A 57,671-nucleotide genomic window follows, 5' to 3' on the forward strand; every position below is an offset into this window, starting at 1 on the left:
TCAAGCTACTGAAATTAAACGCTATGAGTCTACTGAGCGTACTGAGTTTTTTAAACCTTTTATTGAGCTTTTTGCCAAAGAGTCGACGCAAAAACAGTGGAAAGTCAGTGCCGATTATGCAGAAATTACCAAAGAAAAAATGTTAAATTTAAAAGGTAATATCAAACTTGTTGCATTAGATCCTGCATCACGTTTGCAGCAAATCACTACCGATACGTTAACTGTTGATTTAAATACACAGGATATTTTTACCGAAAGTACGGTCAAATCGATAGGTTCCGGTTTTACTACAACGGGGGTTGGATTAAAAGGTAACTTAAAACAACAAGTTGCGACTTTGCAAAAAGATGTAAAATCTTACATTGAACCGACCATTATTAAAGAAACCAAAGAATAATTTGCTTGGAACAAGGAATAACAATGAAATTAATGTTTAAATCTATTTTAGTGAGCGTGTTACTGGGTAGCAGCTTTTCCGCTTATGCTCTAAAAGGCGATACCGATCAGCCGATTAATATTGATTCAGGTAGCCAATCGTTAGATATGACTAACAATATCGTGACCTTTAGCGATAATGTCGTTATCACTCAAGGGTCGATTAAAGTGACCGCAGCAAACGTCAAAATTACCCGTCAAGAAGGTAAAAAAGAAACTATTGACGCTACAGGCTCGCCTGTTACTTTCCAGCAAACATTGGACAACGGCAAACCGGTAAATGGTAAAGGCAACAGCGTTCATTATGATTTAAACTCTGAATTTTTAACGCTGATTGGTAATGCGGAACTCAAACAACAAGGTAGCTTTATTAAAGCCAATAAAATTACCTATGATGTGAAAAAACAACAACTTAAAGCTACCAGTGGCGGTAAAACCCGAGTGAAAACCGTGCTAATTCCAAATGAACTTCAAGATAACAAGAAAAAATAAGGTTAAATGATATGTCTGTGCTTTATGCCGAACATTTAGCAAAAAGCTATAAACAACGCGAAGTGGTAAAAGACGTCAGCCTGAATGTCAAATCAGGTGAAATCGTGGGCTTGCTCGGTCCGAACGGCGCAGGTAAAACCACCACTTTCTATATGGTTGTGGGTTTGGTTCGCCACGACCACGGCACAATTCGTATTGACGACCAAGATATCAGCACACTACCAATGCACGACAGAGCAAAACAAGGGATTGGCTATCTACCGCAAGAAGCATCTATTTTCCGCCGTTTAAGTGTGTACGATAACTTAATGTCTGTATTACAAGTGCGTAAAGATATCAATGATAAACAGCGTAAAGAGCGTGCCGAAGAGCTGATTACAGAATTCCATATTGAGCATATTCGCAATAGTTTAGGTCAATCACTTTCAGGTGGTGAACGCCGCCGTGTGGAAATTGCCCGAGCATTAGCAGCGAACCCGAAATTTATTCTGTTAGATGAACCTTTTGCTGGGGTTGACCCAATCTCGGTAATTGATATTAAAAAAATTATCGTCAATTTAAAAGAGCGTGGTTTAGGGGTATTGATTACCGACCATAACGTACGTGAAACTCTAGATGTATGTGAAAGAGCCTACATTGTCGGTAGCGGCGAAATGATTGCCAGCGGCACACCACAGCAAGTGCTTGAAAGCCCTGATGTAAAACGTGTTTATTTAGGCGATCAATTCAAACTCTAAAAAATCCCCTCTTTGGGGATTTCATCTTTAGATGAAAAATTATGACAAAACTAACCGAATTTCTAAGCCCTGAAAATGTTCGCCAAGGTGTACTGATTTCAAGTAAAAAACGAGCGTTAGAACTCGTGGGTAAAATCGTGGCTGAATCAATCAACCAAACCGAACAGCAATCTGAAGCACTCTGCCCTATTGAATGCTTTGGCAATTTATTTAAACGTGAAAAGTTAGGCACAACCGGCTTAAATCAAGGCATTGCACTTCCTCATGCAAAATTGCCCGCTTGCGGTGATATTGAGCTGACTAAACCGATTGCGGTCTTTTTACAGCTGGAAGAAGCGATTGACTACGAAGCCCAAGACAACAAAGAAGTGGATTTAATTTATGCAATGATGTTTCCGGAAAATAGCTGCGAACAGTATAAAAGTTGCCTACCTGCAATTGCACAGAAACTTACCGATAAATCGTTATTAAAACAGCTCCGAGCAGCTGAATCCGCAGAAGATATTTGGCAAATTTTGGTGTATGCTGATAATCACCTAAAAGATGAAGAATAATACTGAGGAAATATGGAATTAATCATTATAAGCGGACGCTCAGGCTCTGGTAAATCGGTAGCATTAAGAGCATTAGAAGATGCAGGTTATTACTGCGTGGATAATATCCCTTTACCTTTAATTCCAACCTTAACCTACTACCTTACTCAAGAAAATCGTTCGGCAGTCATCAGCTTAGATATTCGTAATTTACCGAATACGCCTAATGCGATTGAAGAATTGCTTACCCAGCTTGAGCCTTTAAATGCTAAGCTGATTTTTTTAGATTGCGAACGCAATACCTTAATTCGCCGTTATAGCGATTCCCGCCGAATCCACCCGCTTTCCACTCAAGATGATCTCTCGTTGGAAGGAGCATTGGATCTGGAGCAAAAATTGCTTGAGCCTTTGGTGCAAAATGCAAACTATATTATTGATACCAGCCACCTTTCTTCGCACGAATTAGCGGAAAATCTTCGCCAAATACTGCAAGGCTCAACCGAAAAAGAACTTAAAATTATTTTCCAATCGTTCGGTTTTAAATACGGCTTACCTGCCGATTCCGATTACGTTTTTGATGTTCGCTTTTTACCGAACCCACATTGGAATCCGGAGCTTCGCCCAATGACAGGCTTAGAGCAACCGGTGATTGATTTCTTAGAACGCCAAACCGAAGTGCATAATTTTATTTACCAAACCCGCAATTATTTAGAAATGTGGCTGCCGATGTTGGAACAAAATAACCGTAGCTACCTGACTATTGCGATTGGTTGCACTGGTGGAAAACATCGTTCCGTATTTATTGCCGAGCAACTGGCAAAATATTTCCAAGCAAAAGGCAAAAATGTGCAAGTTCGGCATAAAAGTTTGGAAAAACACCATAAAAAAACATCTTAAATAAGTAGGGGCTGGTCCTGTGCCAGCCCTCATTTCAACTATTTTAGGGCGGGCACAGGGCACCGCCCCTACATTTGATTTTATGAAATCCGCAGATATTGTTATTGTTGGCGGCGGTATGGTTGGGCTGGCACTTGCCGGATTGCTCAAAGATGCCGACTGCCAAATTAAAATTATTGAGAAAACCACGCCTAAATTTGATGCTGATGCCATTTATCATCGAGTAAGTGCTATTAATGCCTCAAGCCAAAAAATACTGGAACAGATTGGTGCTTTTCAACACATTCCGGCTCAACGCCTTTCTCCTTACACCGAAATGAAAGTGTGGGAAAAAGACAGCTTTGCCAATATCCATTTTGATAATAATGATAATGAAATCAAGCAATTAGGACTTTCACAACTTGGCTTTATTTTGGAAAATGCGGTGATTCAACACGCATTGTGGCAACAGGTTTCTCAACAAGCTAATGTAGAATATATTATCGCCTCCCCCCAAACTCTGGGCGTGAGCGAAAACGGGGCATTTTTAACCTTAGATAACGGCGAAATGCTGTCTGCTAAATTGGTTGTCGGGGCAGACGGTGCAAATTCGTGGGTGCGTAACCAGATGAAAATGCCGCTTACCAGTAAAGATTATCAACATACCGCCTTAGTCTGTAATGTCAAAACAACCGAAAAGCACGGCAAAACCGCTCGTCAAATCTTTGCTGAAGATAGCATTTTAGCTTTTCTGCCAATGGCAGATGAGCATCTCTGCTCGATTGTTTGGTCGCTGCCACCAAACAAAGCCAATGAATTAAAAAATACAAGCGAAGCCGAATTTAATAAAGCCTTAACCATTGCGTTCGATAATCAGCTTGGCTTATGTGAAGTGCAAAGTTTGCGTGAAATTTACCCGCTTGCAGCACGCTTCTGCCGTGACTTTGCCCAACCTCGTATTGCGTTGATTGGCGATGCAGCTCACACCATTCACCCATTGGCAGGGCTGGGTGTCAATTTAGGCTTTGCCGATGCGAGAACGCTAGCGAACGAAATCCAAAAACAATTGGCAAACAACCAAGATATTGGCGAATATCGCCATTTACGCCAATTTGAACGTGAACGCAAAACCGAAGCAATAAAATTACTTGCAGTAATGGAAGGCTTAAAACAGCTTTTTAACGGTAACCACCCAGTAAAAAAATTACTAAGAGGTATTGGGTTAAGTATGACTAACCAACTCCCTTTAGTCAAAAAACAATTCATTCAGCAAGCTATTTACTTATAAAATGTAAATTTTATCGAAATAGCGTAAAGATGAACGATTTTATGAACTAATACAGAGATTACTTGTCTATTTATTGGTACAATAACCAGCCTTTATTGGCTTTTATTTTTATATTCTTGAGGAATTTTTTAATGAACAAATTGACAAAAATCAGTGCAACCGTTTTAGTCGCATTATTCTTAGCAGCTTGTGATAAACCAGCAGAAAAAGCACCGGCGACAGAACCTGCAAAAACAACTGAAGCTGCACCAGCTACAACAACTCCTGCTGCAGAAGCAGCTAAACCTGCTGAAACAACTGTAGCCGCTCCAAGCGAAGCTGCAAAAGCAGATTACCAAAAATTAGTTGATTGGAATACGGCACAAGAAAGCACAATGGCAACAGCACAAGCAGAACTACAAAAGAAATTAGCTACACAAGATCCTAAACAAATTCAAGAAGGATTAAGTGCATTTAATAAAAAAGTAGAAGAAACTGTAAAAAGCTTAGATGCGATTGAAGTATCTGATGCACAAATCAAAACATTTAAAGAAAAAACAAAATCAGTTTTAACACTTTCAAGTGAAGTGATTTCTGAACAAGTAAAAACGATCTCTACACCAAATGACCAAGCAGCATTACAAGCCGTACAACAAAAAGCTCAGTCTTTAATCGAAGCTGGTAATGAGTTACAAAAATTAAACGTAGAATTACAGCAAAGATTCTCAGCTAAATAATTTACCATTCAATGAAAAGCTAGAGTATTTTGCTCTAGCTTTTTTTTGCAATTACTAAGGATTACTATGAACACGCTCGCTAAAATTAGCCTATCTGCATTATTTACCCTTTTTTTAACCGCTTGTGAACAACCTAATTCTACCAAAACACAGAGCTTAGCAGAATCGCCAGTTCAAGTGAAAGAAGACCCAAAAGAAGAGGTTAAACCTGCTGATACCGGCGCTCAAGATTATAAAATGTTGCGGGAATGGCAAGATACTCAAGAAAAGGCCCTAAATGATGCAATTCAAGCTGCAACAGACAACCTTACTGATAAACAAAAAGCCGATTCTGCCTTAATGCAAGAAACCGTTAATAATGCATTATTGGCTCAAATTGATCATATTAAGGTAAGTGCTGAAACCCTGAATATTCAAAATAATGAAGTGAGAGCACTAAAAGACAAAACCTTAGAAGTGCTAACGTTAGGCGCCCAGATGATCGTAGAAGGTGCTAAAATGGAGAAAAATCCTACACCGGAAGCACATAAAGCATTTGGCGAGTTACAAACAAAATTGAATCAATTAGCTGAAGAAGGGCAACAGTTAGAAAATATATTAAGAGCTAAATATGATCCAGCTCCAGCTCCAGCTCCAGCTCCAGCTCCAGCTCCAGCTCCAGCTCCAGCTCCAGCTCCAGCTCCACAGCAATAATATATCGCTTATAGTAAAAAACCAGTTCCTTAGGAACTGGTTTTTATCTGCAATTATTTCTCTAAAAACAACAGCTTGTATTAGCCTCTACTACCAATACGGAAAATATTTCGCATTGTCGCAATTTTTGCCGACAGCCAGCCGATAAACACACAAAGCACTACTAAGAAAAAGGCTTCGCTGAAATCCAGCCCATTCAGTTCAAATTGTACGGTAAACATATCAGTCACATATTTCACTACACCGGTGAAATAGCTAATCGTTACCGCACTAAACAGCACGGCTAACAGGCTGCCAAATAAGCCGTAAATCATACCGGTGTATAAAAACGGACGTGCAATAAAGTGATCAGTTGCCCCTAAAATTTGTTGAACTTCAATCGCAGCTTTGCTATTGGCAACATCAGTTCGCACACTGTTTCCAATCACTAAGAATACCGCTAACAGCATTAATAGCGTACAAACCACCGCAATACGGGCAATCAGCCAAGTTAAAGCAGTTAATTTTTCTAGCCAGCCGTTATCTAAACGGACTTCCTGCACCCCTTTAATTTGTTGCAAACCGTTGCGTAATTCCACCATCGCTTCAGCATTATTAAAATTCGCTTTGGGCTTGATAGTTACCACCGCCGGCAAAGGGTTTTCATCTAAAATATCCAATGCTTCGCCAAAGCCCGACCAAGAACGGAATTCATCTAAACTTTGCTGGCGGGAAATATAGTTAAATGACTCAATTTTATCCGCCTCAAAAGCACGAATACGATCAACGACGGTATTTACATCGTGTTCTGCCAAATTTTTGTGCAGATAAACGGTTAATTGTGGCTCAGGATAAAATTGTGTTGCTGCCTCGTGGGTATTTTTCCAAAGTAAGTAACTCACGGTTGGAATCGTAAGCGAAACAGCAATCACCAGCACCGTCAGAAATGTGCCGAGCTTGCGTTGCATTAAATCTTGCCAAACCGCTCTTAAAGAGTAGTTGGTTTGAGCACCTAATTTACTAAATGAACGAATCATAATATTTCCTTAAAATTTAAGATGCCCTTGCTCTAGCACTAAACACGGCTTTGGACGCTTTGAAATAATATTGGTATCGTGGGTGGCAATTAGCACCGTTGTGCCGGCTTGATTAAATTCCTCAAATAAACGGAAAATTTCAAACGAGAGCTTTTCATCTAAGTTTCCGGTTGGCTCATCGGCTAATAACAGCGTTGGGCGATGAACAATGGCTCTGGCAATATCGACACGTTGTTGCTCACCGCCGGAAAGGTGCAACGGCAGATAGTTCGCTTTATCTGCCAAGCCAACACGCTCAAGGGCAATGCGGGCTTCACGCTCCACAATCGCTTGGTTCATTCCCAAAATAATCAATGGTAATGCGACATTATCCAAAATGGTTCGGTCGGTTAATAAACGATAATCTTGATGCACCATTCCGATTTGGCGGCGTAAAAACGGCAATTCGTGGTGAGCAAGCCGGGTAATATCGTGCCCGTTAAACAAAATTTGCCCGCCATTGGCACGCTCAATCCCCATAATTAATTTTAATAGCGTGCTTTTCCCCGCACCGGAATGCCCGGTAATATATGCCATTCCACCGGCAGGTAGGTGGAAATCAATGCCCTGTAAGGCTGGCTTTCCGCCCTTATAAACCTTGTTCACATTAGTGAATTTAATCATTCTGTTCGTCCTCGTGGCTAAATAAGGCTTCAATAAATTCTTCTGCATTAAACGGACGCAGATCTTCAATTTTCTCGCCCACCCCAATAAATCGGATCGGAATATTGAATTGATCGGCAATCGCAAAAATCATGCCACCTTTTGCCGTGCCGTCTAATTTGGTTAAAGTGATACCGGTTAAACCTACTGCCTCATTAAACAATTTTGCTTGGCTGATTGCATTTTGTCCGGTGCCGGCATCAAGCGTAAGCATAATTTCGTGCGGTGCGGTTTCATCATATTTTTTCATTACCCGCACAATTTTCTTCAACTCGTCCATCAGGTTATTTTTGTTTTGCAAACGCCCTGCGGTATCAGCTATTAGCACATCAATCCCTTTTGCCGCAGCAGATTGCATCGCATCAAAAATCACCGAGGCGGAATCCGAACCGGTACTTTGTGCCACCACCGGAATGTTATTTCGCTCCCCCCAAACTTGAAGTTGTTCCACAGCTGCGGCTCGGAAGGTATCACCCGCCGCTAACATTACCGATTTGCCTTCTTGTTGGAATTTACGGGCAAGTTTACCAATAGTGGTGGTTTTACCCACGCCATTCACACCAACCATTAAAATGACATACGGTTTTTTCGCTTCCAACACTAACGGTTGAGCCACCGGTTTTAGCACTTCGCCCAGTTCCACTTTCAACTGTTGATACAACAAATCTGCATCTTTTAATTGTTGCTTGGTAGCATGTTGCGTTAAATTGTTGATGATTTTTTGTGTGGTCGGCATACCTAAATCCGCCACAAGCAACTGCTCTTCCAGCTCTTCAAATAACTCATCATCAATTTTCTTGCCACGGAAGAAATTACGGAAGCCCGAACCAATATTCTGCTTGGTTTTAATCAAGCCTTGAATTAAACGACTGAAGAAACCGCCTTGACTCGGTTTTTCTTGATATTCATCTTGGATAGTAGATTCTTCAACTGTGTCTTGAACATTATTTACTAATTCAGTTTCAGCAACTTCTTCAGCCACAGCCTCTTCGACTTGATAAGTAACTTGCTCTTGTTCGTTGAGATCTAACTGCTCAGTTGCAATATTTTGAAGATTTTCGACCGCTTGTTCGCCTTTTTGTTCTTCAAATGTTTGTTCGATTTTATCTTCAACATCATCAAAGAACGCTTTCGCCTCTTCAACTTTTTCTTCAACAAACTCTTTAAAATCTTCGATTTTTTGTTCAATGGTATCTTCTACTTGCTCGGCAAATTGCTCAATTTTTTCTTCTTTTTCCTCAAAATAGTCTTCTAGCTGATCTGCCTTTTCTTCAATTTTATCTTCCAGATCGTTTAATTTTTCAGAAAACGACTTCTCAGTTTCCGGTTCAACAATAACAGGCTGTTCCGGTTGAATACTCTCTTGTTCTTGTTGAATCTCTTTCTGTTCAGCTTCTTCTTTCTTACCAAATCCAAGCCAAGACCAAAACCCTTTTTTCTTCTCTGACATATTTTTCTCTCATTTCTCGTAAAAATAGACTAAACTTACATAGTCTATCAAAAAATCCCTTATTTTCCTTTAGTGAGTATGAAAAAAAATCGAAATTCCCCCCAATCTGTTCAGCAAATGGGCGAAGTACGGGTTATCGCCGGACTGTGGAGAGGCAGAAAATTACCTGTACTAAATGCCGAGGGGCTTCGCCCGACAACCGATAGAGTAAAAGAAACGCTGTTTAACTGGTTAATGCACGACATTGCTCACTCACGCTGTCTTGATTGCTTTGCAGGCAGTGGCTCTCTGGGCATTGAAGCCCTTTCCCGCCAAGCACAAGCGGTCGTTTTTTTGGAAAAATTTGCAAATGCTGCCAACCAGTTAAAGAAAAATCTCCAAGCATTAAAATCCGAACAAGGTAGCGTTATCCACACCGACACCCTCGCCTATTTAGCACAAAAAAATAGCGCTGAGCCGTTTGACATCGTATTTATCGATCCGCCTTTTCATCAAGGGTTTGTACCTCAAGTGCTAAACTTACTGGCAGAAAATAACTGGCTTGCCCCAAATGCAATTTTGTATGTAGAAACCGAAAAAAATCACGCTCCGTTAAATTTACCTGAAAGCTGGCAGATTTTAAAAGAGAAAAATGCCGGAATGGTGACAAGCCGTCTCATTCAAACATAATCTTTTGTGTTTTATAACTAAAACTCATAAAATAAAATTTATCTATCTAACACTTTTTTAACAATCTGAGTAGAATCACAATATGAAAAAATTAACCCCTGATGAAGCCATTGATATTGCCTACGATATTTTCTTAGAAATGGCAGGCGAAAATTTAGATCCTGCCGATATTTTACTGTTCAACCTCCAATTTGAAGAGCGTGGTGCAGTGGAAATGGTTGAAACTTCCGAAGACTGGGATCAAGAAATCGGCACTTTAATTGACCCTGATGCCTTTGCTGAAGTTTGGGTTGGCTTAGTCAATGAACAAGATGAGATGGACGATGTATTCGCCCGTTTCTTAATTTCGCACGATGAAGAAAACCGTGAATATCACGTTGTTTGGAAAGAATAAGAAAAATAAAAAGGAGAAAAAATGGCTAATATCGACACTAATCAACCAATAGAAGCCTCGCTTAAATTTCGTGAAGCAATGGCTCACTTATCTTCTGCGGTGAGCATTGTGACAACCAATGGCGTAGCCGGAAAAGCAGGGCTGACGGTTTCGTCTGTTTGTTCCGTTACCGATTCCCCACCAACGCTCTTATTTTGCATTAATAAAAACAGCCACGTTCACGATATTATCCAACAAAACGGCAAAGTATGCGTTAATGTGTTAAGCCACGAACAAGAAGACTTGGCAAAACATTTTGCTGCTATTTTAGAAAGCACGATGGAAGAGCGTTTTAGTTGGGATATTTGGAACAACAGCTTTGACAATCAACCCGTTTTACGCAGTGCAATTTCCGCTTTGCAAGGCAATATTGTTGATGCTCATTCTGTCGGCACTCACACCATTTTTGTAGTCGAACTAAGCCATATTGACGTAGAACCAAACCACAGCCTTGTCTATTTTGGTCGCCAATTTAGAAGCGTTAGCATTGACTAACAATATATTTAACAGAAATTTGATCAAATCCGACTTTTTTAGTCGGATTTTTTATTCCCTGTTTTTAAAACAGTGCTAAAATTTTCCCGTTTATGTTTGACTGAAAAAAGGAAACAAAATGGAAAATTTAATTTGCTACAAACAAATGCCGGTGTGGACAAAAGCGACCTTACCACAAATGTTCCAAGAAAAACACAACACCAAAGTCGGAACTTGGGCAAAACTCACCATTCTCAAAGGTTCTCTCAAATATTATGAATTAACCGAAGAGGGAGAAATTATCAAGGAAGATATTTTTGATGCAAACCACCAACGCCCAATGGTTGAACCTCAACTTTGGCACAAGGTTGAAGCCCTCTCTGACGATTTAGAGTGCCAGTTGGCTTTCTACTGCAAACCGGAAGATTATTTTGCTAAAAAATATAATCTAACCACCACCCATTCAGAAGTGCTGAATACCGTCAATTATATCAAAGGTGGCAAAGCGTTAGACTTAGGCTGTGGACGAGGACGCAATGCACTTTATCTGAATTTACTGGGTTTTGATGTTACCGCCGTTGATCATAATCAGGAAAGCATCGATTTTCTCAACTATATGATCGAAAAAGAACAAGCTCAAAACATTACTACCGCTGTTTATGATATTAACGAGGCAACTATCGGCTCGCAAAACGGTGAATATGACCTGATTATTTCCACTGTTGTAATGATGTTCTTAAACCGTGAACGCATTCCTGCCATTATTGAGAATATGCAGAAAAACACTAAAGTCGGCGGTTATAACTTAATCGTATGTGCAATGAGTACCGATGACTACCCTTGCCCGATGCCGTTCTCCTTTACCTTCAAAGAAGGCGAGCTCGCCGATTATTATCAAGGTTGGGAATTAGTCAAATATAACGAAGATTTAGGACATTTACACAAAACTGATGAAAACGGCAACCGCATTCAACTACGTTTTGCGACAATGTTGGCGAAAAAAATCAGCTAAACTTAACCGCTTGCAGGGGGAATTAGCTTCCCCCTAATTCATCAAATCCATTCTATTTATTTTCACTTTTTCATTCCGCAAACGTTTGCTTGTGCTATAATGGCTTCGTTTTTTAGTCATTTACTGTTGAGGTTAAAGTGAGCAACACACAACTAAGTTACAAAGATGCCGGCGTTGATATTCACGCAGGAAACGAGTTAGTCGAAAGAATCAAGTCTGATGTTAAACGTACCCGTCGCCCTGAAGTAATGGGCGGATTAGGTGGTTTTGGTGCTTTATGTGCTTTACCAACCAAATACAAAGAGCCGATTTTAGTTTCCAGCACCGATGGCGTTGGCACAAAATTACGCTTAGCCATTGACTTAAACAAACACGATACTATCGGGCAAGATTTAGTGGCTATGTGTGTGAACGACCTTGTGGTGCAAGGTGCTGAACCGCTTTTCTTCTTAGACTATTACGCTACCGGTAAATTAGAAGTCGATGTAGCCGCCAATGTCGTCAAAGGCATTGCAGACGGTTGCGTGATTTCAGGCTGTGCTTTAGTGGGGGGTGAAACGGCTGAAATGCCGGGAATATACCACGAAGGCGATTATGATTTAGCCGGATTCTGTGTCGGTGTGGTAGAAAAATCTAAAATCATTGACGGTTCAACGGTGAAAACTGGCGATGCCTTAATTGCATTAGCGTCTAGTGGCCCGCATTCCAACGGGTATTCGTTAATTCGTAAAGTATTGGAAGTCAGCCAATCGAACCCTGCAACCGATTTATTGGAAGATAAACCCTTAAGCGAACACTTATTAGCCCCTACTAAAATTTATGTGAAATCAATCCTCAAATTAGTTGAAGAAGTTAATGTTCACGCCATCGCTCACTTAACCGGTGGTGGTTTCTGGGAAAATATTCCACGCGTGTTGCCGGAATCTGCCAAAGCGGTGATTGATGAATCGAGCTGGCAATGGCCGGCGATATTTAGTTGGTTGCAGGAAAAAGGCAATATCAGCCGCTATGAAATGTACCGTACTTTCAACTGCGGTGTTGGAATGGTGATTTCCTTACCTGAAGCAGATGTCGAGAAAGCCCTTACGCTTCTCAAAGAAAGTGGCGAAAATGCGTGGGTCATCGGTAAAATTGAAGACTTAGGCACCGGTAGCGAGCAAGTTGAAATCCGCTAATTTGCAAAATAAATGCTAAAATTGACCGCTTGTAGTAACTGATCTGCAAGCGGTTAAATTTTTATTGAGGAATGCAAATGCAACTATTTTGGCCTATCTACTTTGTCTTAATGAACCTAAGTGCCTTATATTTAATGTATAGCGACAAACAAAAAGCCATCAAAAAAGAATGGCGAGTACCAGAAATTACTCTCCTCTCTTTTTGCCTCTTAGGTGGGGCTATCGGTGTTTACCTAGGTATGAAATACTTTCGCCATAAAACCCAACATTGGTATTTCCATGTCGCTGTTGTGCTTTCTACTTTTGCTTGGCTGATTGGCTTGCCTTACTTTTATTTAGCTTTATCATCATATTAATTTATCATTAGTTTTTCTAATCTGAAAGCCCAATTTATATCCTAGTCCGCTCACAAAAAATTTGATTTAGATCGCATTATTTGTCTATTAAAATCGTTATTATCTACCAAAATCGATTGTCATTTATTTTAAGGAGATGAATATGTCAGATGTGCGTATTGAACACGATTTACTTGGTGAAAGAGAAGTACCTAATAGTGCTTATTGGGGCATTCATACATTAAGAGCGATTGAGAATTTTAATATCTCGAACGTTACTATTTCTGATGTGCCTGAATTTGTGCGTGGAATGGTCATGGTAAAGAAAGCCACTGCGCTGGCAAACGGGGAACTTGGTGCAATCCCGAAAAAAATTGCCAAAGCTATTGTGGCAGCTTGTGATGAAGTGCTAGTGAAAGGACGCTGTCTCGATCAATTCCCTTCAGATGTTTATCAAGGTGGAGCCGGCACATCGGTGAATATGAATACCAATGAAGTGATTGCCAACCTTGCATTAGAAATTTTGGGCGAGGAAAAAGGTAAATATGATATTGTCAATCCGATGGATCACGTTAATGCAAGCCAATCCACCAATGATGCCTATCCAACCGGTTTCCGCATCGCAGTTTATAACAGTATCACTAAATTAATCAATAAAATCACTTACCTACAAACTGCATTTGAAAATAAAGCCACTGAGTTTTCCGATGTACTAAAAATGGGAAGAACGCAGTTACAAGATGCCGTGCCAATGACACTCGGTCAGGAATTTAAAGCTTTTGCCGTATTATTAGATGAAGAGGTTCGTAACCTTAAACGGACGGCAGAATTGCTTCTTGAAGTGAATTTAGGCGCAACCGCTATCGGTACTGGTCTGAATACGCCAGAGGGTTACTCTACTCTTGCAGTCAAATATTTAGCCGAAGTCACGCAACTACCTTGTTCACTGTCTGAAAATTTAATTGAGGCAACCTCAGACTGCGGTGCTTATGTAATGGTTCACGGAGCATTAAAACGCACCGCCGTCAAACTTTCTAAAGTGTGTAATGACTTACGATTACTTTCATCAGGCCCACGTGCCGGCTTAAATGAAATTAATCTTCCGGAATTACAAGCCGGTTCTTCTATTATGCCGGCAAAAGTAAACCCTGTTGTGCCGGAAGTGGTGAACCAAGTGTGCTTTAAAGTGATTGGTAACGATACGACTATTACTTTTGCAGCAGAGGCAGGGCAATTACAGCTTAACGTAATGGAGCCGGTTATCGGGCAAGCAATGTTTGAATCTATCGAGCTGCTTTCCAATGCGTGTATTAATCTACGTGATAAATGTATTGACGGCATTACCGCTAACCGTGACATCTGCCAAAACTATGTGTTCAGCTCTATTGGTATTGTGACCTACCTCAATCCATTTATCGGCCACCATAATGGTGATATTGTCGGCAAAATTTGTGCAACCACCGGCAAAAGTGTACGAGAAGTTGTGCTTGAGAGAGGCTTACTCACCGAAGAACAGCTCGATGATATTCTCTCGATTGAGAACTTAATGAATCCGACTTATAAAGCCAAACGCTTTACCGAAGAGGAATAATCATTGTTTACAAGCGGTCTGTTTCTGACAAAAAATTGCAAATTTTTACCAAAATCAGACCGCTTGTTATCCCATTATTTCTTATTCGCCTTCAACATCGCCATTAAATTCGCAATATTGGCTGAAGATTTCGCCTCTTTTTCCTGTTCAGTCATTCTCGGTTTTTCACTTTCCCACACTACATCGTCTTGCGGTAATTCCAGTAAAAAACGGCTCGGCTCAGGTTTGATGATTTCGCCATATTGGCGGCGTTCTTTACACAGTGAAAACGTGAGCGTTTGTTGGGCTCGGGTAATGCCGACATAAGCCAAACGCCGTTCTTCTTCCACATTGTCTTCATCAAGGCTGGTTTGGTGCGGTAAAATCCCCTCTTCCATACCGATTAAAAAAACGTGCGGAAACTCCAACCCTTTTGAGGCGTGCAGTGTCATTAGTTGGACTTGGTCAGCTTCATCGTCCTCTTCGCCACGTTCAAGCATATCTCGCAAGGTTAAACGGTTTACCACTTGCACCAAATTCATCGGAGGCTCTATTTCATCGCCCTCTAACATCGCTTGCACCCATTCAAACAAGGTCTGCACATTACGGCTTTGCATTTCCGCTACTTTTGGGTTCGCCGCCATTTCATACAAATAGGCTTCATACTGAATTTTCGCCAACAGATCTTTTACTGCTTCAATCGGATCGGATCTATCGGCTTGATCGGCAATTTCCACAATCCAGCGGGCAAAATCCTGTAAGGCTTGGTAAGGCTTTGGCATGAGGCGTTGTATGAGTTCAAAATCAAAAATCGCCTCAAACAAACTGATCTGCTTTTCATTAGCAAGTATGCCTAATTTTTCTAGCGTTGCAGCCCCAATTTCCCGTTTCGGCGTATTCACAATACGCAAGAAAGCTGCATCATCGTCTTGATTCACTACCAACCGCAGATACGCCATCATATCTTTGATTTCCGCTCGAGCAAAAAATGACGTACCACCCGAAATTTTATACGGAATGCGGTTTTGCATTAGCAATTTTTCCAACAAGCGGGATTGATGGTTGCCTCGATACAAAATTGCATAATCTTTGTATTTGGTCTTTTTCGAGAAACGATGGGCAATCAGCTCGCCCACAATGCGTTCCGCTTCGTGTTCCTCATTTTTTGCCTCAATGACCTGTAATTTTTCCCCTTGCCCCAGTTCTGAAAACAGCCGCTTGCTAAACAAGTGATCGTTATTATCAATCAGAATATTGGCACAATGCAGAATCCGCTGGCTGGAACGGTAATTTTGCTCAAGTTTAATCACTTGCAAATCAAAATCTTCCCGTAACCGTTGCATATTTTCAGGCTTCGCCCCACGCCACGAATAAATGGATTGGTCATCATCGCCCACGACCGTAAAGTTTGGCTCGTTGCCGACAATCAGTTTAATCAGCTCATATTGGCTGGTGTTGGTGTCTTGATATTCATCAACTAACAAATAGCGAATTTTCTGTTGCCAACGAGATTTTGCTTCGGGAAATTGGCGAAACAGCAACACCGGCAACATAATCAAATCATCAAAATCCAACGCATTATAAGCCTTAAGCTGATTTTGGTAGAGTTGATAAAAATGCGAAAACACCCGCTCACGTTCATCACGCACACGAGAAATGACCATTTCAGGTGAAAGCAAATCGTTTTTCCAATTAGAAATAGTGGCAATTAAGGCTTTCAGCAGATCTTTATCTTCCGCCACATTTTCAGGCAATAAATGTTTCAGTAAGGCGATTTGATCCTGCTCATCAAACAAGGTCATACCCGATTTAAAACCGAGTAATTTATATTCCCGTTTTAAAATTTCAAACCCAAGGGTGTGAAAGGTTGAAATCGTTAAGCCTTTGCTGTTTTCTTTGCCAATAGAATGTGCCACCCGCTCACGCATTTCACGGGCGGCTTTATTGGTAAAAGTTACCGCCGCAATCTGCTTTGGCGAATAGCCACAATGTGCAATTAAATGTGCGATTTTATTAATAATCACCCGAGTCTTACCCGAACCGGCACCTGCTAGCACGAGACAAGCCCCTTGAGTGTATTCCACCGCTTGTTGTTGTTGAGAGTTGAGTTTCATTGAATCTATTCAAAAGTAATTTTTACAACTATTTTAACGGAAAGAAAACAAGCGGTCGAATTTTCAGGAAATTTTGCAAAAAACTTTGAAAATCCGACCGCTTGTTCATCAGAGAAAAATCCCTAAAATCTAAATTTTTCCTTTCCATCTTGCCCCTTTAGCTATATCATTATAAGTTGATTTTTTGGGGGCAAATGCCTGATTTTATAACTCCTTTTCTTTTTAATTTAAGGGAAAAAAACAGTAGATGGAAAAAGTAGAACAGAAAGCTATCATTGAGCTTAAAAATGTAACAAAAAGCTACGGTAGTAAAACGATTCTTAAAAATTTAAATTTAACCATTAACGATGGTGAATTTTTAACAATTTTAGGCCCTTCCGGTTGTGGTAAAACAACTGCGTTACGTTTAATTGCCGGTTTTGAAGATTTAACTGAGGGTTCAATTATTCTTGATGGGCAAGATGTTTCTAACGTTCCGGCAGAGCAACGCCCGGTAAATACCGTGTTCCAAAGCTATGCTCTTTTCCCACATATGACTATTTTTGAAAACGTGGCTTTCGGGTTGCGTATGCAAAAAGTACCAAATTCAGAAATTGAGCCACGTGTTATGGAAGCATTACGTATGGTGCGTTTAGAAGATCGTGCTCAACAAAAACCAGCTCAGCTTTCCGGTGGTCAGCAACAACGTATTGCAATTGCCCGTGCGGTGGTAAATAAACCGAAAGTATTGTTGTTAGACGAATCGCTTTCTGCGTTAGATTATAAATTGCGTAAAGAGATGCAAAATGAATTAAAAGCATTGCAACGTCAATTAGGCATTACCTTTATTTTTGTGACCCACGATCAGGAAGAAGCCTTAACCATGTCTGATCGTATTATCGTAATGAACGCTGGTAAAATCGCTCAAGACGGTACACCACGTGAGATTTACGAAGAGCCAAGTAACTTATTTGTAGCTCGTTTCATCGGCGAAATTAACGTTTTTGATGCAACTGTAATTGAGCGTGTTGATGCAACTAATGTAAAAGCAAACGTAGAAGGTCGCATTTGCAATATCAAAGTGGAAGATTTAGAGGTTCAGCCGAACCAAAAATTAAAAGTATTGTTACGCCCTGAAGATATTGTGATTGAGGAGTTAGACGAAAACGAAAGCTCGAAAGCAATTATCGGTCATATTATCGACCGTAACTACAAAGGTATGACATTAGAGTCTAGCGTGAGATTAGATCATAACGGTATGAATGTATTGGTTAGCGAGTTCTTCAATGAAGACGATCCGAACATTGACCACGAAGTGGGACAAAAAGTTGCTCTTACTTGGTATGAAGGCTGGGAGGTTGTGTTAAACGATGAAGGCGAATAACAAATTCCAAAATGGTGCGGTCGCAACTATTTTCGGTTGGTTATTACTTTTCGTATTAGTGCCGAACGTACTCGTTTTAATCATCAGCTTCTTAACAGAAAACCGTCAAAGTCAGTATTTTGTGGACTTTGCATTTAGTTTTGATGCTTATAAATCACTGTTTAATGACACCTATGCAGCAGTATTGTGGAACTCGCTATATATGGCGGGCATTGCCACCTTTTTCTGTTTGATCATCGGCTATCCCTTTGCATTTTTTATTGCCAAAATGCCGGAAAGAATTCGTCCGTTTTTACTGTTTTTAGTAGTTCTACCGTTTTGGACTAACTCACTGATTCGTATTTATGGCATTAAGATTTTCTTAGGCGTAAAAGGCTTTTTAAATGAAAGCTTGATGGCTTTAGGTATCATCAGCGAGCCAATGCGTTTATTAAACTCAGAAATCGCGATTATCATTGGTTTAGTTTACATTCTATTACCTTTTATGATTCTGCCACTTTATTCATCAATCGAGAAAATTGATAACCGCTTATTAGAAGCTGCAAAAGACTTAGGTGCGAATGCTTTCCAGCGTTTTATTAAAGTGACTATTCCATTAACAATGCCGGGCATTGTCGCTGGTTGTTTATTAGTATTACTTCCGGCAATGGGTATGTTCTATGTGGCAGATTTATTAGGTGGAGGTAAAACACCGTTAGTAGGTAACATTATTAAGAGCTTGTTCTTAAATACCAACCAATTTGCTTTAGGTTCAGCAGTAAGTATCGCATTGACTATCTTAATGGCATTAATGCTTTATGTTTACTATCGTGCAAATAAATTATTAAATAAAAAGGTGGAGCTTGAATAATGAAAAAGATGTTTAGAAACCTTTTTATGTTGGTTGTTTTTGCATACCTCTATATTCCAATTATCATTTTAGTGATCAATTCCTTTAATGAAGACCGCTTTGGCTTAAATTGGAAAGGCTTTACTTGGAACTGGTATGAGCGTTTATTCAGTAATGATACGCTTGTACAAGCAACAGTGAACTCATTAACTATTGCGTTCTTTGCAGCAACATTTTCAACCATTTTAGGGGCATTAACCTCTATTGCGCTTTACCGTTACCGTTTCCGTGGTAAAAAGCTAGTGGGTGGAATGTTATTCGTGGTAATGATGTCACCTGATATTGTAATGGCGGTATCAATGTTAGTGCTATTTATGATTTTAGGCATTAAATTAGGCTTTATTTCGCTGTTAATTGCACATATTACTTTCTGTTTGCCTTATGTGGTAATTGCAATTTCATCACGCTTAAGCGATTTTGACGGAAAAATGCTAGAAGCAGCAAAAGACCTAGGTGCAAGTGAAGTAACCATTTTGCGTAAAATTATTTTACCATTAGCATTGCCTTCGATTATTTCAGGCTGGTTGTTGAGCTTTACGATTTCGTTAGATGACGTTATTGTTTCATCTTTCGTGACAAGCCCAAGTTATGAAGTTTTACCATTGAAAATCTTCTCATTGGTTAAAACAGGGGTAACACCTGAAGTGAATGCTCTTGCAACTATTATGATTATTTTCTCATTAACATTGGTGGTATTAAGCCAATTAGTAGTGAAGAAAAAAGTCTAAAAATCACTAAAAAGCATATAATAAATCGGCACTTTAAATAGCATTAAAGTGCCGATTTTTTACAAAAATAAGCTAAAAAAACAACCGCTTAAGAATAATGAATTATTATAAAAATAGCCATAACTAATCAATATCTTTACAAAGCCCTTAATTTACGCTATTAATTGGCTACCAATATAACTAAAAAGAGTGGTACTATGCTGAAGTTTATTTTTAAACGTCTTCTTGAGGCGATTCCAACCCTACTAATTCTGATTACCTTTTCCTTTTTCCTGATGCGGCTTGCCCCCGGTAGCCCTTTTACCAGTGAGAAAGCCTACCCGCCGGAAGTAATGGCAAATATCGAGGCAAAATATCACCTGAATGAACCGCTTTATAAGCAGTATTTTCTGTATATGGAAAATCTGTCAAAAGGTGATTTCGGGCCGTCTTTTAAATATAAAGATCAATCGGTTAATGACCTGATTGCCTCTGCTTTTCCTGTTTCGATCAAACTGGGCATTACTGCCTTTATTTTTGCAGTGCTTATCGGTTTAACCGCTGGCACGATTGCTGCCCTTAAGCAAAATAGCAAATGGGACTATTTGGTGATGGGCTTTTCAATGACGGGCATTATTATCCCTAGCTTTGTATTCGCTCCACTTTTGGTACTCGTGTTTGCAATTTATCTCAAATGGTTGCCTGCCGGTGGTTGGAACGGTGGTCAGCTCTATTATATGGTTTTACCGGTTCTCTCTTTAACCATTAGCTATGTTGCCGGCATTGCCCGTATCACGCGTGGTTCAATGATTGAAGTATTGCACTCTAACTTTATTCGTACTGCAAAGGCAAAAGGCTTGCCAATGCGTAAAATTATTTTCAAACACGCTTTGCGTCCTGCACTGTTGCCTGTGATCACTTATTTAGGCCCGGCTTTTGTTGGGATTATTACCGGTTCAATGGTAATTGAAAGTGTGTTCGGCTTACCGGGGATCGGGCAGTTATTCGTAAACGGAGCATTAAATCGTGACTATTCATTAGTGTTAAGCCTAACCATATTGGTAGGCACGCTCACGATTTTATTTAATGCGATTGTTGATATTTTATATGCGGTCATCGACCCGAAAATTCGTTATTCATAGGAGTAAAGCGGAAAATGCAAAATTCTTCAAAAAATCAACCGCTTGTTGAGGTTACCTCAACCATTCAAGGACGAAGTTTATGGCAAGATGCTCGCCGCCGTTTTTTCCGAAATAAGGCGGCTGTGGCAAGTTTGATTATTCTTTGTTGTATTATTCTTTTTATTACCTTTGCCCCAATGCTAATGCCGTTTAGCTATGAAGATACCGATTGGAATATGATGGGGATTGCTCCGGATTTTGAATCTCAACACTATTTCGGTACTGACTCTTCTGGGCGCGACTTATTGGTTCGAGTTGCAATCGGTGGACGCATTTCGTTAATGGTAGGGATTGCCGGTGCATTAATTGCGGTGCTTATCGGCACCATTTATGGGGCAATTTCCGGCTATTTCGGCGGCAAAGTCGATATGGTAATGATGCGTTTTCTGGAAATTTTAAGCTCATTCCCATTTATGTTCTTCGTAATTTTGCTGGTTACGTTCTTCGGGCAGAACATTTTCCTGATTTTCATTGCAATCGGTATGGTAGCGTGGCTGAACCTTGCCCGTATTGTGCGTGGTCAAACTCTTTCACTTAAAAATAAAGAGTTTGTGGAAGCAGCGATTGTGTGTGGAGTTTCCCGCCGTCAAATTATTTGGCGACACATTGTGCCTAACGTTTTAGGCTTAGTGGTAGTTTATGCCTCCCTTGAAGTGCCGTCTCTGATTTTGTTTGAATCGTTCTTAAGTTTCTTAGGGCTTGGTACACAAGAGCCGATGAGCAGTTGGGGGGCATTATTAAGCGACGGAGCGGCACAAATGGAAACCTCGCCTTGGCTACTGGCTTTCCCTGCCTTTTTCTTATGTTTAACACTGTTTTGTTTTAATTTTATTGGTGATGGCTTGCGTGATGCCCTCGATCCAAAAGATAAATAGAGGTTTAGAATGGAATTATTAGCAGTAAATAATCTCGATGTTTATTTAAAAACGGACGAAGAATTAGTTCACGCAGTGCGTAATGTCTCGTTCTCGATTGAAAAAGGGCAAACCCTTGCGATTGTGGGGGAATCGGGTTCGGGTAAATCCGTTACTTCAATGGCAATTATGCAGTTATTGCCTAAAAATATCGTCTCATTCGGTGAATGCTCAAGCATCATTTTTGAAGAACAAAACTTGCTTACTCTATCTGAAAAAGCAATGCAAGCCGTTCGTGGGGATCGTATCGGTATGATTTTCCAAGAGCCAATGACCTCGCTGAACCCTTATATGCCGATTGGCAAGCAGGTTGCCGAGGCGGTGCAAACCCATAATCCGCAAATCAGCAATGCCGAAGCGGAAAAAATGGTGTTGGAAACTTTGCAAAAAGTAAAAATTCCCGATGCGGAAAAGAAAATGATCTGCTATCCGCACGAATTTTCCGGCGGTCAGCTCCAACGAATTATGATTGCGATGGCAATTATCAATAAACCCGATTTATTGATTGCCGATGAGCCAACCACTGCCCTTGATGTGACAACCCAAGCAGAAATTTTGGATTTAATGCACGACTTACAGCGTGATATGGGAATGGCGATTATCTTAATTTCCCACGATTTACGCTTGGTACATAAATACAGTGACTTGGTCTGCGTGATGCAAAACGGCGAAATTATTGAACGTGGTGAAACGGAAACTGTGTTCACTAATCCGCAGCACCCTTATACGATGGAGCTACTTACCCCGATTCCGACCAACTTAAAAGGGGAATTACCGCCAAATGCACCAACCTTGATTCAGGGTGAGCATATTAAGGTAGATTATATTCTAAAACGCTCGCTATTCGGCAAGCCGAAAAAGGTGTTCAATGCGTTAAAAGATATTTCACTTCATCTTAAAACCGGCGAAACGCTTGGGATTGTAGGCGAATCCGGCTCTGGGAAATCTACCCTCGGACGTGCCATTATGCAGATTTTGGATTATCGAGGAAACATTACGTTTGCAGGTAAGAATATGGCTAATCTTAATAAAGCCGAACGTCAAGCCCTGAAAAAAGATATGCAAATGGTATTCCAAGACCCGTTCAACTCACTTTCACCTCGCTTAACAGTAGGGGAAATTATTGCCGAAGGCTTAACTGTACATTGCCCTCAAATGAGCAAAGCCGAACGCCGAGAGAAAGTAATGAAAATGTTGGAAGAGGTTAATCTCAACCCTGCAATGATTAACCGCTATCCGCACGAATTTTCGGGCGGACAACGCCAACGGATTGCAATTGCCCGAGCCATTATTTTAGAGCCAAAATTTGTATTGCTTGATGAGCCAACCTCAGCACTCGACCGCTCTACCCAGATCACCGTGATTGAATTGCTTAACCGCTTACAGAAAAAATACGGCTTAAGTTATATTTTCATCAGCCACGATTTGGCGGTAATCAAAGCACTCAGTGACCGAGTGATTGTAATGAGCCAAGGTGAGATTGTGGAAAGCGGTGATGTCACTCAAATTTTTGAAAATCCACAACAAGAATACACCAAGCGGTTGATTTTAGCCTCTAACGTGTAGCACAAAAGACAAGACCTTATTCCAACACAGAATAAGGTCTTTTTTAATGTAGATAACCATTCATTTTTATCCCTTTATTTCAAAAATGTTAACAACTTTGAACTTTATCTCAAACTTCACCTCTAAAAAATAGGTTGTCTGAATTCGGATAACACTCATTTAGGAGAATGGTATGAAAAAATTAATGGCATTAGCCACAACAGCAATGATGGCAAGTGGTTTAGCACAGGCTGCAGGTGAACAAAGTGATGCAAGAGAGGCCCACGAAAGCACCGTAAAAACCTCAACTGTTAAGTATAGCTGCCAAAACGGCAAAAAATTAAGTGTGAAATACGGCTTCAATAAACAAGGTATTCCAACCTATGCTGAGGCAAAATTAAGCGGTAAAAAACGTTTTATGCCGATCAACCTATACACGACAGATGCAACCGGCACTAACTTTGGTGACGAAAACAATTTCAGCCTTTACGGTGATCCAATGGAATTTGCCAACCACCGTAAAGCGTCAGTAAATATCCAAAGCCCTGCAAGTGAAATTTTATATAAAGGTTGCACACCTCAAAAATAGATAAAAAGTAAAATGAGTCCGCTCTGATAAGTGGCTTTTTAATAGCTGTTTATTGCAGATAGGAAAGCATTTTGTTTTTATCTACTATCCAGAAACAAGCGGTTAAATTTGTTTAATTTTTTACAAAAAATGGGCCAAAATTAACCGCTTGTTTATTACTATAAAGAAATAAGTACGTAAAAATTAACTCTTACATTTAATGCTTATCTCTAAAATTTAAACTCCACTGATGCCATTACATAGCGCTCTGGAGAAAGGTAACGATTTAAGCCTTCGCCAGTTATACTGTTGGCAACTCCAGGACTAGTTATACCAATAGTTCTTAAACTATCCCAAGTCCAATATTTTTTATTAAAGAGATTATAAACCCCAACTTTAACAATCGCTCTTTCTCCAAACTTTTTGTGTGCAACTAAGTCAAATACGGTGGCTGAATTACTTAAGTATGGGTAAGTGGTTAATGATTTATCGTAACTTAAATATCCAGTATTTGCTAAAATAGCATACTGTTGTGCATATTTTGCTTTTTTGCCTTGTGTGTATGTGCCGTTTAGGTGTATCGCCCAGTCATTGTTCACAGCTCGATAACCTATGCCGAACAATGCTTTTAACGGTTGAACCGTGAGTAAGTCGGAACCATCATTACGTTTGCCACGAGCATAACCAAATCCGCCATTAAGCTCAAAGCCTTGTGGAATTGCATTCCACGCTGTGTTTAAGTCTAAAGTTCCGTTAATATCAACACCTTTGATTTTAGCTCGGTTGACATTTTGCGATTGGTAAACATTGTTACCAATAGTGGCAAGATCAATCAGATTTCTATAGTGGGTATGATAAGCTGTTACGCTCAAGCTGCCTAATGAACCATTACCTACCAGTGAAATTTCATTACCTAAGCTTGTTTCCGGTTTTAAGTTAGTATTTGCTAAGAAAGTTTGGCTTGCTCCACGCCCTTGAACTTCACGGTTAAAGAACATTTCACTTGCGGTAGGTGTTCTAAAACCACGGCTGAGTTTATAGCCAATTTGCCATACAGGAGAGAGCTGATAATTTAAACCAATATCTCCCGCCCAATTGTTAAAGGTTTTATCTGACAAACTATTATCATCCGAATGTAATTTCGACTGCTCATATCGAGCATTTAAATGAGCAGATAGATTTTGTGTCAGTAAAATAGAGTCGCCCATCAAAATATGGAAAGACTTGTTTTTTGCCGGAGACTGCATATTTTGATCGGTTGGCGTAATGCCTGCTGTATAGGTTTGCATATCAAAACTGAAATCAGATACACCATAGCCTAATTCCGTTGACAATTTATGTTCGGTATTACCTAGATCAACAGGCTTGAATGTAACACCTAAGCTACCTTCAACATTTTTAGTATTAAAAGCCCGTTTGGTATTATCTGTTTTTGTACCACGGGCAATAGTGATTTGATCGTTAATACCTGAAATTTCAGTATCCTGTTTGGTTACCGCAACTTTAATATTTTCAAGAATACTGTTTTTTGGAGTGTATAAATAAGTAACGCCATAAGTTTCAATTTCCTGCACATCCAAAAAATCACGTAATGTGACGGTAGAATAAGAAAGCTCTTGACCGGCGTTTTTACTGCGTTGCTTAGAAGTTTTTAATTCAAGGCGATTTTCATCATTCCATTTTAGCCCTAATTTTGCCAAGTAGCTGTATTGATTATTTTTGTAAGGATTTGGTAAACCACGACCACTTCCCATAATATCCGGACCTTTAGACGTTGTTTGTGTTTCGTGTCCTTGACGGTGGCTATACATAACCAAAGCATCCGCATATTGACCATCCGCAGCAATACCTGCCGTCTCAATATTCTCTTTATTTTGACCGTTATAGGTATATTTCAACATCCCACCAAATTGGCGACCTTTCATTAAAATATCACTTACGGTTTTAGTTTTATAGTTCACAGAGCCGCCTAATGCCCCATTGCCTACGTTTGTGCTTGAGCCTTTTTCAATGGTTACATCGCTCATTAATTCAGTATCGATTTCAGGGCGAGATTTATTGTAGTAACTATAGCGACTAAAGGTGGCATAGTTATTTGATGCTGCTTGCGATATGCCATCAACTGTTACTGCCACTTGATTACCTTCAACACCACGGATATTAAACCCTTGTGGGCCAAAGCGGCCTGTTTGCGGAACGCCCATATCAGTACTATAACGTACTAAATCTTCATTGCTCATCACCGCTTGCTGTTTAAGTAGGTTCTCCTGCTGCTCATTTACTTCAATAGTATCTAGTTCAATGCTACTAATCTTTGTTTCTTGAGCTAAGGAGAGTTGAGAAATAAAGGGAGTAATCGCTATTGCTAATACAGTTTGCTTTATTTGCATATTTTAGATCCTCTAGTTAGTTTAATCCGTTTAATGTTAAAAAAATGTTAACACTATATCATTTTAATTGAAAACTTAAATAATAATAATTATTATTTGAGTTTAGATAAAAATCAAATGGAGTATAAAATGAGAACCTTACTTTTTTCTTTCATTGCCCTATCAATGTGTTTAAATACCACAAACGCGGCAGAAAAAATTGTTTCAACTGCGGGCTATGCTTCCGAAATTGTCGCAGCACTAGGAAAAGCTGATAAGTTAGTCGGTGTGGATACCACTTCAGTTAAACCTCAAACGATAATGGAGAAAAAACCTAAAATCGGTTATCGTCGCCAGCTTTCTGCTGAAGGTATTCTCTCTTTAACCCCAGATTTGATTATTTTAGCCCCTGATGCCGGCCCTAACGCAGTTATTGAGCAAATTAAAGCCAGCGGTATTCCATTACTTCACTTAGGAGAGAAACCGAGCTTAGCAGGGATTCGTGAGGATATTCAGCAAATTGCCAAGGCGATTGGTGCAGAATCAGAGGCAAAACAATTAACAGAAATCATTCTGGCAGATGAAAAAAAATTAGCGGACATTCGTAGCCAACATTCTCCTGACAAAGAAGCCTTAGTGCTAATTGACACTGCATCGCAAGGCATCTTTGGGCTAGGGAAAAAGAGTGTGGGTGAGCATTTCTTAACCTTGTTAAATCTCAACAATAGTTTCAATGCCGAAGGCAATAAGCCACTCTCCAACGAGGCTTTAGCCGCAAGTAAAGCAGATGTTATTCTATTAGCCTCCCGCAATCAGGCAAAAGAATCTGCAACGATCAGTAAATTAGCAGAATCCAGCCCACAATATGCCCAACTTACAAATACACAAGCGGGCAAAAAAGGCTGTGTTTTTGCAATCAATATTTTAGATGCCTTGGGCTTTGGGCCTTACACTGCTCAATATGCACACCAAATTCTCACCACTATTCAACCTTGTTTAAAATAACGGATACGCTTTGAAACTGTATTTAACCTTAATTTTCACTTTAATTATCAGCTTAGTGGTTTGTACCCATTTAGGGGCGATGTCATTACCCCTATCCGCTTGGCACTGCAACAACGCTGAATGCGAAAGTGCAGCCTATATTTTATGGCAAATCCGCCTGCCCCGCTTACTAGGAGCGTTGTTCATCGGGGCAGCTCTCGCTATTAGCGGAGCAACAATGCAAGGGCTGTTTCGCAATCCGTTAGTAGATCCGGGGATTATAGGTGTTTCTTCGGGGGCTGCATTGTCTGCGGCATTATATATTGTGATGGTTCAGCCACTATTGCCGGAATCAATCAGCTATTATGCTCTACCTATTGCCGCCTTTTTAGGTGGCTGGCTGGTGACTTTTATGCTTTATCTACTTTCTCAACGTAACGGGCAACTACATATCGCCATTATGCTATTAATTGGTATTGCTCTGGCTGCATTTAGCGGTGCTTTAACCGGCATACTGATTTACATTGCCGATGATAACCAACTGCGCAGTTTAACCTTTTGGAGTATGGGATCTTTAGCCGGTATGAATTGGCAAATGGCGGCAATGATGGCTACCGTTGTCTTCATTTGTAGCCCACTTATTTGGCGGGAACACCGTGCATTAAACGCCTTAACATTAGGTGAAGAAGATGCACAATACATTGGTTTTGACATTGCAAAAGTCAAACGTCGTCTTGTGTTTTACGTTGCCTTATTAACCGGCACAAGTGTTGCCTGTGTGGGCGCTATCGGCTTTGTCGGGTTGGTTATTCCGCATTTGATGCGTTTACTGGGAGGCAGTAACCACCGCCATTTATTACTCAATAGTTTGGTTTGCGGTGCAATTTTATTAATGATTGCGGATACCCTTGCCAGAACCCTAGCCGCCCCGGCAGAAATCCCGATTGGCATTTTTACCGCCTTATTTGGTGCGCCATTCCTTGCGGTAATGGTATGGAAGAGTGGGAAACATATCTAATGAGCAATTTATTAACTTGCCAAAATTTAAGCATCGTTCATCAACAAAAAAAGTTGCTGGAGATTCAAGAGGTCTCTTTTGAACAAGGAAAATTTACCGCCATCATCGGTCCAAACGGTGCAGGCAAAACAACCTTACTCAAAGCCTTAAGCGGTAATAATGCACAAACTAACAGTGCCGTATTTTATCAACATCAACGCTTAACAGACTTAAACGGATATGCTCTGGCTCAAAAACGGGCAATGCTCAGCCAACAGAGCCAAATTGCCTTTCCCTTAAAAGTAGAAGAATTGGTACAACTCGGAAGAGAGCCATATCGCCAAAGTGAATTTGCAAAATTTAATGAAAAAATAACCGCTTGGGCTATGGAAACAATGTCTTTAACCGCATTAAAAGAAAGAAGTAGCATACAACTTTCAGGGGGAGAACAACATCGAGCGCATATTTCCCGAGTGCTGTCTCAACTCGTTCCCGAACCGAATGCCGATTTAAGCGGAAGCTGGCTTTTGCTTGATGAACCCACTAACCATTTGGATATTCATCACCAATATCAGCTTTTTTCCTTACTACAAAAGCTGAAACAACAAGGTTTAACCATCATTGCGATTTTGCACGATCCTGCATTGGCGATAAATCAAGCCGATCATATCTTAATGCTAAAAAATGGGAAAAAATTTGCTGAAATGTCCGCCAAAGCAGTCGCTGAAAGCCGTTTATTAGATGATCTGTATGAAATGAAAATGGGCTGTCGCTATTGCCCTCACAGTGGGCAATATTATCTTTGCCCTGCATTAGCTGAAAGTTAGGGTGCAATGCACCCTATCGTTTAATCTTCGGCATATCCACCGGTAGGCAACAGTTTACCGTCTAAATACGCTTTGCCGTGCTGAGAAACTAATCTACCCGAACAGAACCACTCAATCACCAACGGATAGTATCGATGCTCTTGCTCAACCACTCGAGCCATTACATCTTCAATCTCATCTTCAGGATAAATCGGCACTTTGGCTTGTAATACCACCGCACCCGCATCCACTTCTTCATTCACGAAATGAATGGTCGTGCCGTGTTCACTCTCCCCAGCCTCAATCGCTCTTTGATAAGTGTTTAGCCCCGGGTATTTAGGTAATAAGGAAGGGTGAATATTGAGTATTTTGCCAGCAAAACGTTGCGTAAATTCAGGCGTTAAAATTTTCATATAGCCGGCTAACACAATTAACTCAGCTCCTAACTGCTCAATTTGTTCGGCAATCGCAAGATCCATTTCCACATTGCTTTGGTAATCTTTACGAGAAAATACAAATGTCGGGATTCCCGCCTGTTTAGCTCGAATCAGCCCATAGGCATCTGCCTTATTGCAAATTACACCGCAAATCTGACCGCTTGTATCCGCAGATTTTTGCGCATCAATCATTGCTTGTAGGTTAGAACCATTCCCTGAAATTAAAACCACAAATTTTTTCATATTACACACCGGCTGAATATTAATCGTTCCCGATATTATGCCTTGAATCTCAACATCAGTACAGGAAAGAAAAATGGCTTATTGGTTAAAATAAGCCATTTTCAAGCTAGAAACGCACCTCTGCCCCTAGTGTGTAAGTTCGACCTCTGGCACTATTCGTGAAACGATAGGTGTCTGTATCAGAGTCATACTCTTCTGAGCTGGAAGAGTTATACGCATTTAAGGCATCAAGATAATTTCGGTTCATCACATTTTGTACCCCGACTTTTAAGGTTAAATGTTTATTCACTTTGTAATTTGCATATAAATCGATAATCACCGGAATATTCGGTAACTGCTCGTGAATAATGTTGCCATCTTCGTCTAAATCAATACCGACACGTTTCGCTTTGCCTGTATATTTAAAAATGCTAGACAGTGTTAATTTTTTATCCAGCAATTTAGCCCCTAGCTCCAAAGTCGCATAATCTTTTGGTAGCTGGGTATAAGCTTCAGTGCCAAATCCATAAAGAATAGTCGCACCTTTTGAAGTGGGTGCTGTGCTTTCAGTTCGGGTATAACTACCATTGACAAAAAAAGCATCGGAATCGTAAGCCAGCTCAACTTCCCAACCTCGATTTTTAACCTTTTCAGGGTGATTCACATAAATTTGGAACTGTATAGCATTGGTAGCATCACTTGAATTTCGACATACTGTTGGCCCACAACCATACAACGAGAGGTTATACAAATAGTCTTTAATGCGTGAGTTAAAATATACCGCTTTTAGCCCCAAGATATCATTATTGAGTAATACATTATCTTGATGAATATTAAACCCAATCTCATAGGTTTTCGCACTTTCCGGTTTCAAAAACGGGTTCACACTCAAGCCATTTCGACTGGTATTAAACATTTCTTGCACATTAGGCGAACGGGAGGTTTGTTTGTAACTGACAAACGGTTGAAACCAATCAACAACCTGAAACGCTAAAGTAGCAGAAGGATTCAACTTGTAGTGTTTTTTATTAACATCAAACCCAAAAGAAGGGAAACAATAATCCATATCATCGCTATCGCATTCTGGCTTATATCCTTTTAACTGATAGCGTGAATAGTGAAGACTTGAATTTAAAGTGAAAATACCGTATTTCCATTCAGTGTCTAGGTAAAGGGAATCAATATTTTGCTTACCTGCCGGCCCAAAAGCTGCATTGCGAATCGCTCCATCATTATTCTTACTTTCCGGTAAATCACGGGAATATTTATTTCGCATTAAATTTACACCATAAGTCAATAATGCTGATAATTTCCCTGACTCAAAACGGCTGGTGTTATTCAAATCAAACATCCACATTTTGTTTTTGGTTGAGGCATCTTCTAATGTCCATAGTTTTGCATCATCGTGGAAATCTTGCTTAGTTTCTGTTACGGCAGTTAGGAATTTCAGATCAATCCAATCAGATTGAGGACGGTAACTGGATTCTAAGGAATAGGTCGCACTATCAATATTACGCCCCACTAAGCTATTTTTATATTGACGTCCGGACAATTTAAACTCTGAGTCTTGATTTGGCTTAAAGGCAATTTTTCCCATATAAGATTCAGGGTGATTTTTTAACCCTTGCATATAAGCAGAATCACTTGCCATTGTGCCATTACCTCGCCGATAATTTTGACTGATACTACTTTTGCTAAAAGCCAATAAACTGCCAAGAGAGCCACTTTCCAGCACATCAACTTTTCCGGCTAGTGCAATCATTCCGTTTTTACCTAGATCATTATTGCCATAATTAAAACGGCTTAAAACACCAACTTTATGTTGTTCTAGCAGAATATCTTCGACATCAATCGTTTTAAAATTGGCACTACCAGCTAAAGCATTCAACCCGGCTGCACCATTGTTGTAACCTTTCGCAATATCCACTCGGGTTAAAAAATTTTGATCAATTAAAGTGCTGAATTGGCTCATTGGCCCGTTACCGTCAGTGTGGAACTTACCACCTCCGTTTGCTGATGTACCAAGCTGGGTTTGTGGCACGCCATCAACTAAGGTATTTACCCGACCGAGTCCGCTCATATTACGAATATTCACGCTCACGCCACCCTGCCCCGGGTCAATTTGGGTATAACCACCTGCGACAGAGCGGACAATACTATCTAAATTTTGCATTGCATTCACATTCATTGCACGGGAGCTCACCGATCCGGCTTTACTGAAATTCTCAAAATTAGGGTTTTCCACAGTGCCATAAACTGTAACAGTATCAAGCTCCATAATATTTTTCGCCTTTTCTTCTGCGAATGTAGTTTGCGATGCTACGATACACAACACCGGAAGCAAAATGCGAGTAATTGTATTAAATTTCATAATTCTCCTTATTGAGTGACCCAAAGATAATCTGCCTGTGAAGAAGTAATACCTTCTCTCTCTGTTTTAAGCATTAGCACCGCTACTTTTTTTGTTCGGTCATATTCCGCAGTATGCAACGGAACGCCAAGATCTTTGCGAACGTGGTGGTTACCTGCAATCAGCAAGCTAGTCGATAACGCATTTTTTACTAATTTTTCTGCCATTCTGCGATCACGGAATTGTTGTACTGCCACCATATTTTCCATCGGGTAAACACTCCCGTGATTTATTGAGGACAGTAATTGTGCAATCTTTTGTTTGACTTCAGTGGAAGTGGATACAGAACCTTTTAATGGCTCTGCCCCATTTAATAAAATTTCAACCTCTTTATCTGTTAAGTTAGTGGCTACAACACGACTATTTGAACGCAAACTCTCTACCACTAAATCTTGATACATCTTCCAATCCCATTTTTGCCATTGAATTGCCTCTCTTAAATCAGTAGCTGATAAATTAACCGGTTGGTTAAACTGAATGCGATCAATCGCAGGTTGCTGATCCACATTTAACATCTCCAACGCAATTAAATGTAACTTGGCTTTCTTCGTAAGTTGATTAAATAAATACAATTCAATTTGGTGGTGAATTAACTGAGTATGCTCCTCACCAACTAAAACGTAATCTTGAGAAGATAGACGGGAAAGTAGCTCAGTAAATGAAATCGTTTGATTGGTATTCAGATCAATAATTTGGCCGATAGAGTCCACGTTTTGTTCATTAAGGGATTGTGTTGAAACCGAGCAGCCTAAAAGAAAAAAAGCCATAAAAAGGCTAGCTAAAAAAGAGGAAATACGAGGTAACATAACAAAAAATAAATTAATGAGAATTATTATCATTATGTTATGTAAAAAAAGAAAAATCAATTTATTTTCAGAAAACAGATAAAGAAAATGATTGATAAAACAAAAAGCGGTAATATTTCTAAAAAATATTACCGCTTGTAAAAGTGTAAAGTTGAGATTATGCGTACACTGGTAAACGTTTACAAATGTCTAAAACTTTCGCTTTAGTCTCTGCAATCATTTGTTCGTGATTATCTTTACCAATGCTATCTAACACATCGCACATCCAGCCGGCTAGTGCCGTCACTTCTGCTTCTTTAAAACCACGGCGGGTTACAGAAGGCGTTCCCACACGAATACCTGAAGTCACGAATGGTTTTTGAGGGTCATTCGGTACCGAGTTTTTATTCACGGTAATGTTCGCAGCCCCTAATGCAGCATCTGCCGCTTTCCCCGTTAAACCTTGTTTTACAAAGCTAACAAGGAATAAATGGTTTTCCGTACCGTTTGAAACCACATCAAAACCACGTTGCTTAAATACCTCAACCATTGCTTTCGCATTTTTCACAACCTGCTGCTGATATGCCTTAAATTCCGGCTCTAAAGCTTCTTTAAAACAAACCGCTTTTGCCGCAATAACGTGCATTAACGGACCACCTTGACCAGCTGGGAATACAGCAGATTGCAGTTTCTTATACATTTCTTCATCACCAGATGCAGATAAAATCAAACCACCTCGAGGACCGGCTAAGGTTTTATGGGTTGTTGTCGTCACGACATGAGCGTGTGGAAGCGGATTTGGATAAACCCCCGCCGCAATTAAGCCGGCAACGTGAGCCATATCCACAAATAAATATGCCCCAACTTCATCGGCAATTTCACGCATTTTTGCCCAATCCATAACTTGCGAATAAGCAGAGAAACCAGCAACAATCATTTTCGGTTTCACTTCTTGGGCTTGTTTGCGTAATGCTTCATAATCAATTAAGCCTTCATCAGTAATGCCGTATTGTTCTGCTTTATAAATTTTACCAGAGAAGCTGACTGAAGCACCGTGGGTTAAATGCCCGCCGTGCGCTAAACTCATACCTAAAATAGTATCACCCGGATTAAGCAACGCCATATATACGGCTGCATTCGCTTGTGAGCCTGAATGCGGTTGAACGTTGGCATAATCTGCCCCGAACAATGCTTTCGCACGGTCAATCGCGAGTTGTTCTACAATATCCACATACTCACAACCCCCATAGTAACGTTTACCCGGATAACCTTCGGCATATTTATTGGTTAATTGTGAGCCTTGAGCCTGCATTACACGTGGGCTTGCATAGTTTTCAGATGCAATTAATTCAATATGTTCTTCTTGACGGCGATCTTCATCTTGAATGGCTTGCCATAATACTGCATCGTAATCAGCGATATTCATATCACGTTTTAACATTTTTGGACTCCTAATAAGCTTAAGTAAACGTTTGCGTAAGTTGATTTCACGTTATTTTACGCATTTTTTAGTTTCATAGATAGTATTATTTATATAAAAATTAACTTCGAGTGAAAGAAAAACAAGCGGTCACATTTTGTAAAAAATTTACCAAATATGACCGCTTAGTATTATTCATTGAATTAATGATTATGATCTTTTAAATGCTTTGCCCATTGCATTGCCGCAAATCCTAAAACGGCTAAAACTAGCAAACCAATAGTTAATCCATCCATTTTACATTTCCTCCGCTGTCTCTCTAAATGCCCTGGCGGTTGTTAAAAAAGAATATATAACCGTAAATAATGTAGCCAAATGCACAAACTTCATCAATAGTAAATACTCTCCATAGAGAATAACAGGAATTGCTAAAATTGCAACTTTTGCCACATCGTCCATTAGTTTTGCCCAAGCCTCAAATGAGCTTTTCTTAATCGGCTTTTTAAATAGATTTAGCATAATGCCTCCGTCATTTCCTGTTATTTTGGAAGAAAATCTGGAAACGAGCAAAAAGCAAAGTTGATATTTTCGATGCAGATCGCAAAATTATTTTGCTAATTCCGCACGCAATATCGCTGCCCCTTGGCTGAGTGCCTGTAATTTACCTTGTGCGACTTGGCGTGAAAGTGGTGCCATTCCGCAGTTGGTGCTTGGGTAGAGTTTATCTGCATCGACAAATTGTAATGCTTTGCGTAACGTATCTGCCACTTGTTCCGGTGTTTCGATAATGTTAGTAGCCACATCAATCGCTCCCAGCATTACTTTTTTGCCACGCACTAATTCGATTAAGTCCATTGGCACACGGGAGTTTTGGCACTCTAAGGAGATAATGTCGATTTTTGATTGTTGCAGTTTCGGGAAACTCTCTTCGTATTGACGCCATTCATTGCCGAGGGTCTGTTTCCAGTCGGTATTGGCTTTAATGCCGTAGCCGTAGCAGATATGCACCGCCGTTTCGCATTTTAAGCCTTCCGCCGCACGCTCTAACGCTGCCACGCCCCAGTCGTTTAATTCATCAAAGAAAACGTTAAACGCCGGTTCGTCAAATTGAATAATATCGACACCTGCTGCTTCCAACTCTTTGGCTTCTTCGTTGAGGATTTTGGCAAATTCCCACGCCAGTTTTTCACGGCTTTTGTAATGACCGTCATAGAGGGTGTCGATCATCGTCATCGGGCCGGGTAATGCCCATTTAATTGGCTTGTCGGTATGCGCACGCAAGAATTTGGCATCGTCCACAAACACCGATTTCGGACGGGAAACTGCCCCCACCACGCTTGGCACGCTGGCATCGTAACGGTTACGAATGCGCACGATTTCACGCTTGCTAAAATCCACCCCTTCCAAATGCTCGATAAAGGTAGTAACAAAGTGCTGGCGGGTCTGCTCACCATCGCTAACAATATCAATCCCTGCCGCAATTTGTTCGGCAAGAGAGACAAGAAGGGCATCACGTTTGGCTTGAAGTAGCTCCTCTCCTTCAAATTTCCAAGGTGACCACAGTTTTTCTGGCTCGGCAAGCCACGAAGGTTTTGGTAGGCTGCCGGCTGTAGAGGTTGGGAGAAGAATGTTGCTCATTTTGTGTTCTCTGATTTATGTGTGTTTTTAAGTTTATACTATGGAGATCAAACTCCCCTCTTTAGCAAAGAGGGGAAGTTATTTAGGACATAATTTTATTTATTTTTCTGCTGCCCAAGCCTCTAAAATCGCTTGGTAACGCTTAATAAAATGCTCTTCGGTGTATTTACCCTGTTTGATCGCCAACTGGGTGCGTTCTTCACGGTCATATTCCACTTTGGTGACAGAATAATCTTGGTAAGTCAGGCTGCCTTTATATACTTGCCCTGCGACCGAATTGGCATTGTAAATTTCCGGACGGTAAATTTTTTGGAACGCTTCCATTGTGGCAATCGTGCTGATTAGCTCTAAGTTAGTGTAATCATTGAGCAAGTCTGCATTCTCATCAAAGTAGAACGCATACGGCGCAACGGATTTTGGCGGCATAAAGTAACGCACTTTTAAGCCCATTTTCGCAAAATAGGCATCGGTTAATGAATAACTATCTTGCAGATATTCCACACCTAAAATCGGGTGAACGTTAGTGGTTCTCGTGTAGGTACGGGTGGTTGCCACGCTTAAACAGATCACCGGTGGTTTTTTATATTTTGCGGTATATTCAGGCGATGCCAATAAATGCTTAAACAATTTACCGTGCAACTCTCCATAGCCTTCCGGTACGCTAAATTGCTTTTTGTCTTTGTTATAATCTAGTAACAGTACGCTGAAATCGTAATCACGCACAAATGACGAGAAGTTATTGCCAACAATACCGTCAATGGTTTTGCCGGTTTTGTGGTCGATAACATAGGTTTTTAACCACTCAATCGCTGGGAAAAACTCGCCCTTGCCTTCGACATCAATATCCAGCGAAACAATATCTAATTTCACCGAATAACGATCCGCATTCGGATTATCCCAGTTCGCTAAATCGTTAAAACGGTTGTTGATCATCGCAATCGCATTTTGCAGGTTCTGCTTGCGGTTTTCGCCACGGGCAAGGTTGGCAAAGTTGGTGGTTAAACGGGTGCTCTGCTCTGGTTGGTAATCCTCATTAAATTCAATGGTGTGCACTTGGCATTTAAAATTTGTTGTCATTTTATTGTCCCCTCTATTTTTCAAGATGACTTATTGAACCACAAATTTTTATTGAATAAAAATGATATATTTTTGAAATTTATATGAAAGCAATTCATATTGAATTTGCAAATTTAAGTAAAAAAGCACCGCTTGTCATTTAAAACAGCTTACTTGCCCAGCCTAATTTAGAGCCTAATACGGTAAAGTAGTTGTAATCTTTTAAATGCAGTAGTTGTAATTTATCTGGGCTTTTACGCACCAAGACTCTATCTTCAGGCGTAAAGTGCATATTCACCTGCCCGTCACAAATCACTTCTAAATCAGGGGTATTATATTTGGCAAAACGAAGTGAAATTTGGCTATCGCCATCAACCACTAAAGGACGAGAAGAAAGGGTGTGAGGGTGCATCGGTACTAATGCCATTGCATTCATATTCGGAGTTAAAATCGGGCCACCAGCAGAAAGTGAATAGGCGGTTGAGCCTGTAGGCGTTGCCACAATCAAGCCATCTGCACGTTGTGAAAAAGCGAATTTTCCGTCAATATAAACTTCAAATTCAATAATTCGAGCTACTTGAGTTGGGTGAACCACAATTTCATTCAAGGCATTATTTGCGGCAATAATTTTACCGTTTCGCTCAATGAAAGCCTCTAACAGGAATCGCTCTTCAATCACATATTCATTTTTTACCAAGCAGCTATAAAGCTGTTCAAAAGCCGTTTGAGGTGCAATATCGGTTAAAAAACCCAGATTGCCCCGGTTAATGCCTATCAATGGCACTCGGTATTTAGCTAAAGCTCGGGCGATGCCAAGCATATTACCATCGCCACCAATCACAATCACCAACTCTGCACGCTGACCAATCTGATCTAAACTGTAACTCTCCTTAAGCTGTAACTGAGTGGCAACCTCTGTTTCCACTAAAATTTGATAATCACGATCTTTTAACCAATTATAAACGGCAAGATGTGTTTCAAATGCACTATCGTGTCGAGGTGTGCCAACAATCGCAATCACTTCAAACGGTTTTTGCTGATTCATTTCAATTCCTTAAAGAATGTGGGTTTGATACCATTGATTAAGTAGAATACCTGCGTTTACCGCCACATTTAAACCACTATTTAACGGATTATTAAAGGAAAGCTGTACTGTTGTATCTTCTGTGTAAGCCACATCACTTGCCGGAATCTCACTTAATACAAAAACCACCTTTTCCGCCAGCTTAATTTTGGTTAAAGAAGGGGCTTGCTTATGGCGTGTGAGGTGTACGATTTGATAACCAGCTTGGCGTAGCTGTACCAAAGCAATATGCTTGTTTTTAGTTTCTAACGCCCGCACAAATTCCAAGCCACCTTCTGCAACACGAGCTGCGGCACTGGAATTTAAACTATCTACATTTTCGGTAATAATGCCTTTCACACCATAGAAAGCACAAGTTCTGATGATTCCCCCCACATTCTGTGCATTGTTTACGCCATCTAACAACACTAAGCAATCTTGTTTTTTCGGAACTTGTAAATAGCCCTCTAACACAAATGAGGCGGCTTTTTTCACCAATAAGCACATATCGCCGTGATGTTCGGTGCCGGTAACACGCTCCATCTCTTCACGGTCAATAACGTGATAGGCTTTTTTGTTCTGAGCCAAATAGCTCATTAAATCGCCTAATTTTTTGGCTCCTTCCACTGTTGCCCATAAACGCACAATAGATTCAGGACGCTGTTGGAACAAGCTGATACAAGCATTTTCGCCATAGATTTTCATCTCTTCCAAACGATTTTTCTTAATTTTCTCGGGCGCTCGTGGTGAAAGTGGGCCGGTTTTCTTCTGTTTAACTGAGCTATTCCCACCTTTTACCCAAATTTGCACGCTCCCCTCACCGCTGGCTTTTTTGCCTTCGGTTGGATAAATCTGTTCCGTGCTTGAATAAGTCTCTTCACGCTTAAAATGTAGCTTATGCGGTCTGTCACTTTTACCTTCATTTCCTCGCATTTTGCCTTTATCTGAAAAACGGCGAGAACGCTCATCTGAACGGCGTTCTTCTCTTTGTTTAAAACGAGGTTGATTATTTTCTTTAAATTGCATTTTTAGTACCTAAATGGGTGGCTTGAATGGGGGCTATTATAACGAATCCAAACTACAAGCGGTTAGAAAAAGCCATTTTTTTGTAAAATTTTTCACAGATTAGACCGCTTGTTGTTTCTTTATTTCGCTACATTCTTTATAATTCGTGCTTTGTTATGTTCTTTAAAATCTGGTGGAAATATGAACCCAATGTTAAACATTGCTATTCGTGCTGCACGAAAAGCAGGCAATATTATTGCCAAAGGCTATGAACAATCGCCTCAAGATACACAAGTTTTACAAAAAAATACGAATGATTATGTCACTGAAATTGATAAAGCAGCGGAAGCGGCAATTATTGATGTGATCCGTAAATCTTACCCTGAACATTCAATCGTGACCGAAGAGTCCGGCGTGTTAAACGGTAGCAATGAAAATGTACAATGGGTGATCGATCCATTAGATGGTACAACCAATTTCGTAAAACGCTTACCTCATTTTGCTGTCTCGATTGCCGTGCGTGAAAACGGACGTACGACAGTAGGGGTAGTTTATGATCCTATCCGCAACGAGCTTTTCACTGCGGTGCGTGGCGAAGGGGCTAAATTGAACGAGTTCCGTTTACGCATTGATGCAGAACGCCGTGATTTAAAAGGCACTGTGATTGCAACCGGTTTTCCTTTCAAAGTCATCAGACATCGTGATGCACATTTAAATATGCTTGAAAGCTTAATGAATAACGGCGTAGCTGATTTCCGCCGTACCGGTTCTGCCGCTTTAGATCTTGCCTATGTTGCAGCAGGTCGTGTTGATGGCTTCTTTGAAATCGGCTTAAAACCGTGGGATTTCGCAGCCGGTGAACTCATTGCCCGTGAAGCCGGTGCGATTGTGACTAACTTTGTTGGCGGAACAGACTACTTGAAAACAGGTAATCTGGTTGTTGGTAATGGCCGTGTGGTTAAAGAAATTTTAAATAGCATTCAGCCTACTTTGACCGAAGAACTCAAAGCTTAATTTAATATCATCTATTATTTGATGGTTGTGGGTAATAAAACATTATGGAAAAGAAGTATCCTCTGTTAAGCGAAATCAACTCACCGGAAGATTTACGTTTACTTTCTAAAGACCAGCTTCAAACCGTAGTTGATGAACTGCGAGCCTATTTATTGGAATCAGTCAGTCAAACTAGCGGACATTTAGCCTCTGGCTTAGGGGTAGTGGAGCTTACGGTAGCTTTGCATTATGTTTATCAAACGCCTTTCGACCAATTAATTTGGGACGTTGGTCATCAAGCTTACCCACATAAAATCCTTACTGGACGTCGGGATCAAATGCACACTATTCGCCAAAAAGATGGTATTCACCCCTTCCCTTGGCGTGAAGAAAGCCCTTACGATGTATTAAGCGTTGGGCATTCTTCCACTTCGATCAGTGCCGGTCTTGGCATTGCAGTAGCGGCAGAAAAAGAAAATGCCGGACGTAAAACCGTCTGTGTAATCGGTGATGGTGCAATCACTGCCGGAATGGCATTTGAAGCATTAAACCACGCAGGTGCATTGCATACCGATATGTTGGTTATCTTAAATGATAATGAAATGTCAATCTCTGAAAATGTCGGGGCATTAAACAACCACCTTGCCCGCATTTTTTCTGGTTCGCTCTATACTTCAGTGCGTGACGGCAGTAAGAAAATTTTAGATAAAGTGCCTACCATCAAAAACTTTATGAAAAAAAGCGAAGAGCATATGAAAGGGGTGATTTTCTCCCCTGAAAGCACTTTATTTGAAGAGTTAGGCTTTAATTATATCGGCCCGATTGATGGGCATAATATTGACGAGTTAGTCAAAACCTTGAGCAATATGCGTGAGCTGAAAGGCCCGCAATTTCTGCATATTCGTACGAAAAAAGGCAAAGGCTACACACCAGCAGAAAATGATCCGATTGGCTACCACGGCGTACCTAAATTTGACCCAACCATCAATGAATTACCGAAATCAGCCGCTCCGCCAACATACTCGAATATTTTTGGCGATTGGTTATGCGAAATGGCAGAGCGTGATCCGAAAATTATCGGCATTACGCCAGCAATGCGTGAAGGCTCGGGAATGGTGGAGTTTTCCAAACGTTTCCCAGAGCAATATTTTGATGTAGCGATTGCCGAACAACATGCAGTGACTTTCGGGGCAGGCTTAGCGATCGCAGGCTATAAACCGGTGGTCGCAATTTATTCTAGTTTCTTACAGCGAGCTTATGACCAATTAATTCATGATGTCGCCATTCAGAACTTGCCGGTGATCTTTGCGATTGACCGTGCCGGAATTGTCGGTGCGGACGGACAAACCCACCAAGGTGCATTTGATTTAAGCTTTATGCGTTGTATTCCCAATATGACCATTATGGCGCCGAGCGATGAAAATGAAATGCGACAGATGCTTTATACCGCTTACACGCTGAATACGCCAAGTGCCATTCGCTATCCTCGTGGCAATGCTAAAGGGGTAAAACTTGAGCCAATGCAAGGACTTGAAGTAGGTAAAGGAAACATTATTCGTGAAGGCAAAAAAGTTGCCATTTTGAATTTTGGTGCTTTGCTTGATGAGGCAAAAATTGTGGCTGAAAAACATAACTACACTTTGGTAGATATGCGTTTCATTAAACCATTAGATGAAGCATTACTTCAAAAAGTGGTGGATTCACACGAGTTGTTAGTTACGCTTGAAGAAAATGCTATTCAAGGTGGTGCAGGTAGTTTTGTGAATGAATATTTGCAAAATATCGGCAAAATCAAACCGCTTGTAATGCTTGGTATTCCTGACTTTTTCGTTCCCCAATCTACTCAAGCTGAAGCTTATGCCGATCTTGGATTAGATGCCCAAGGCATTGAAGCAAAAATTCAAAAATTCGATATTTAACTTTAAAAAGTCCCTTTGATTGATACAGAACAAAGGGATTTTTTGATGAACCTCACATTTTCAGTAAATTATTCACACAAATCTAACAATTCGTTTTACTTTATCCTCACTCCTCACTTACAATGGCACGCCTTTAGCAGTTCTGCTAAAAATGATCATTTATCTCAATTTATAGGATTTCTACTATGTTGTGGTTCTTTTTCTGTGTAGCGGTACTTGTACTTGGCTACTTCACTTACGGAAAAATCATTGAAAAGATTTTCGTGATTAATCCGAAAAAAACAACGCCAGCGTATTCAATGAATGACGGTGTTGACTATATGCCAATGTCTAAAACAAAGATTTGGCTAATTCAGTTATTAAATATCGCCGGTACAGGCCCTATTTTTGGACCAATACTTGGTGCCTTATACGGACCAGTTGCGATGCTTTGGATTGTGTTTGGCTGTATTTTTGCCGGTGCAGTACACGATTACTTCTGCGGTATGCTAAGTATCCGTAATGGTGGAGCAACAATGCCAAACCTTGCAGGTAAATTCTTAGGACGTCCGGTAAAATTATTCATCAACGTTATGTCATTAATTCTACTTTTATTAGTAGGAGTGGTATTCGTTGCAAGTCCGGCTCAATTACTCTCTACCATCACTATGGATATTGCCGGTGCAACCCAAAGTGCAATGGAATTAGGTGATGTGGAAGCCGTAAAAGAAGCGGTTGCAGCAGGTGGCGTTACCGTTTGGGGTATGGATAAAGCAACCGTTATCTCAGTCTGGACGTTAATCATTTTTGCTTACTATATTTTAGCAACATTACTTCCGGTAGATAAAATCATTGGTCGCATCTATCCATTCTTTGGTGCATTATTGCTCTTTATGTCTGTGGGTATGGTTTACGGGTTGGTTTCTGCACACTTAAGTGTTACAGATCCAATTGACTTCTTCCGTACAGTGAATGCAGACGGTCAAGGCTTAACTTGGGAAAAATTCACTCAAAACTTCCAAGTAAAAGGTGATGTTCCAATTTGGCCATTATTATTCTTAACCATTTCTTGTGGTGCATTATCGGGCTTCCACGCAACACAAACTCCATTAATGGCTCGTTGTGCTCAAAATGAAAGCGAAGGTCGTTTCATTTTCTATGGTGCAATGATTACAGAAGGTGTGATTGCGTTAGTATGGTGTATGGTTGGTCTTTCATTCTATGAAAACCCACAAGCATTACAAGATGCGATTTCTGCCGGCTCACCGTCTAAAGTGGTGTATGACAGCTCATTACACTTCTTGGGCTTTATCGGTGGTATTTTTGCGGTATTAGGTGTGGTGATATTACCTATCACTTCTGGTGACACCGCATTCCGTGCTGCACGTTTACAATTAGCAGAAATCTTCGGTTTGGAACAACGTACTTTAGTTAAACGTTTATACATTGCTATTCCATTATTCGTGCTTGGTTACCTTGTGTCAAAAATCGACTTCAGCGTATTGTGGCGTTACTTCACTTGGGCAAACCAAATGACTGCAATGGTTATGTTATGGACTGCCGCAGGTTACTTATACCGCTATAAAAAATTCCACTGGGTATGCTCGATTCCTGCATGGTTTATCACTACCGTGTGTGCAACTTACCTTGCGAACAACAAAATCGGCTTCGGTTTAGATTATGAATTATCAGTTTATATCGGTTTTGCGATTACGGTAGTTTGTGTTATTTGTTTCTTTGCTTTCCTCAAGCCATCTGAGGCTCGAGATGAAGATGCTTATGTAACAAACTAATCGCTTGCGTAAAGTGCTAAAAATGGGGACAATTTAGTCCCCATTTTTATTGGTTTTATTATGCAGTTTTTTGACACCCATACTCACCTTGATTATCTTGCGGAAAGCCTAAATTTAAGTATTCCAAAATTGGTTGAGAATGCTAAACAACATCAGGTTGAACGCATTCTCATTGTTTCCGTATTTGCAAAAAATTTTGCAAAAGTGACCGCTTGTGCCAAGCAAAAACCGGAAAACTTGGTGTATGGATTAGGACTGCACCCACTCTATATTCAACAGCATCAAGAGCAAGATCTAATCTTATTGGAAAATTTGTTAAGCCAGCGAGATCCGCAATGTACCGCAGTGGGTGAAATCGGTTTAGAAAAAGCGGTAGCTGAAGTTTGCACGCCATCGCTATGGAATAAGCAATGCGACTTTTTAGAAGCACAACTTGCGTTAGCGAAACGGTTTAATCTACCGGTAAACCTGCATTCACGCAAAAGCCACGATCAACTTTTTGTGTTTCTCAAAAAAGCCCAGCTCACAAAAACCGGTGTAGTGCACGGTTTTGCCGGTAGTTATGAACAGGCTAAGCGTTTTGTCGATCTCGGTTATAAAATTGGTGTCGGGGGAACAATTACCTATGAACGTGCGAACAAAACACGTGAGGCGATCCGAAAATTGCCGCTAGACAGTTTGTTGTTGGAAACCGATTCCCCTGATATGCCGGTGTTTGGCTTTCAAGGGCAGCCAAACCGACCGGAACGGCTTTTAGTGAGTTTTAATAGCCTATGTGAATTAAGAACAGAATCACCAAATATGATTGCAGAAACCATTTGGCAGAATAGTGAGCGGTTATTTTTTTACGCTTGATTTAGTTGTTGTTTTAGATGTCGCCAAATTTGCGAGCCATAATTTACATTAAAATTAGAGCAAATTGCTTCTTCTTGTGTTTTTATGTCAAGATTTTCACAGCAATTTACAATTTTTTGCCAATAAACGACCGCTTGTAATTCAAAATGTACACCCGACAACAGATAATAACCTCGCCCTAGCTCTCCCTCTATCATTGCTACTGAGCCATCAGGATAATAAGCCAACGGGTTATAAATCACTGTTGTTGAATTTGGTTCAAAACAGCAACCACCGTGATAATAAAACGGCGTTTTTCCACCCTCTGCAAGTGTTACTTCAACTATCGCTTTGCTACCAATGTTTTCATCGTAAAGTTGCCCGTTGGTAAACTGCGGCAGGCTGCCTTTCGCAATGCCATTAAATAAAGCTAGTTCTCGATTGCCATTTACGCTATAGTCACGCCCTACAAAATTCAATTCAGCACAGCCATAATAAGCTCCGGCACAGATACCGAGATAAGCTCCACCTTGTTCAATAAATTGGCGGATTCTACGATTGCCTTCTCCGTTTAATTTTTTGCAGTAAGGTAAATCGGCTCCACCGGGCATGATTAATAAACAGCCATCGGAAAACTTGCTTTGAATAATTTGTTTGGCATTGATGAGATAAGCCGGACGCTGTAAATGCTGTTTTACTGCCAATAACAGTGATTGAACACCAATTTCACTGCTACCTTCATCACAATAAATATAAACTGGTTTTACCATTTTAAATTCACTCTTACCCTAAAAGACATCTTCCTATATAATCGGTTGAGAATATTTTAACCATATTAAAGGAGAGGATTATGTTCACTACGCAATTAATTCAAACTAAACGTTGGCTAGAAGCCAATAGTATAACTACATTTTGGTTGAAAACTTTTATTGGAGCAACACTGCTTGCTATTTTTGCACAAATTTCTGTGCCGATGTACCCTGTACCCATTACAGGGCAAACACTTGCTTTAACTGTGGTTGGTTTTGCAATGGGTCGTAAAGCCGCAACTGCTGCAGTATTACTTTATCTTTTTGAAGGGGCGATTGGTTTACCTGTCTTTGCCGGCGGTGCTTCAGGTTTCCATCATTTCTTTGGTCCAACAGGCGGATACTTATTAGGCTATATTCCAACCGCCTATTTCTTAGGCTATTATAGCGATAAAGGCGTATTAAACTCTTTTTGGAAAAGTTTATTTGTCGCCTTAATTGCAAGTGTGATCACCTTTGCTTTCGGCTTGGCTCAACTTTCTTTCTTTGTACCAGAAGGCACTGTATTACAAGCGGGCTTATATCCATTTATTTTAGGTGGTGTGCTTAAAGCACTCCTAGCGAGTGTTTTGGTTAGCCCAAGCTACAAATTCTTCTCGAAACTCTAATCTTTCTAAAGGCTTTGTTACGGCAAAGCCTTTTTCAATTCTGATTGCTCTATTTTTTACTACATTTCAAAATCACCTTCATTTGATTTTTTAATCAAAATAGCCAAAAGTTATTTTCTCAACGCTAATAATAACTTTTTTGCCTAAAAGGTATTAAATCGGTACAATGATTTAATACTGGCAGAATGTTTGAAGGAGCATTGATGAATAGCACTAAATTTTACTCCCTTTATTCAGGTATCTTTTTTCTGTTTTTCGGCTACGGTTTATTTCTCAATTCAGCAGGAATTAAGCTTGCCGAAATGGGGGTAACGGATATCATCATCGGTTTACTTAACGCTGCTTTCTTTATTGGGGCGGCATTAAGCACCATTTTTGCCCACCGTATTGTGTCAAGTGTCGGGCATATCCGCTCATTTAGTGTATTCTGTGCCGTTTTTGCTATTGCCGCCCTCAGTCATATGATGGTGGATACTTTGTGGATTTGGGGCGTATTACGCATTATTTTGGGCTTCTGTCATTATAGTTTACTGCTTTTGGTCGAAAGTTGGTTAAGCGAAAAAACCAATGTCGATACCAGAGGCAAAGTGCTTGCGACCTATAATATCATCTTTTATCTTGCCTTTATTTTAGGCGTGAGTTTATTAAGTTTAGAACTCAGTAGCCGAAACATTTTTACCTTATCCACCATTTTAGTGGTGATGTCGATGATCCCAATCGCTTTAACTAAAATGGTTCAACCTGATATTCCGAGCCGTGAACGCATTAGCATTCCTAAACTATTTGCAATTTCGCCGTTAGCCTTAGTAACCAGTTTTATTAGCGGAATGTTAGTAAATGGCTTTTTTACAATGGTGTCGGTTTTTCTACTGAAGTTTAGCTTTTCATTAAGTGAAATCTCTCTTTATTTGATGATCTCGATGATCGGCGGTTTTATCAGTCAAATGCCAATGGCGATATTATCGAACCGTATTGGCAGACGTAACGCCATTTTAGTCTGTTCTGTAATCGCCACTTTAACCGCACTTGCCGGATTATTTGCAATTTTCCAAGAAAATTTGACCGCTTGGGGACAGTATATTATCGCCTTTTTCTTTGGCTGTAGTCTGTTTAGCTTATATGCGTTGAGTATTGCCCGTGCCAACGATGAATTGCCGAATAATATGAACACAGTTGAAGTAAGCAGAGGTTTACTGTTTTGCTATGGTGTGGGGGCGTTAGTTGCTCCACCGCTTATCGGGTTTGCGATGAGCCTTTCCGCTGAATATGGCTTTTATGCACTTTTTGGACTGTTCTCACTTAGTTTATTTATTTGTGCTTTCCGCACTAAATCAATCCCGAAAGCGGAACGAGCAGAGATGCAATACGCTACCCCAATTGCCACCGCAAGCCCGCTTGAAGAAATTGAAACAGTTGAGGAAGAACTTATTCCGTTTGATGAAGAGGCGGTGCAAGAATATCAAGCTCAACTTGAAACATTTGAAGAAGAGCCACAAACAGAAAATGAAAATATTGAGCTTGATGAAAAAACCGCTGAAAACAGCAAAGTTTAATTTTTCTTTGTTTTATGCTAGAATTTCTGTGCTTTTATTCCCCACTTGTAAGGGAAATAATAAGCAAATTGCAAAATTTTAATCAAAAAAGACCGCTTGTAGGCGGTTTTTTCATTCTCAAACTCAACAAGTAATCTCTCGTATGGATTACCACTGTAAGGATTTATTATGCCAATTATCACTTTACCGGACGGTTCACAACGTTCATTTGACAACCCGGTTTCTGTAATGGAAGTTGCCCAATCTATCGGGGCCGGTTTAGCAAAAGCGACCATTGCCGGTCGTGTAAACGGTGAACGCCGTGATGCGTCTGATATCATCAGCCAAGACAGCACACTCGAAATTATAACTGCCAAAGACGAAGATGGTTTAGAGATCATTCGTCACTCAACCGCTCACTTATTAGGTCACGCCATCAAGCAATTATTCCCTGATGTCAAAATGGCTATCGGTCCGACTATCGAAAACGGTTTCTACTACGATATTGATTTAGACCGCTCTTTAACCCAAGAAGACTTAGACGCCCTTGAAAAGCGTATGTTAGAGCTGGCAAAAACCAACTATGACGTGGTAAAACGCCCGGTAAGCTGGCAAGAAGCTCGTGATACCTTTGAACAACGTGGTGAGCCATACAAAATGGCGATTTTAGATGAAAATATTGAACGTACTGCAACGCCTGCGTTATATCACCACGAAGAATATATTGATATGTGCCGTGGGCCTCACGTGCCAAATATGCGTTTCTGCCACCACTTCAAATTACAAAAAGTTGCCGGTGCTTACTGGCGTGGCGACAGCAAAAACAAAATGTTACAACGTATTTACGGTACCGCTTGGGCAGATAAAAAACAATTAGCCGAATATTTACAACGTTTGGAAGAAGCGGCAAAACGTGACCACCGCCGTATCGGTAAAGCGTTAGATTTATACCATATGCAAGAAGAGGCACCGGGTATGGTGTTCTGGCACAATGACGGCTGGACGATTTTCCGTGAGCTTGAAACTTTTGTGCGTACCAAATTGAAAGAGTACGATTACCAAGAAGTAAAAGGTCCGTTTATGATGGACCGTGTGCTTTGGGAAAAAACCGGACACTGGCAAAACTACGCAGATTTAATGTTCACTACCCAATCGGAAAATCGTGAATATGCGATTAAGCCAATGAACTGCCCGGGTCACGTTCAAATTTTTAATCAAGGCTTGAAATCTTACCGTGATTTACCGATCCGTATGGCAGAATTTGGTTCGTGCCATCGTAACGAGCCGTCCGGTTCATTACACGGCTTAATGCGTGTGCGTGGTTTCACTCAAGATGATGCCCATATTTTCTGTACCGAAGAACAAATCGAGTCAGAAGTAACAAGCTGTATCAAAATGGTGTACGACATTTACAGCACCTTCGGTTTTACTAACATTGCAGTAAAACTTTCAACCCGTCCGGAAAACCGTATCGGTGATGATGCCATGTGGGACAGAGCAGAAGAAGGCTTAGCCAACGCCTTACGCAACAACGGACTTGAATATGAAATTCAAGAAGGCGAAGGTGCATTCTACGGGCCGAAAATTGAGTTTGCATTGCGTGATTGCTTAGGGCGTGAATGGCAATGTGGCACGGTGCAACTTGACTTCGCTCTACCGGGTCGTTTAGAAGCCTCTTATGTAGCAGAAGATAATGGTCGCCGCACACCTGTAATGATTCACCGTGCGATTCTTGGCTCAATCGAACGTTTCATCGGGATTATCACCGAAGAATATGCCGGTTTCTTCCCAACTTGGCTTGCACCCACCCAAGCAGTGGTAATGAACATTACCGACAGCCAAGCAGATTATGTGCAACAAGTGGTAAAACAGCTTTCTGATGCAGGCATTCGTGTGAAAGCAGACCTTCGCAACGAAAAAGTCGGCTTCAAAGTGCGTGAACATACCTTACGCCGTGTGCCTTATATGCTGGTTTGCGGTGATAAAGAAATTGCCGAAGGTAAAGTATCTGTACGCACCCGTAAAGGTGCAGACTTAGGCACTTACTTCGTTTCAGACTTAGTTGAGATTCTGAAAAACCAAATTAAAGCTCGAGAGCTGAAATTATTAGGCGAAGAGTAATAACATAAATAAAAGCAGCTACCTTTCTGACATAATCAAGGGTTAGCTGCTTTTTTATTGGAATAGGAAAATGATTAATGCCCACTTAACACTTTTGCCGGTTCTAATTTAGCGGCACGGTTGGCGGGATATAAACTTGCACAAAGACTTAAAATAATCGTAGCAGCCAAGACATAGACAACATCTTGCCAATGCAATTCACTTGGTAGGAAATCAACAAAATAAACCCCATCTGAAAGCAATTTCATCCCAAAGAATGCCTCAATCGCTTTGATGATAGCGGTCAAATTTAGCGATAAAATTACACCTAAAATCAGCCCGAATAACGCCCCTTTCATACCTGAAATTAAGCCATACCACAAGAAAATGCGGCGGATAAAACCGTTATTTGCCCCGAGTGTCCGTAAAATCGCAATATCGCCCTGTTTGTCTTTCACCGCCATAATCAAGGTAGAAATAATATTAAAACAGGCAACGCCAATCACCAGAACCATTGCAATGTACATCACGGTGCGAATCAGCTGAATATCGTTATACATATAACCAAATTTATCAATCCACGTATTCAAATAAAGCGGTTGGGTATAGCCGTTAAGTTGTGGCATTTCAAGCTGTTGTACATCAAACGGATTGGCAAGGCTGATTTCAAGCCCTGACACTTCATTCGCTTGGTATTCCAACAGCTCTTGAGCTTTATTCAGTGGAATCAAGGCATAACTGTGATCCAGCTGCCCATCTAGCCGCAAAATGCCGGTTACGTTTAGATTAAAACGCAAGGGCTGGGCTAATTTACCCTCTTCTGTTGGCTGAGGAATTAAAAGCGTAACTTCGTCTCCTGCCTCAACTTCTAACGCTTTGGCAATACCGGCTCCTAAAATCAAGCCATCTTCATCGGCTTGAAATTGCTGATTGAACGCTTGCCATTGCTCGGGTGGAATAAATTGGCTTAATTGGCTGACCTGATCTTGCTTTTTAGGATCAACCCCTCGCACCTGGGCGATTTTAAGCTGAGCCCCATTTTCAATTAAGGCGGTAAAGCTGACAAAAGGCGAACTAGCGGTCACATTTTGCGATTTTTTTACCAATGCCTCTAATTTTTTGCTATCAAAAATTGGTTGAGGCTGATTGTCTTGAAACGAAACCAGTTCAGCGTGTGGCACAACCGAAAGCACACGATTATTCAGCTCTCGCTCAAAGCCGTTCATTGCACTTAGCCCGATAATCAATACTGCGACCCCAAGGGCAATACCGATGTTGGAAAAGAGGGCAATTAGTGAAACCAGTCTGTTTTTCTGTTTGCCCCGTTGGTAACGCCAGCTAATGAAAAACGGCGTACTCATAAGCTCTCCTCGCTTAACACGCCATCTCGCATTACAAGACTACGTGAAAGTTTATTCGCCAGGTTTAAATCGTGCGTTACTAATAAAAACGCAATATTTTGCTCTTGGTTGAGCTGTTGAATCAGCTCAAAAATGCTTTCGGTGGTTTTTTGATCTAAATTACCGGTCGGTTCATCGGCAAGTACCAGAGCAGGATTATTAACCAACGCTCGGGCAATCGCCACCCGTTGGCGTTCACCGCCTGAAAGTGCTGATGGGCGATGTGTCATTCGATGAGCTAATCCGACCGCTTGTAACATTTTCTCGGCACGGTTGGCAGCTTCGGTTTTGTTCTGTTTGCCGATCAGCATCGGCATCATCACATTTTCAAGGGCGGTAAAGTCTGCCATTAAGTGATGAAACTGGTACACAAAGCCTAAGTTTTGGTTACGCAATAACGCCAATTTGTCTGAACTGAGCTGTTGCAGTGATTGCCCTCGAATCCAGACTTCACCGGTGCTTGGCTGATCTAGCCCGCCTAATGTGTGCAATAGGGTGCTTTTGCCGGAACCTGAACTACCGACAATCGCCACCAGCTCACCTTCGTTCATCGAAAATGACACCTCTTTTAGCACCTGAACTTTCTGTTCGCCCTCATCGTAAAATTTGCTGATATGTTCACAGCGAAGTAATTCTGTCATTTTAACCTCTTTGGCCATATAAAATATAATTTAGCAAATTTTGAATCTCTTTGGGACCAGACTCTATTATTAATTTATATAACTCTCCAGATATACATAAATATGAAATAAAGATAAGTAATAAAGTTATAGAAACTTTTTTAAATCCCCAGATAACTCTCTTTTTATTAAAGAACTTATTTACTGATAGCAATAACATTGACGCGACAACTTCTTTTAAAACTAACATAAGAAGTAAAACACCAGATATGTATATAGTTATCCATATTATTAAGTTAGGGCTTCTATAGTAATTAGATAAAAATTCTAAAATACCTTTTTTATTCAGATAATTGCTTATACTAGTAAAAGAATTATTTTTACTAATTAAATCAAATGCAAAATCCAATATAAAATAAAAAATCAGATGAATAAATATAACAGCGATCCAGCTATAATCATATTCTCTCTTATGGACTCTATACAATAAGCATCCAATGCATAGAAATATTATGATCTTATTTAATACGTTAAACAAAAAATGTACATAATTAGGGTTAAATAAATAGAAAATAAAAAATATAAAAATAAAAACACCTAATAAACCATCATATGGTTTATTGATGATTTTATTGTCTATATAATAATTGATAGATATAGATGTATTATTAACAACCGAGTTTGATGTTGTTGTTTTAGATTTGTCTAATAAAAAAGTTAAAAGAACTCCAATAATTGTTGAAATAATACTAATAAGAAAATCATCGCTTTCTAATAGTTTGATAACGTTTTGCATATTAAATATCTCGTAATTATTCATATCTCAATGCCTGTGCCGGCTCAATTTTTGAGGCTCGGTATGCCGGGTAAAGCGTGCAAAGGAGTGAAAGCAACATCGACACCCCAACAATAACCGCAATTTGCGTGCCTGAAATTAGGGTTGGCAGCTGTATGCTCGGATTTAATAACAGGATAATCTGATCTAAATTGTAGGCAATCAGCACTCCAAGCAAACCACCAATAATCGAGCCAATTACCCCGACAATCGCCCCTTGGAACACAAAAATCTGCATCACTTGTTTTTTGGTTAAGCCTTGAGTTTGTAAAATCGCAATTTCGCCCTGTTTGTCCACCACCATCAAACTGAGTGAAGTCACAATATTGGAAATTGCCACCACAATAATTAGGCTAATAAGTAAACCCATCATATTTTTTTCCATTTTTACCGCTTGGAAAAATTCACCTTTTTGCTCCCGCCAATCACTGATTTGGTAGCGTTCTGCATCGAAATATTGGCTAAGTTCGGTAACTTGGAACGGATCTTGCAAATATAAACGCACGCCTTGTACTTGATCTTCACTGATACGGAGCAAACGCCCGACATCGGCTAAATTGGCAAAGAGGGTAAATTCGCTCGCTTCCCGATTAGATTGATACACGCCCGAAATTTCAAACAAACGTTGCACCGGCACTCGACCCAGTGGCGTATATTGGCTGTTTTCAGTGATCATTAAGCGAAGCTTATCGCCAATGGTTACATTCAATTTATTTGCCAAGCGAGAGCCAATTACTACCTTAAATTCACCACTAGGTAGTAATGCTGGGATATTTTCCGCCACTAACAACGGATCGTCTGTGGCATTTTCCACGCCGATTAACTGACCGGCGTTAATGCCTTGTGAACTTTGGATAATCACATTCGCACGGTTAATCACCACACTTTGCTTGGCAAATTCTGGTAGAGCCAGTTTTTCACCTTTGGCAAAATGCCCCTCTTGAGGGGTGATGATAGCGTGAGGCAAGGTGGATAGCAGATTGGTTTTCTGCATATTTTCTAAACCGTTCATAACCGACAGCACAATCACCAATGCCATTACGCCCAGTACAATGCCAAGGCTGGCAAGATTGGTGACTAACCGCCCGAAACGGTCAGCACTTTTCGATCTAAAATAGCGAAAGGCAATAAAAAAAGGGGTTAAATTCATCTGTTTCTTTTAAAAATAATAGATACTACGGGTGGATATATCTGTCCGTCCCTACGGAGTTTAGCACTCTCTCCCCTTGTGGGAGAGAGACCGAAAAATATTTCGTTCAGAAATATTTTTCAGAGAGAGGGGGTATTTGCAAAATTCTGATGAAAAATACCCGCTTGTTCCCTCTCCCTGATTTTTCTTCTGAATGAAGAAAAATCGTTCCTCTCCCACAAGGGGAGAGGATTGTTCGAAACGGTAAATTGAAATCTAAACAATATCTTATGGTATCTACAAATTATTTACCTGTTGCCACAAACTCTTCCATATTTTGTGTTACTTTGTTCACTAGCGTTGTAACCGCAGAATCGCTTGCCCACGCAACGTGTGGGGTAATCAGTAAATTCGGTAAACGTTTTGCCGCTAACATTAAAGGGTTGTCTTTTTCAGGCGGCTCTTTCACTAAAACATCTAATGCTGCTCCGGCAATCTTGCCTTGCTCTAATGCCTCAAGCAATGCCTGTTCATCAATCAGTGGGCCTCGACCCGTATTGATAATATAAGCAGTCGGCTTCATTAAGGCTAAGGTTTCTGCATTAATCAGGTTTTGGGTCTGCTCGGTTAAAGGGCAGTGTAGCGAAATAATATCTGCTTGCTTGAATACCTCTTCAAAGGCGGTGTAGCCTGCTCGAATTTCAGTTGCCCCTTGATGTTCTGCAAAAATAACCTGCATTCCGACCGCTTGTGCCAGCCTTGCCACTTCAGCCCCGATGTTCCCTTTACCGAAAATGCCTAAGGTTGAGCCTCGTACATCGTGAATCGGGTAATCTACATAGCAAAATTGCCCGCAGGTTGCCCAGCGATCCGATGTGATTAAATCACGATGGTAATCGGCTAAACGGTGTTTCAAGGAGTAAATCATACCAATGACGTGTTCCGGCACGGTGATGGTGGAATAGCCAGTTACATTTTTAACTGCAATCCCTAACTCTTTTGCTGCCGCTAAGTCCACATTGTTCGTGCCGGTTGCTGTGATCGCAATTAATTTCAACTTTGGCAACTTAGTCAGTAAATCACGTTGGAGCAGCACTTTGCTGGTGATGATAATATCCGCCTCTTTTACTCGCTCAAAAGTTTGATCGGCAGAGGTGGTGGCATATTCTGTCCAAGTATGTGGAAAATTCGGGCGAGGAATCTCGTGAGTGGCAGGAATGCCGGTGCGGTCAAGAAAAACAATATTTAACATTATTTTCTCCTATTCTGTCTTTTTACGTTTCTTACATCCCTTCTGAGCTACCTGAGCGTGTTTGAATGGGTAGGAAAATTTACTCTGAGCGAAGCGAATGTAAATTTTTCGTTAAGCCCATTCACACTAAGCGAAGAAAAGTAGCGAAGTAGGGGCGCCTTTCTTTGCCTACTTTCTTTGGCGAAGCAAAGAAAGTAGGAAAGGATTTAATGCGGAGAAAGTTTATTTGGAAGTATCAATTTCTTCAAAGCTCTTAACCAACTCATCAATCGCTTTCATCTGTGAAACAAAGGCTTCTAATTTTGATAGTGGTAATGCTGATGGACCATCACATTTTGCCGAATTTGGATCCGGGTGAGCTTCTAAGAACAAGCCGGCTAAGCCAATCGCCATACCGGAACGTGCCAGTTCGGTTACTTGATCTCGACGACCACCGGAAGCTGCACCGAATGGATCACGGCATTGTAGTGAGTGAGTCACATCAAAAATCACCGGACAGCCTTTTGACACCTTTTTCATAATGCCGAAACCAAGCATATCTACAACTAGGTTATCATAGCCAAAGTTTGTGCCACGGTCGCACAAAATCACTTTATCATTGCCACATTCAGCAATCTTTTCTACGATATTCCCCATTTGCCCAGGGCTTAAAAATTGTGGTTTTTTGACATTAATAACCGCACCGGTACGAGCCATTGCTTCCACTAAATCGGTTTGGCGAGCTAAAAAAGCAGGAAGTTGAATCACATCAACTACTTCTGCTACAGGCTTACACTGATAAATTTCGTGTACATCGGTAATGATATTCACGCCAAAGGTTTGTTTTAATTCTTGGAAAATCTTTAAACCTTCTTCCATTCCCGGCCCACGATAAGAGTGGATTGAAGAACGGTTTGCTTTGTCAAATGAGGCTTTGAACACATAAGGCACATTTAGTTTTTGCGTGACTTCAACATATTGCTCACACACTCTCAGTGCCATATCGCGGCTTTCCAGCACGTTCATACCACCAAAGAGGGTAAACGGCTTGTGATTCGCCACTTCAATATTGCCAACTTTTACAATTTTATCTGTCATAGGGAGTCCTTGTTTTCTTATTTTCTACCTAGCACGGCAGAGCCGTACTAGGTTAATCATAGCCCAGCCCCTTTGGGGCTGTTATCTTAATGCACCAAACTTTCTTGGCTTTTTTGTTGTAGTCCTTTCACTTCCATTTTCAAAATTTCAGCGGAAGGATCTTCAGGGCATTGGTCGATGAAATAATTAATATCCTCTAACGCTGCTTGGTAGCAATCCATACTTGCCAGCACCATACCTCTGTCTCGTATTTCATACGGATCTTCCGGGCTAAATGCCAAACGGTATTCAATCAAACGTAAGGTTTCTTCATATTTGCCTTCACGGGTGAGTGCCATTTTAAATACGGTTTCGACTCTTTCCAGCAGCTCTTGTGGTTCTGCCCGTCTTAATAAATCAGGGGTAACTTCTACGCCAAAGCCCATTTCACCTTCGAGCCATTTATTCAGCATTTCGATAGTGAGAAATTCACCGTTCCACGGGTTGATAAAACGCACTTTGGTTGCACCGTTCGGCTGGCGTATTTCAGCCCGTAGCACAAGCTGAGTCGGGAAATTGACTGGGTAAAGCGGTAAATCCAATACCGCCGCTAAATAAAGCACCACCGCCCCGAGTGAAACCGGCATTCCACGCCGTTTGCGAATTACTTGATTTAGCAACAAATTTTCGGTGTGGAAATAGTCTTCATAGTAGCAATGAAAGCCCCAGTCTTGATAGACTAAATGAAGTAATTGGTTAATTCGCTCTTCATCGCCTTCGCCATTCACATTATAGCGAGCTTTTTTCACCAATGCTGACATCTGCCCAAACACTTGCTGCTCGCTTACATTGTTATCAATTAGCGTAGTTAATCTTAAAATTTCACGGTAAAGAAACTTTTTCAGCTCGGTTTCGCTTATGATTGGTTTTGGATCTTCCAACTCTTTTAACAATTCTTCAATAATATCGTCCATTTTCTGCCTTATTTTAAAATCGCTTTGGTCACTCTGTCATTGCCGGCATAGTCTTGAGCAGTTTCCACCTGTTCCCATAAACGCAAATCAAATAAATCTCGAACTGCATTCCCCTGTTGCCAGCCGTGTTCTAGCATTAACGCTCCTTGCGGCTTTAAGTAAAGCGGTGCATTTTCGATGATTTTTTGCAAATCGCTCAACCCTTTATTATCGGCAACTAAGGCGGTTAAGGGTTCAAAACGTACGTCTCCCACCGTCAAATTTTCGTCCGATTCATCAATATAAGGCGGATTTGAGACAATTAAATCAAATTGTTGATTTGCCAGTGAGCTGAACCAATCGCTTTGTAAAAATGTAACCTGATTTAAGCCCAAGTGTTGGCAATTTTGTTCTGCCAGTTGTACCGCTTCATTTTGGAAATCGACTCCGATAATTTGGGCTTTCTCACCTAATTCACTCGCCAGTGCCAATGCAATCGCTCCCGTGCCGGTGCCGAGATCCAGAATTTGCAACATTTTTTGATTTTCTAACCGCTTGTAGGCATATTCCAACGCCAATTCAACCACCCTCTCGGTATCGGGGCGGGGAATCAGCGTTGCTGGCGAAACCTTTAACGGCAACGACCAAAATTCCCGATAGCCTAAAATATATGCCATAGGTTCACCTTTGGCACGTCGAGCTAATTTTTCCGCTAATTCCACAAGTTCACGTTCAGAAAGTACTGTTTCGGAAAAAGCAAAAATGGCCGATTTTGAGCGT

General features: G+C 40.6%; 55 protein-coding genes (2 of these 55 running past the window's edge). 32 read left to right on the top strand and 23 right to left on the bottom strand.

The window, feature by feature from the left end; genetic code table 11:
* From lptC to EL242_RS11470, 8 genes are all read left to right on the top strand, one after another.
* Positions 1–397: the 3' portion of an LPS export ABC transporter periplasmic protein LptC gene (gene lptC / locus EL242_RS10960; RefSeq protein WP_126302612.1), read on the top strand. It extends 188 nt beyond the left edge of the window; the window shows 397 of its 585 coding nt (coding positions 189–585); the start codon falls outside the window, past its left edge; it ends in the stop codon at positions 395–397.
* A gap of 23 nt (positions 398–420) precedes the next feature.
* Complete coding sequence (gene lptA, locus EL242_RS10965; RefSeq protein WP_006252151.1) at positions 421–927, top strand: lipopolysaccharide transport periplasmic protein LptA; 507 nt, start codon at positions 421–423, stop codon at positions 925–927.
* 11 nt (positions 928–938) lie between these two features.
* Positions 939–1,664 (top strand): LPS export ABC transporter ATP-binding protein, encoded by a 726-nt coding sequence (gene lptB / locus EL242_RS10970; RefSeq protein WP_126302613.1) that lies wholly within the window; start codon positions 939–941, stop codon positions 1,662–1,664.
* 41 nt (positions 1,665–1,705) lie between these two features.
* Positions 1,706–2,218 (top strand): PTS sugar transporter subunit IIA, encoded by a 513-nt coding sequence (locus EL242_RS10975; protein ID WP_006249939.1) that lies wholly within the window; start codon positions 1,706–1,708, stop codon positions 2,216–2,218.
* Between the two features lie 12 nt (positions 2,219–2,230).
* On the top strand, positions 2,231–3,094 hold the full coding sequence (rapZ, locus tag EL242_RS10980) for an RNase adapter RapZ (RefSeq protein ID WP_006252150.1): 864 nt from the start codon (positions 2,231–2,233) through the stop codon (positions 3,092–3,094).
* Positions 3,095–3,176: 82 nt separating this feature from the next.
* Complete coding sequence (locus tag EL242_RS10985) at positions 3,177–4,361, top strand: FAD-dependent monooxygenase (protein WP_126302759.1); 1,185 nt, start codon at positions 3,177–3,179, stop codon at positions 4,359–4,361.
* 131 nt (positions 4,362–4,492) lie between these two features.
* Positions 4,493–5,077 carry a lipoprotein HlpB gene (locus tag EL242_RS10990; RefSeq protein WP_126302760.1) on the top strand — a complete coding sequence of 195 codons (585 nt, stop codon included), beginning with the start codon at positions 4,493–4,495 and terminating at the stop codon, positions 5,075–5,077.
* A 66-nt stretch (positions 5,078–5,143) separates the two neighbouring features.
* A complete protein-coding gene (locus EL242_RS11470; protein WP_172595361.1) occupies positions 5,144–5,770 on the top strand; it encodes a lipoprotein Hlp in 627 nt (208 codons plus the stop codon).
* 80 nt (positions 5,771–5,850) lie between these two features.
* On the opposite strand, the gene ftsX is transcribed toward EL242_RS11470, so the two are convergent.
* From ftsX to ftsY, 3 genes are read right to left on the bottom strand one after another with little or no spacing between them, the layout of a single operon-like run.
* Positions 5,851–6,786 carry a permease-like cell division protein FtsX gene (gene ftsX, locus EL242_RS11000; RefSeq protein ID WP_126302614.1) on the bottom strand — a complete coding sequence of 312 codons (936 nt, stop codon included), beginning with the start codon at positions 6,784–6,786 and terminating at the stop codon, positions 5,851–5,853.
* A 9-nt stretch (positions 6,787–6,795) separates the two neighbouring features.
* Positions 6,796–7,449 (bottom strand): cell division ATP-binding protein FtsE, encoded by a 654-nt coding sequence (gene ftsE / locus EL242_RS11005; RefSeq protein ID WP_006249933.1) that lies wholly within the window; start codon positions 7,447–7,449, stop codon positions 6,796–6,798.
* Positions 7,442–8,938 (bottom strand): signal recognition particle-docking protein FtsY, encoded by a 1,497-nt coding sequence (gene ftsY / locus EL242_RS11010; protein ID WP_126302615.1) that lies wholly within the window; start codon positions 8,936–8,938, stop codon positions 7,442–7,444. The genes ftsE and ftsY overlap by 8 nt, the downstream gene beginning before the upstream one ends.
* Before the next feature lie 78 nt (positions 8,939–9,016).
* On the opposite strand from ftsY, the gene rsmD reads away from it, so the two are divergent.
* The 7 genes from rsmD (at position 9,017) to aspA (ending at position 14,627) form a co-directional block, all read left to right on the top strand.
* Positions 9,017–9,607 (top strand): 16S rRNA (guanine(966)-N(2))-methyltransferase RsmD, encoded by a 591-nt coding sequence (rsmD, locus tag EL242_RS11015; RefSeq protein WP_126302616.1) that lies wholly within the window; start codon positions 9,017–9,019, stop codon positions 9,605–9,607.
* Between the two features lie 82 nt (positions 9,608–9,689).
* Positions 9,690–10,001 (top strand): HI1450 family dsDNA-mimic protein, encoded by a 312-nt coding sequence (locus EL242_RS11020; protein ID WP_006252147.1) that lies wholly within the window; start codon positions 9,690–9,692, stop codon positions 9,999–10,001.
* Between the two features lie 21 nt (positions 10,002–10,022).
* Entirely contained in the window at positions 10,023–10,535 is a 513-nt protein-coding gene (hpaC, locus tag EL242_RS11025) for a 4-hydroxyphenylacetate 3-monooxygenase, reductase component (RefSeq protein WP_126302617.1), read from the top strand.
* A gap of 118 nt (positions 10,536–10,653) precedes the next feature.
* Positions 10,654–11,526 (top strand): SAM-dependent methyltransferase TehB, encoded by an 873-nt coding sequence (gene tehB, locus EL242_RS11030; RefSeq protein ID WP_126302618.1) that lies wholly within the window; start codon positions 10,654–10,656, stop codon positions 11,524–11,526.
* Between the two features lie 137 nt (positions 11,527–11,663).
* Entirely contained in the window at positions 11,664–12,701 is a 1,038-nt protein-coding gene (gene purM / locus EL242_RS11035; RefSeq protein ID WP_126302619.1) for a phosphoribosylformylglycinamidine cyclo-ligase, read from the top strand.
* A gap of 77 nt (positions 12,702–12,778) precedes the next feature.
* Positions 12,779–13,057 carry a DUF1294 domain-containing protein gene (locus EL242_RS11040; protein WP_172595362.1) on the top strand — a complete coding sequence of 93 codons (279 nt, stop codon included), beginning with the start codon at positions 12,779–12,781 and terminating at the stop codon, positions 13,055–13,057.
* A 142-nt stretch (positions 13,058–13,199) separates the two neighbouring features.
* A complete protein-coding gene (gene aspA, locus EL242_RS11045; RefSeq protein WP_126302620.1) occupies positions 13,200–14,627 on the top strand; it encodes an aspartate ammonia-lyase in 1,428 nt (475 codons plus the stop codon).
* 74 nt (positions 14,628–14,701) lie between these two features.
* On the opposite strand, the gene rep is transcribed toward aspA, so the two are convergent.
* Positions 14,702–16,720, bottom strand: a complete 2,019-nt coding sequence (gene rep, locus EL242_RS11050) for a DNA helicase Rep (RefSeq protein WP_126302621.1) — start codon at positions 16,718–16,720, stop codon at positions 14,702–14,704.
* 247 nt (positions 16,721–16,967) lie between these two features.
* On the opposite strand from rep, the gene potA reads away from it, so the two are divergent.
* From potA to EL242_RS11085, 7 genes are all read left to right on the top strand, one after another.
* A complete protein-coding gene (potA, locus tag EL242_RS11055; RefSeq protein WP_126302622.1) occupies positions 16,968–18,083 on the top strand; it encodes a spermidine/putrescine ABC transporter ATP-binding protein PotA in 1,116 nt (371 codons plus the stop codon).
* Complete coding sequence (potB, locus tag EL242_RS11060; RefSeq protein WP_006249921.1) at positions 18,070–18,933, top strand: spermidine/putrescine ABC transporter permease PotB; 864 nt, start codon at positions 18,070–18,072, stop codon at positions 18,931–18,933. Before potA ends, potB begins: the two co-directional genes overlap by 14 nt.
* Positions 18,933–19,700 carry a spermidine/putrescine ABC transporter permease PotC gene (gene potC, locus EL242_RS11065; RefSeq protein WP_126302623.1) on the top strand — a complete coding sequence of 256 codons (768 nt, stop codon included), beginning with the start codon at positions 18,933–18,935 and terminating at the stop codon, positions 19,698–19,700. Before potB ends, potC begins: the two co-directional genes overlap by 1 nt.
* A 197-nt stretch (positions 19,701–19,897) precedes the next feature.
* Positions 19,898–20,821 (top strand): oligopeptide ABC transporter permease OppB, encoded by a 924-nt coding sequence (gene oppB, locus EL242_RS11070; RefSeq protein WP_126302624.1) that lies wholly within the window; start codon positions 19,898–19,900, stop codon positions 20,819–20,821.
* A gap of 14 nt (positions 20,822–20,835) precedes the next feature.
* Entirely contained in the window at positions 20,836–21,735 is a 900-nt protein-coding gene (oppC, locus tag EL242_RS11075) for an oligopeptide ABC transporter permease OppC (protein ID WP_006249918.1), read from the top strand.
* 9 nt (positions 21,736–21,744) lie between these two features.
* Positions 21,745–23,340, top strand: coding sequence for an ABC transporter ATP-binding protein (locus EL242_RS11080; RefSeq protein ID WP_126302625.1), 1,596 nt, complete (start codon positions 21,745–21,747; stop codon positions 23,338–23,340).
* 172 nt (positions 23,341–23,512) lie between these two features.
* Entirely contained in the window at positions 23,513–23,908 is a 396-nt protein-coding gene (locus EL242_RS11085) for an adhesin (protein ID WP_172595363.1), read from the top strand.
* Positions 23,909–24,117: 209 nt separating this feature from the next.
* Here EL242_RS11085 and EL242_RS11090 read toward each other — a convergent pair whose 3' ends face one another.
* The gene (locus tag EL242_RS11090; RefSeq protein ID WP_126302626.1) at positions 24,118–26,277 is read right to left on the bottom strand and encodes a TonB-dependent hemoglobin/transferrin/lactoferrin family receptor; all 2,160 of its coding nucleotides are present in this window, start codon (positions 26,275–26,277) and stop codon (positions 24,118–24,120) included.
* Between the two features lie 129 nt (positions 26,278–26,406).
* On the opposite strand from EL242_RS11090, the gene EL242_RS11095 reads away from it, so the two are divergent.
* Genes EL242_RS11095 through EL242_RS11105 form a run of 3 tightly spaced genes read left to right on the top strand, consistent with a single transcriptional unit; the run spans position 26,407 to position 29,064 of the window.
* Complete coding sequence (locus EL242_RS11095) at positions 26,407–27,261, top strand: heme/hemin ABC transporter substrate-binding protein (protein WP_232019674.1); 855 nt, start codon at positions 26,407–26,409, stop codon at positions 27,259–27,261.
* A 10-nt stretch (positions 27,262–27,271) separates the two neighbouring features.
* Complete coding sequence (locus tag EL242_RS11100; protein ID WP_126302628.1) at positions 27,272–28,258, top strand: FecCD family ABC transporter permease; 987 nt, start codon at positions 27,272–27,274, stop codon at positions 28,256–28,258.
* On the top strand, positions 28,258–29,064 hold the full coding sequence (locus tag EL242_RS11105) for an ABC transporter ATP-binding protein (RefSeq protein ID WP_126302629.1): 807 nt from the start codon (positions 28,258–28,260) through the stop codon (positions 29,062–29,064). The genes EL242_RS11100 and EL242_RS11105 overlap by 1 nt, the downstream gene beginning before the upstream one ends.
* 20 nt (positions 29,065–29,084) lie before the next feature.
* Here the strand turns inward: EL242_RS11105 and purN are convergent, their stop codons facing one another.
* From purN to EL242_RS11150, 9 genes are all read right to left on the bottom strand, one after another.
* A complete protein-coding gene (purN, locus tag EL242_RS11110; protein ID WP_126302630.1) occupies positions 29,085–29,723 on the bottom strand; it encodes a phosphoribosylglycinamide formyltransferase in 639 nt (212 codons plus the stop codon).
* Between the two features lie 106 nt (positions 29,724–29,829).
* Complete coding sequence (locus EL242_RS11115) at positions 29,830–32,073, bottom strand: TonB-dependent receptor domain-containing protein (RefSeq protein WP_126302631.1); 2,244 nt, start codon at positions 32,071–32,073, stop codon at positions 29,830–29,832.
* An 8-nt stretch (positions 32,074–32,081) separates the two neighbouring features.
* Entirely contained in the window at positions 32,082–32,918 is an 837-nt protein-coding gene (locus EL242_RS11120; protein WP_126302632.1) for a ChaN family lipoprotein, read from the bottom strand.
* 157 nt (positions 32,919–33,075) lie between these two features.
* The gene (glyA, locus tag EL242_RS11125) at positions 33,076–34,338 is read right to left on the bottom strand and encodes a serine hydroxymethyltransferase (RefSeq protein WP_126302633.1); all 1,263 of its coding nucleotides are present in this window, start codon (positions 34,336–34,338) and stop codon (positions 33,076–33,078) included.
* A 276-nt stretch (positions 34,339–34,614) separates the two neighbouring features.
* Positions 34,615–34,836 (bottom strand): hypothetical protein, encoded by a 222-nt coding sequence (locus EL242_RS11130; protein ID WP_126302634.1) that lies wholly within the window; start codon positions 34,834–34,836, stop codon positions 34,615–34,617.
* Between the two features lie 87 nt (positions 34,837–34,923).
* Entirely contained in the window at positions 34,924–35,955 is a 1,032-nt protein-coding gene (locus EL242_RS11135) for a methionine synthase (RefSeq protein ID WP_126302635.1), read from the bottom strand.
* A gap of 99 nt (positions 35,956–36,054) precedes the next feature.
* Positions 36,055–37,032: a putative oxygenase MesX gene (locus EL242_RS11140; protein WP_126302636.1), complete on the bottom strand. Its 978-nt coding sequence runs from the start codon at positions 37,030–37,032 to the stop codon at positions 36,055–36,057.
* Between the two features lie 139 nt (positions 37,033–37,171).
* Positions 37,172–38,056 (bottom strand): NAD(+) kinase, encoded by an 885-nt coding sequence (locus EL242_RS11145; RefSeq protein ID WP_006252132.1) that lies wholly within the window; start codon positions 38,054–38,056, stop codon positions 37,172–37,174.
* 9 nt (positions 38,057–38,065) lie between these two features.
* Positions 38,066–39,100 (bottom strand): TrmH family RNA methyltransferase, encoded by a 1,035-nt coding sequence (locus EL242_RS11150; RefSeq protein ID WP_126302637.1) that lies wholly within the window; start codon positions 39,098–39,100, stop codon positions 38,066–38,068.
* A gap of 180 nt (positions 39,101–39,280) precedes the next feature.
* Here EL242_RS11150 and suhB point away from each other — a divergent pair, with 180 nt between their 5' ends.
* From suhB to EL242_RS11170, 4 genes are all read left to right on the top strand, one after another.
* On the top strand, positions 39,281–40,093 hold the full coding sequence (gene suhB, locus EL242_RS11155) for an inositol-1-monophosphatase (RefSeq protein ID WP_126302638.1): 813 nt from the start codon (positions 39,281–39,283) through the stop codon (positions 40,091–40,093).
* Between the two features lie 44 nt (positions 40,094–40,137).
* A complete protein-coding gene (dxs, locus tag EL242_RS11160) occupies positions 40,138–41,991 on the top strand; it encodes a 1-deoxy-D-xylulose-5-phosphate synthase (protein ID WP_126302639.1) in 1,854 nt (617 codons plus the stop codon).
* A gap of 185 nt (positions 41,992–42,176) precedes the next feature.
* A complete protein-coding gene (locus EL242_RS11165; RefSeq protein WP_126302640.1) occupies positions 42,177–43,763 on the top strand; it encodes a carbon starvation protein A in 1,587 nt (528 codons plus the stop codon).
* A 60-nt stretch (positions 43,764–43,823) separates the two neighbouring features.
* Complete coding sequence (locus tag EL242_RS11170; RefSeq protein ID WP_126302641.1) at positions 43,824–44,618, top strand: TatD family hydrolase; 795 nt, start codon at positions 43,824–43,826, stop codon at positions 44,616–44,618.
* Here EL242_RS11170 and EL242_RS11175 read toward each other — a convergent pair.
* Complete coding sequence (locus EL242_RS11175; protein WP_126302642.1) at positions 44,609–45,367, bottom strand: BPL-N domain-containing protein; 759 nt, start codon at positions 45,365–45,367, stop codon at positions 44,609–44,611. The two genes, EL242_RS11170 and EL242_RS11175, sit on opposite strands and share 10 nt — an antisense overlap.
* Positions 45,368–45,447: 80 nt before the next feature.
* On the opposite strand from EL242_RS11175, the gene EL242_RS11180 reads away from it, so the two are divergent.
* The 3 genes from EL242_RS11180 (at position 45,448) to thrS (ending at position 49,667) form a co-directional block, all read left to right on the top strand.
* The gene (locus EL242_RS11180) at positions 45,448–46,014 is read left to right on the top strand and encodes a biotin transporter BioY (RefSeq protein ID WP_006252126.1); all 567 of its coding nucleotides are present in this window, start codon (positions 45,448–45,450) and stop codon (positions 46,012–46,014) included.
* 203 nt (positions 46,015–46,217) lie between these two features.
* A complete protein-coding gene (locus EL242_RS11185; RefSeq protein ID WP_126302643.1) occupies positions 46,218–47,567 on the top strand; it encodes an MFS transporter in 1,350 nt (449 codons plus the stop codon).
* 168 nt (positions 47,568–47,735) lie between these two features.
* Positions 47,736–49,667, top strand: a complete 1,932-nt coding sequence (gene thrS, locus EL242_RS11190) for a threonine--tRNA ligase (RefSeq protein WP_126302644.1) — start codon at positions 47,736–47,738, stop codon at positions 49,665–49,667.
* A 74-nt stretch (positions 49,668–49,741) separates the two neighbouring features.
* Here the strand turns inward: thrS and lolE are convergent, their stop codons facing one another.
* The 8 genes from lolE to prmC all read right to left on the bottom strand — a co-directional run.
* A complete protein-coding gene (lolE, locus tag EL242_RS11195) occupies positions 49,742–51,007 on the bottom strand; it encodes a lipoprotein-releasing ABC transporter permease subunit LolE (RefSeq protein WP_126302645.1) in 1,266 nt (421 codons plus the stop codon).
* On the bottom strand, positions 51,004–51,687 hold the full coding sequence (gene lolD, locus EL242_RS11200; RefSeq protein WP_126302646.1) for a lipoprotein-releasing ABC transporter ATP-binding protein LolD: 684 nt from the start codon (positions 51,685–51,687) through the stop codon (positions 51,004–51,006). The genes lolE and lolD overlap by 4 nt, the downstream gene beginning before the upstream one ends.
* Before the next feature lies 1 nt (position 51,688).
* Entirely contained in the window at positions 51,689–52,462 is a 774-nt protein-coding gene (locus tag EL242_RS11205; protein WP_126302647.1) for a hypothetical protein, read from the bottom strand.
* Between the two features lie 16 nt (positions 52,463–52,478).
* Positions 52,479–53,651, bottom strand: a complete 1,173-nt coding sequence (locus tag EL242_RS11210; protein WP_126302648.1) for a lipoprotein-releasing ABC transporter permease subunit — start codon at positions 53,649–53,651, stop codon at positions 52,479–52,481.
* A gap of 283 nt (positions 53,652–53,934) precedes the next feature.
* Positions 53,935–54,882: a 2-hydroxyacid dehydrogenase gene (locus EL242_RS11215; protein WP_126302649.1), complete on the bottom strand. Its 948-nt coding sequence runs from the start codon at positions 54,880–54,882 to the stop codon at positions 53,935–53,937.
* A gap of 222 nt (positions 54,883–55,104) precedes the next feature.
* Positions 55,105–55,959 carry a 3-deoxy-8-phosphooctulonate synthase gene (kdsA, locus tag EL242_RS11220; protein ID WP_126302650.1) on the bottom strand — a complete coding sequence of 285 codons (855 nt, stop codon included), beginning with the start codon at positions 55,957–55,959 and terminating at the stop codon, positions 55,105–55,107.
* Positions 55,960–56,045: 86 nt separating this feature from the next.
* Positions 56,046–56,912 (bottom strand): SirB1 family protein, encoded by an 867-nt coding sequence (locus EL242_RS11225; RefSeq protein WP_126302651.1) that lies wholly within the window; start codon positions 56,910–56,912, stop codon positions 56,046–56,048.
* An 8-nt stretch (positions 56,913–56,920) separates the two neighbouring features.
* Positions 56,921–57,671 carry the 3' portion of a peptide chain release factor N(5)-glutamine methyltransferase gene (prmC, locus tag EL242_RS11230; RefSeq protein ID WP_126302652.1) on the bottom strand. Its footprint extends 116 nt past the window's final position, so the window shows 751 of its 867 coding nt (coding positions 117–867); its start codon lies beyond the right edge, outside the window; the stop codon is at positions 56,921–56,923.

The sequence above is a fragment of the Mannheimia haemolytica genome (genome assembly GCA_900638155.1).
In the GTDB taxonomy this organism is placed as follows: domain Bacteria; phylum Pseudomonadota; class Gammaproteobacteria; order Enterobacterales; family Pasteurellaceae; genus Mannheimia; species Mannheimia glucosida.

What these genes read in the sequence shown, in the direction of transcription:
- lptA (WP_006252151.1), top strand. Translation starts at nt 421, where the DNA reads ATGAAATTAATGTTTAAATCTATTTTAGTGAGCGTGTTACTGGGTAGC.
- lptB (WP_126302613.1), top strand. Translation starts at nt 939, where the DNA reads ATGTCTGTGCTTTATGCCGAACATTTAGCAAAAAGCTATAAACAACGC.
- EL242_RS10975 (WP_006249939.1), top strand. Translation starts at nt 1,706, where the DNA reads ATGACAAAACTAACCGAATTTCTAAGCCCTGAAAATGTTCGCCAAGGT.
- rapZ (WP_006252150.1), top strand. Translation starts at nt 2,231, where the DNA reads ATGGAATTAATCATTATAAGCGGACGCTCAGGCTCTGGTAAATCGGTA.
- EL242_RS10985 (WP_126302759.1), top strand. Translation starts at nt 3,177, where the DNA reads ATGAAATCCGCAGATATTGTTATTGTTGGCGGCGGTATGGTTGGGCTG.
- EL242_RS10990 (WP_126302760.1), top strand. Translation starts at nt 4,493, where the DNA reads ATGAACAAATTGACAAAAATCAGTGCAACCGTTTTAGTCGCATTATTC.
- EL242_RS11470 (WP_172595361.1), top strand. Translation starts at nt 5,144, where the DNA reads ATGAACACGCTCGCTAAAATTAGCCTATCTGCATTATTTACCCTTTTT.
- ftsX (WP_126302614.1), bottom strand. Translation starts at nt 6,786, where the DNA reads ATGATTCGTTCATTTAGTAAATTAGGTGCTCAAACCAACTACTCTTTA.
- ftsE (WP_006249933.1), bottom strand. Translation starts at nt 7,449, where the DNA reads ATGATTAAATTCACTAATGTGAACAAGGTTTATAAGGGCGGAAAGCCA.
- ftsY (WP_126302615.1), bottom strand. Translation starts at nt 8,938, where the DNA reads ATGTCAGAGAAGAAAAAAGGGTTTTGGTCTTGGCTTGGATTTGGTAAG.
- rsmD (WP_126302616.1), top strand. Translation starts at nt 9,017, where the DNA reads ATGAAAAAAAATCGAAATTCCCCCCAATCTGTTCAGCAAATGGGCGAA.
- EL242_RS11020 (WP_006252147.1), top strand. Translation starts at nt 9,690, where the DNA reads ATGAAAAAATTAACCCCTGATGAAGCCATTGATATTGCCTACGATATT.
- hpaC (WP_126302617.1), top strand. Translation starts at nt 10,023, where the DNA reads ATGGCTAATATCGACACTAATCAACCAATAGAAGCCTCGCTTAAATTT.
- tehB (WP_126302618.1), top strand. Translation starts at nt 10,654, where the DNA reads ATGGAAAATTTAATTTGCTACAAACAAATGCCGGTGTGGACAAAAGCG.
- EL242_RS11040 (WP_172595362.1), top strand. Translation starts at nt 12,779, where the DNA reads ATGCAACTATTTTGGCCTATCTACTTTGTCTTAATGAACCTAAGTGCC.
- aspA (WP_126302620.1), top strand. Translation starts at nt 13,200, where the DNA reads ATGTCAGATGTGCGTATTGAACACGATTTACTTGGTGAAAGAGAAGTA.
- rep (WP_126302621.1), bottom strand. Translation starts at nt 16,720, where the DNA reads ATGAAACTCAACTCTCAACAACAACAAGCGGTGGAATACACTCAAGGG.
- potA (WP_126302622.1), top strand. Translation starts at nt 16,968, where the DNA reads ATGGAAAAAGTAGAACAGAAAGCTATCATTGAGCTTAAAAATGTAACA.
- potB (WP_006249921.1), top strand. Translation starts at nt 18,070, where the DNA reads ATGAAGGCGAATAACAAATTCCAAAATGGTGCGGTCGCAACTATTTTC.
- potC (WP_126302623.1), top strand. Translation starts at nt 18,933, where the DNA reads ATGAAAAAGATGTTTAGAAACCTTTTTATGTTGGTTGTTTTTGCATAC.
- oppB (WP_126302624.1), top strand. Translation starts at nt 19,898, where the DNA reads ATGCTGAAGTTTATTTTTAAACGTCTTCTTGAGGCGATTCCAACCCTA.
- oppC (WP_006249918.1), top strand. Translation starts at nt 20,836, where the DNA reads ATGCAAAATTCTTCAAAAAATCAACCGCTTGTTGAGGTTACCTCAACC.
- EL242_RS11080 (WP_126302625.1), top strand. Translation starts at nt 21,745, where the DNA reads ATGGAATTATTAGCAGTAAATAATCTCGATGTTTATTTAAAAACGGAC.
- EL242_RS11085 (WP_172595363.1), top strand. Translation starts at nt 23,513, where the DNA reads ATGAAAAAATTAATGGCATTAGCCACAACAGCAATGATGGCAAGTGGT.
- EL242_RS11090 (WP_126302626.1), bottom strand. Translation starts at nt 26,277, where the DNA reads ATGCAAATAAAGCAAACTGTATTAGCAATAGCGATTACTCCCTTTATT.
- EL242_RS11095 (WP_232019674.1), top strand. Translation starts at nt 26,407, where the DNA reads ATGAGAACCTTACTTTTTTCTTTCATTGCCCTATCAATGTGTTTAAAT.
- EL242_RS11105 (WP_126302629.1), top strand. Translation starts at nt 28,258, where the DNA reads ATGAGCAATTTATTAACTTGCCAAAATTTAAGCATCGTTCATCAACAA.
- purN (WP_126302630.1), bottom strand. Translation starts at nt 29,723, where the DNA reads ATGAAAAAATTTGTGGTTTTAATTTCAGGGAATGGTTCTAACCTACAA.
- EL242_RS11115 (WP_126302631.1), bottom strand. Translation starts at nt 32,073, where the DNA reads ATGAAATTTAATACAATTACTCGCATTTTGCTTCCGGTGTTGTGTATC.
- EL242_RS11120 (WP_126302632.1), bottom strand. Translation starts at nt 32,918, where the DNA reads ATGTTACCTCGTATTTCCTCTTTTTTAGCTAGCCTTTTTATGGCTTTT.
- glyA (WP_126302633.1), bottom strand. Translation starts at nt 34,338, where the DNA reads ATGTTAAAACGTGATATGAATATCGCTGATTACGATGCAGTATTATGG.
- EL242_RS11130 (WP_126302634.1), bottom strand. Translation starts at nt 34,836, where the DNA reads ATGCTAAATCTATTTAAAAAGCCGATTAAGAAAAGCTCATTTGAGGCT.
- EL242_RS11135 (WP_126302635.1), bottom strand. Translation starts at nt 35,955, where the DNA reads ATGAGCAACATTCTTCTCCCAACCTCTACAGCCGGCAGCCTACCAAAA.
- EL242_RS11140 (WP_126302636.1), bottom strand. Translation starts at nt 37,032, where the DNA reads ATGACAACAAATTTTAAATGCCAAGTGCACACCATTGAATTTAATGAG.
- EL242_RS11145 (WP_006252132.1), bottom strand. Translation starts at nt 38,056, where the DNA reads ATGAATCAGCAAAAACCGTTTGAAGTGATTGCGATTGTTGGCACACCT.
- EL242_RS11150 (WP_126302637.1), bottom strand. Translation starts at nt 39,100, where the DNA reads ATGCAATTTAAAGAAAATAATCAACCTCGTTTTAAACAAAGAGAAGAA.
- suhB (WP_126302638.1), top strand. Translation starts at nt 39,281, where the DNA reads ATGAACCCAATGTTAAACATTGCTATTCGTGCTGCACGAAAAGCAGGC.
- dxs (WP_126302639.1), top strand. Translation starts at nt 40,138, where the DNA reads ATGGAAAAGAAGTATCCTCTGTTAAGCGAAATCAACTCACCGGAAGAT.
- EL242_RS11165 (WP_126302640.1), top strand. Translation starts at nt 42,177, where the DNA reads ATGTTGTGGTTCTTTTTCTGTGTAGCGGTACTTGTACTTGGCTACTTC.
- EL242_RS11170 (WP_126302641.1), top strand. Translation starts at nt 43,824, where the DNA reads ATGCAGTTTTTTGACACCCATACTCACCTTGATTATCTTGCGGAAAGC.
- EL242_RS11175 (WP_126302642.1), bottom strand. Translation starts at nt 45,367, where the DNA reads ATGGTAAAACCAGTTTATATTTATTGTGATGAAGGTAGCAGTGAAATT.
- EL242_RS11180 (WP_006252126.1), top strand. Translation starts at nt 45,448, where the DNA reads ATGTTCACTACGCAATTAATTCAAACTAAACGTTGGCTAGAAGCCAAT.
- EL242_RS11185 (WP_126302643.1), top strand. Translation starts at nt 46,218, where the DNA reads ATGAATAGCACTAAATTTTACTCCCTTTATTCAGGTATCTTTTTTCTG.
- thrS (WP_126302644.1), top strand. Translation starts at nt 47,736, where the DNA reads ATGCCAATTATCACTTTACCGGACGGTTCACAACGTTCATTTGACAAC.
- lolE (WP_126302645.1), bottom strand. Translation starts at nt 51,007, where the DNA reads ATGAGTACGCCGTTTTTCATTAGCTGGCGTTACCAACGGGGCAAACAG.
- lolD (WP_126302646.1), bottom strand. Translation starts at nt 51,687, where the DNA reads ATGACAGAATTACTTCGCTGTGAACATATCAGCAAATTTTACGATGAG.
- EL242_RS11205 (WP_126302647.1), bottom strand. Translation starts at nt 52,462, where the DNA reads ATGCAAAACGTTATCAAACTATTAGAAAGCGATGATTTTCTTATTAGT.
- EL242_RS11210 (WP_126302648.1), bottom strand. Translation starts at nt 53,651, where the DNA reads ATGAATTTAACCCCTTTTTTTATTGCCTTTCGCTATTTTAGATCGAAA.
- EL242_RS11215 (WP_126302649.1), bottom strand. Translation starts at nt 54,882, where the DNA reads ATGTTAAATATTGTTTTTCTTGACCGCACCGGCATTCCTGCCACTCAC.
- kdsA (WP_126302650.1), bottom strand. Translation starts at nt 55,959, where the DNA reads ATGACAGATAAAATTGTAAAAGTTGGCAATATTGAAGTGGCGAATCAC.
- EL242_RS11225 (WP_126302651.1), bottom strand. Translation starts at nt 56,912, where the DNA reads ATGGACGATATTATTGAAGAATTGTTAAAAGAGTTGGAAGATCCAAAA.